47 protein-coding genes, 2 tRNA genes, 3 pseudogenes and 1 riboswitch (1 of these 53 running past the window's edge) are annotated in these 57,671 nt (G+C 68.6%); of the genes and pseudogenes, 30 read left to right on the top strand and 22 right to left on the bottom strand.

Annotated features, from left to right (window positions below):
* From ACWD0F_RS23830 to ACWD0F_RS23820, 3 genes are all read left to right on the top strand, one after another.
* Window positions 1–1,449: the 3' portion of a xanthine dehydrogenase family protein molybdopterin-binding subunit gene (locus ACWD0F_RS23830; protein ID WP_449878849.1), read on the top strand. 873 nt of this gene lie to the left of the window's left edge; only the last 1,449 of its 2,322 coding nucleotides appear in the window; its start codon lies beyond the left edge, outside the window; its stop codon occupies window positions 1,447–1,449.
* Between the two features lie 325 nt (window positions 1,450–1,774).
* Entirely contained in the window at window positions 1,775–2,242 is a 468-nt protein-coding gene (locus ACWD0F_RS23825; protein WP_449878847.1) for an ATP-binding protein, read from the top strand.
* Window positions 2,243–2,336: 94 nt separating this feature from the next.
* Window positions 2,337–3,680: a choice-of-anchor Q domain-containing protein gene (locus ACWD0F_RS23820; protein ID WP_449878845.1), complete on the top strand. Its 1,344-nt coding sequence runs from the start codon at window positions 2,337–2,339 to the stop codon at window positions 3,678–3,680.
* A 109-nt stretch (window positions 3,681–3,789) separates the two neighbouring features.
* Here ACWD0F_RS23820 and ACWD0F_RS23815 read toward each other — a convergent pair whose 3' ends face one another.
* A complete protein-coding gene (locus tag ACWD0F_RS23815) occupies window positions 3,790–5,154 on the bottom strand; it encodes an MFS transporter (RefSeq protein WP_449878843.1) in 1,365 nt (454 codons plus the stop codon).
* 85 nt (window positions 5,155–5,239) lie between these two features.
* On the opposite strand from ACWD0F_RS23815, the gene ACWD0F_RS23810 reads away from it, so the two are divergent.
* Window positions 5,240–6,220: an Lrp/AsnC family transcriptional regulator gene (locus tag ACWD0F_RS23810; RefSeq protein WP_449878841.1), complete on the top strand. Its 981-nt coding sequence runs from the start codon at window positions 5,240–5,242 to the stop codon at window positions 6,218–6,220.
* Between the two features lie 49 nt (window positions 6,221–6,269).
* Window positions 6,270–7,433: a polysaccharide lyase family 8 super-sandwich domain-containing protein gene (locus tag ACWD0F_RS23805; RefSeq protein WP_449878839.1), complete on the top strand. Its 1,164-nt coding sequence runs from the start codon at window positions 6,270–6,272 to the stop codon at window positions 7,431–7,433.
* A 6-nt stretch (window positions 7,434–7,439) separates the two neighbouring features.
* Here ACWD0F_RS23805 and ACWD0F_RS23800 read toward each other — a convergent pair whose 3' ends face one another.
* Together ACWD0F_RS23800 and ACWD0F_RS23795 are read right to left on the bottom strand one after the other, a co-directional pair.
* The gene (locus ACWD0F_RS23800) at window positions 7,440–9,584 is read right to left on the bottom strand and encodes a peptidase domain-containing ABC transporter (RefSeq protein WP_449878837.1); all 2,145 of its coding nucleotides are present in this window, start codon (window positions 9,582–9,584) and stop codon (window positions 7,440–7,442) included.
* A complete protein-coding gene (locus ACWD0F_RS23795) occupies window positions 9,581–9,805 on the bottom strand; it encodes a hypothetical protein (RefSeq protein ID WP_449878835.1) in 225 nt (74 codons plus the stop codon). The genes ACWD0F_RS23800 and ACWD0F_RS23795 overlap by 4 nt, the downstream gene beginning before the upstream one ends.
* Window positions 9,806–9,960: 155 nt before the next feature.
* Here ACWD0F_RS23795 and ACWD0F_RS23790 point away from each other — a divergent pair, with 155 nt between their 5' ends.
* Window positions 9,961–10,995, top strand: a complete 1,035-nt coding sequence (locus ACWD0F_RS23790; RefSeq protein ID WP_449878833.1) for an endo-1,4-beta-xylanase — start codon at window positions 9,961–9,963, stop codon at window positions 10,993–10,995.
* A gap of 22 nt (window positions 10,996–11,017) precedes the next feature.
* Here the strand turns inward: ACWD0F_RS23790 and ACWD0F_RS23785 are convergent, their stop codons facing one another.
* Window positions 11,018–11,842 (bottom strand): patatin-like phospholipase family protein, encoded by an 825-nt coding sequence (locus tag ACWD0F_RS23785; protein WP_449878831.1) that lies wholly within the window; start codon window positions 11,840–11,842, stop codon window positions 11,018–11,020.
* A 606-nt stretch (window positions 11,843–12,448) separates the two neighbouring features.
* Entirely contained in the window at window positions 12,449–12,775 is a 327-nt protein-coding gene (locus tag ACWD0F_RS23780; protein WP_449878829.1) for a cupin domain-containing protein, read from the bottom strand.
* Between the two features lie 70 nt (window positions 12,776–12,845).
* Here ACWD0F_RS23780 and ACWD0F_RS23775 point away from each other — a divergent pair, with 70 nt between their 5' ends.
* Window positions 12,846–13,826 carry a helix-turn-helix domain-containing protein gene (locus ACWD0F_RS23775; protein WP_449878827.1) on the top strand — a complete coding sequence of 327 codons (981 nt, stop codon included), beginning with the start codon at window positions 12,846–12,848 and terminating at the stop codon, window positions 13,824–13,826.
* Here the strand turns inward: ACWD0F_RS23775 and ACWD0F_RS23770 are convergent.
* From ACWD0F_RS23770 to ACWD0F_RS23755, 4 genes are all read right to left on the bottom strand, one after another.
* Window positions 13,816–14,544: a tyrosine-protein phosphatase gene (locus tag ACWD0F_RS23770; protein ID WP_449878825.1), complete on the bottom strand. Its 729-nt coding sequence runs from the start codon at window positions 14,542–14,544 to the stop codon at window positions 13,816–13,818. The genes ACWD0F_RS23775 and ACWD0F_RS23770 overlap by 11 nt on opposite strands.
* Before the next feature lie 267 nt (window positions 14,545–14,811).
* The gene (locus ACWD0F_RS23765) at window positions 14,812–15,489 is read right to left on the bottom strand and encodes a CHAP domain-containing protein (protein ID WP_449878823.1); all 678 of its coding nucleotides are present in this window, start codon (window positions 15,487–15,489) and stop codon (window positions 14,812–14,814) included.
* 10 nt (window positions 15,490–15,499) lie between these two features.
* A riboswitch (cyclic di-AMP (ydaO/yuaA leader) is annotated at window positions 15,500–15,642 on the bottom strand.
* A 443-nt stretch (window positions 15,643–16,085) separates the two neighbouring features.
* The gene (locus tag ACWD0F_RS23760; RefSeq protein ID WP_449878821.1) at window positions 16,086–17,597 is read right to left on the bottom strand and encodes a PQQ-dependent sugar dehydrogenase; all 1,512 of its coding nucleotides are present in this window, start codon (window positions 17,595–17,597) and stop codon (window positions 16,086–16,088) included.
* A 338-nt stretch (window positions 17,598–17,935) separates the two neighbouring features.
* Window positions 17,936–18,205, bottom strand: a complete 270-nt coding sequence (locus tag ACWD0F_RS23755; RefSeq protein ID WP_449878819.1) for a hypothetical protein — start codon at window positions 18,203–18,205, stop codon at window positions 17,936–17,938.
* A gap of 239 nt (window positions 18,206–18,444) precedes the next feature.
* Between ACWD0F_RS23755 and ACWD0F_RS23750 the strand changes: the two genes are divergently transcribed.
* From ACWD0F_RS23750 to ACWD0F_RS23735, 4 genes are all read left to right on the top strand, one after another.
* Entirely contained in the window at window positions 18,445–19,632 is a 1,188-nt protein-coding gene (locus ACWD0F_RS23750; RefSeq protein WP_449878817.1) for a hypothetical protein, read from the top strand.
* 448 nt (window positions 19,633–20,080) lie between these two features.
* Window positions 20,081–21,013: a nitroreductase/quinone reductase family protein gene (locus tag ACWD0F_RS23745; RefSeq protein WP_449878815.1), complete on the top strand. Its 933-nt coding sequence runs from the start codon at window positions 20,081–20,083 to the stop codon at window positions 21,011–21,013.
* Between the two features lie 214 nt (window positions 21,014–21,227).
* A complete protein-coding gene (locus ACWD0F_RS23740) occupies window positions 21,228–21,620 on the top strand; it encodes a peptidase inhibitor family I36 protein (RefSeq protein WP_449878814.1) in 393 nt (130 codons plus the stop codon).
* A gap of 239 nt (window positions 21,621–21,859) precedes the next feature.
* Complete coding sequence (locus ACWD0F_RS23735; RefSeq protein ID WP_449878812.1) at window positions 21,860–22,612, top strand: hypothetical protein; 753 nt, start codon at window positions 21,860–21,862, stop codon at window positions 22,610–22,612.
* Window positions 22,613–23,329: 717 nt separating this feature from the next.
* Here ACWD0F_RS23735 and ACWD0F_RS23730 read toward each other — a convergent pair.
* Complete coding sequence (locus ACWD0F_RS23730) at window positions 23,330–23,932, bottom strand: DUF4291 domain-containing protein (protein ID WP_449878811.1); 603 nt, start codon at window positions 23,930–23,932, stop codon at window positions 23,330–23,332.
* Window positions 23,933–24,144: 212 nt separating this feature from the next.
* On the opposite strand from ACWD0F_RS23730, the gene ACWD0F_RS23725 reads away from it, so the two are divergent.
* Window positions 24,145–25,344, top strand: coding sequence for a cytochrome P450 (locus ACWD0F_RS23725; protein WP_449878809.1), 1,200 nt, complete (start codon window positions 24,145–24,147; stop codon window positions 25,342–25,344).
* 445 nt (window positions 25,345–25,789) lie between these two features.
* Here the strand turns inward: ACWD0F_RS23725 and ACWD0F_RS23720 are convergent.
* Window positions 25,790–26,575 (bottom strand): annotated as a pseudogene (locus ACWD0F_RS23720) (IS701 family transposase); the annotation flags it as partial.
* Between the two features lie 209 nt (window positions 26,576–26,784).
* Between ACWD0F_RS23720 and ACWD0F_RS23715 the strand changes: the two are divergent.
* The gene (locus ACWD0F_RS23715) at window positions 26,785–27,237 is read left to right on the top strand and encodes a pyridoxamine 5'-phosphate oxidase family protein (RefSeq protein ID WP_449878807.1); all 453 of its coding nucleotides are present in this window, start codon (window positions 26,785–26,787) and stop codon (window positions 27,235–27,237) included.
* Here the strand turns inward: ACWD0F_RS23715 and ACWD0F_RS23710 are convergent.
* The 4 genes from ACWD0F_RS23710 to ACWD0F_RS23695 all read right to left on the bottom strand — a co-directional run bounded on the left by ACWD0F_RS23710 (window position 27,187) and on the right by ACWD0F_RS23695 (window position 30,789).
* A complete protein-coding gene (locus ACWD0F_RS23710) occupies window positions 27,187–28,887 on the bottom strand; it encodes a sensor histidine kinase (protein WP_449878805.1) in 1,701 nt (566 codons plus the stop codon). The two genes, ACWD0F_RS23715 and ACWD0F_RS23710, sit on opposite strands and share 51 nt — an antisense overlap.
* A 65-nt stretch (window positions 28,888–28,952) precedes the next feature.
* The gene (locus tag ACWD0F_RS23705; RefSeq protein WP_449878803.1) at window positions 28,953–29,465 is read right to left on the bottom strand and encodes a hypothetical protein; all 513 of its coding nucleotides are present in this window, start codon (window positions 29,463–29,465) and stop codon (window positions 28,953–28,955) included.
* 145 nt (window positions 29,466–29,610) lie between these two features.
* Window positions 29,611–29,775, bottom strand: coding sequence for a hypothetical protein (locus tag ACWD0F_RS23700; protein WP_449878801.1), 165 nt, complete (start codon window positions 29,773–29,775; stop codon window positions 29,611–29,613).
* A 141-nt stretch (window positions 29,776–29,916) separates the two neighbouring features.
* A complete protein-coding gene (locus ACWD0F_RS23695) occupies window positions 29,917–30,789 on the bottom strand; it encodes a universal stress protein (RefSeq protein ID WP_449878799.1) in 873 nt (290 codons plus the stop codon).
* Between the two features lie 503 nt (window positions 30,790–31,292).
* Here ACWD0F_RS23695 and ACWD0F_RS23690 point away from each other — a divergent pair.
* From ACWD0F_RS23690 to ACWD0F_RS23675, 4 genes and pseudogenes are all read left to right on the top strand, one after another.
* A complete protein-coding gene (locus ACWD0F_RS23690) occupies window positions 31,293–32,873 on the top strand; it encodes a pentapeptide repeat-containing protein (protein WP_449878797.1) in 1,581 nt (526 codons plus the stop codon).
* A 75-nt stretch (window positions 32,874–32,948) separates the two neighbouring features.
* Window positions 32,949–35,507 (top strand): golvesin C-terminal-like domain-containing protein, encoded by a 2,559-nt coding sequence (locus ACWD0F_RS23685; protein WP_449879183.1) that lies wholly within the window; start codon window positions 32,949–32,951, stop codon window positions 35,505–35,507.
* A 310-nt stretch (window positions 35,508–35,817) separates the two neighbouring features.
* Window positions 35,818–36,465: pseudogene (locus ACWD0F_RS23680) on the top strand (polymorphic toxin-type HINT domain-containing protein); the annotation flags it as partial.
* Window positions 36,466–36,540: 75 nt separating this feature from the next.
* Window positions 36,541–36,804, top strand: coding sequence for an Imm32 family immunity protein (locus ACWD0F_RS23675; protein WP_449878795.1), 264 nt, complete (start codon window positions 36,541–36,543; stop codon window positions 36,802–36,804).
* Window positions 36,805–36,937: 133 nt separating this feature from the next.
* Here the strand turns inward: ACWD0F_RS23675 and ACWD0F_RS23670 are convergent, their stop codons facing one another.
* Window positions 36,938–37,570 carry an ISAs1 family transposase gene (locus tag ACWD0F_RS23670; protein ID WP_449878793.1) on the bottom strand — a complete coding sequence of 211 codons (633 nt, stop codon included), beginning with the start codon at window positions 37,568–37,570 and terminating at the stop codon, window positions 36,938–36,940.
* Window positions 37,467–37,895, bottom strand: a complete 429-nt coding sequence (locus ACWD0F_RS23665) for a transposase family protein (protein WP_449878792.1) — start codon at window positions 37,893–37,895, stop codon at window positions 37,467–37,469. Before ACWD0F_RS23665 ends, ACWD0F_RS23670 begins: the two co-directional genes overlap by 104 nt.
* A gap of 365 nt (window positions 37,896–38,260) precedes the next feature.
* On the opposite strand from ACWD0F_RS23665, the gene ACWD0F_RS23660 reads away from it, so the two are divergent.
* The gene (locus ACWD0F_RS23660) at window positions 38,261–38,566 is read left to right on the top strand and encodes a hypothetical protein (RefSeq protein WP_449878790.1); all 306 of its coding nucleotides are present in this window, start codon (window positions 38,261–38,263) and stop codon (window positions 38,564–38,566) included.
* A gap of 79 nt (window positions 38,567–38,645) precedes the next feature.
* Here the strand turns inward: ACWD0F_RS23660 and gltX are convergent, their stop codons facing one another.
* Window positions 38,646–40,037 carry a glutamate--tRNA ligase gene (gene gltX / locus ACWD0F_RS23655; protein WP_449879181.1) on the bottom strand — a complete coding sequence of 464 codons (1,392 nt, stop codon included), beginning with the start codon at window positions 40,035–40,037 and terminating at the stop codon, window positions 38,646–38,648.
* A 369-nt stretch (window positions 40,038–40,406) separates the two neighbouring features.
* On the opposite strand from gltX, the pseudogene ACWD0F_RS23650 reads away from it, so the two are divergent.
* Window positions 40,407–41,228 (top strand): annotated as a pseudogene (locus ACWD0F_RS23650) (recombinase family protein); the annotation flags it as partial.
* A 733-nt stretch (window positions 41,229–41,961) separates the two neighbouring features.
* On the opposite strand, the gene ACWD0F_RS23645 reads toward ACWD0F_RS23650, so the two are convergent.
* A tRNA-Leu gene (locus ACWD0F_RS23645) sits at window positions 41,962–42,047 on the bottom strand.
* 375 nt (window positions 42,048–42,422) lie between these two features.
* Here ACWD0F_RS23645 and ACWD0F_RS23640 point away from each other — a divergent pair.
* Window positions 42,423–42,965 carry a hypothetical protein gene (locus tag ACWD0F_RS23640; RefSeq protein WP_449878788.1) on the top strand — a complete coding sequence of 181 codons (543 nt, stop codon included), beginning with the start codon at window positions 42,423–42,425 and terminating at the stop codon, window positions 42,963–42,965.
* A 218-nt stretch (window positions 42,966–43,183) separates the two neighbouring features.
* Window positions 43,184–45,358: a chaplin family protein gene (locus ACWD0F_RS23635; RefSeq protein ID WP_449878786.1), complete on the top strand. Its 2,175-nt coding sequence runs from the start codon at window positions 43,184–43,186 to the stop codon at window positions 45,356–45,358.
* Window positions 45,359–45,478: 120 nt separating this feature from the next.
* Here ACWD0F_RS23635 and ACWD0F_RS23630 read toward each other — a convergent pair whose 3' ends face one another.
* Entirely contained in the window at window positions 45,479–45,664 is a 186-nt protein-coding gene (locus tag ACWD0F_RS23630) for a DUF5703 family protein (RefSeq protein WP_449878784.1), read from the bottom strand.
* A 189-nt stretch (window positions 45,665–45,853) separates the two neighbouring features.
* On the opposite strand from ACWD0F_RS23630, the gene topA reads away from it, so the two are divergent.
* The 9 genes from topA to ACWD0F_RS23585 all read left to right on the top strand — a co-directional run bounded on the left by topA (window position 45,854) and on the right by ACWD0F_RS23585 (window position 56,948).
* Window positions 45,854–48,541 (top strand): type I DNA topoisomerase, encoded by a 2,688-nt coding sequence (gene topA, locus ACWD0F_RS23625; protein ID WP_449878783.1) that lies wholly within the window; start codon window positions 45,854–45,856, stop codon window positions 48,539–48,541.
* A gap of 14 nt (window positions 48,542–48,555) precedes the next feature.
* Window positions 48,556–49,797: a metallophosphoesterase gene (locus tag ACWD0F_RS23620; protein WP_449878781.1), complete on the top strand. Its 1,242-nt coding sequence runs from the start codon at window positions 48,556–48,558 to the stop codon at window positions 49,795–49,797.
* 72 nt (window positions 49,798–49,869) lie between these two features.
* Entirely contained in the window at window positions 49,870–50,424 is a 555-nt protein-coding gene (locus tag ACWD0F_RS23615; protein ID WP_449878779.1) for a helix-turn-helix transcriptional regulator, read from the top strand.
* A 141-nt stretch (window positions 50,425–50,565) separates the two neighbouring features.
* Window positions 50,566–52,608, top strand: a complete 2,043-nt coding sequence (tmk, locus tag ACWD0F_RS23610; RefSeq protein WP_449878777.1) for a dTMP kinase — start codon at window positions 50,566–50,568, stop codon at window positions 52,606–52,608.
* Window positions 52,609–52,672: 64 nt separating this feature from the next.
* Complete coding sequence (locus ACWD0F_RS23605; protein WP_449878776.1) at window positions 52,673–53,845, top strand: DNA polymerase III subunit delta'; 1,173 nt, start codon at window positions 52,673–52,675, stop codon at window positions 53,843–53,845.
* Window positions 53,846–54,118: 273 nt separating this feature from the next.
* Window positions 54,119–54,688: a SigE family RNA polymerase sigma factor gene (locus tag ACWD0F_RS23600; RefSeq protein ID WP_449878774.1), complete on the top strand. Its 570-nt coding sequence runs from the start codon at window positions 54,119–54,121 to the stop codon at window positions 54,686–54,688.
* Window positions 54,685–55,734 (top strand): permease-like cell division protein FtsX, encoded by a 1,050-nt coding sequence (locus tag ACWD0F_RS23595; RefSeq protein WP_449878772.1) that lies wholly within the window; start codon window positions 54,685–54,687, stop codon window positions 55,732–55,734. Before ACWD0F_RS23600 ends, ACWD0F_RS23595 begins: the two co-directional genes overlap by 4 nt.
* A 119-nt stretch (window positions 55,735–55,853) precedes the next feature.
* Window positions 55,854–56,690: a PSP1 domain-containing protein gene (locus ACWD0F_RS23590; RefSeq protein WP_449879179.1), complete on the top strand. Its 837-nt coding sequence runs from the start codon at window positions 55,854–55,856 to the stop codon at window positions 56,688–56,690.
* Between the two features lie 181 nt (window positions 56,691–56,871).
* Window positions 56,872–56,948 (top strand) — tRNA-Thr (locus ACWD0F_RS23585).
* A 97-nt stretch (window positions 56,949–57,045) separates the two neighbouring features.
* Here ACWD0F_RS23585 and ACWD0F_RS23580 read toward each other — a convergent pair.
* Both ACWD0F_RS23580 and ACWD0F_RS23575 read right to left on the bottom strand, forming a co-directional pair.
* A complete protein-coding gene (locus ACWD0F_RS23580; RefSeq protein ID WP_449878770.1) occupies window positions 57,046–57,345 on the bottom strand; it encodes a DUF7677 family protein in 300 nt (99 codons plus the stop codon).
* Window positions 57,346–57,373: 28 nt separating this feature from the next.
* On the bottom strand, window positions 57,374–57,671 hold a 298-nt coding region (locus ACWD0F_RS23575; RefSeq protein WP_449878768.1), incomplete at its 5' end, for a tyrosine-type recombinase/integrase.

The following is a 57,671-nucleotide window of genomic DNA, read 5'->3' as shown; positions in this document are numbered from 1 at the left end:
CTGGCGCTGGACGGCGACGGGCGGTTCGTCGCGATGGACGCGGAGGTGGTCTGCGACCTCGGCGCCCACCCGTCGAACAGCGGCACCGCCACGGCCGCGGTGACCGCCGTGATGCTGCCCGGCCCCTACCGCTTCGACCGGGTGGCGGTCCGCGCGCTCGGCGTCGTCACCAACACCACGCCGATCGGCTCCTACCGGGGGTTCGGCCAGCCGGAGGGCACTCTGACCAGAGAGCGGCTGATCGACGAGGCGGCCCGCAGGCTCGGGATCGACCGGATCGAGCTGCGGCTGCGCAACCTGATCCGGCCGGACGAGCTGCCGTACACCTCGCGCCTCTACCAGCCCTACGACTCGGGCGACTACCCGCTCGCCCTGCTGACCCTGCGCGACCTCGTCACGCCGGTCCACAAGGACGACGGGCGCCGGCGCGGCATCGGCTACTCCTGCCACGTCGAGTCGACCGGCATGGGCCCATCGGCGGAGCTCAAGAGCGCCGGCATCCAGGCGGGCGGTTACGAGAGCGCCGTGTTGCGCATGGAGCAGGACGCGTCCGTGATCGTGTGGTCCGGGGTGGTGCCCATGGGGCAGGGCATCGAGACGACGCTGGCCCAGCTCGCGGCCGACCGCGTGGGGGTGCCGATCGAGCGGGTGCGGGTGGTGCTGGGAGACACGGCGGCGGCCCCCTACTCGTCGGTCGGCTCGATCGCCAGCCGGTCGCTGGCCCTCGGCGGCGGAGCGCTCATCCAGGCCGCGGCCCGGCTGCGCGACAAGCTCGTGGCCATCGCCGCGCACCGGCTGGAGGCGGCCCCGGCCGATCTGGAGCTCGTCGACGGCGCCGTCCAGGTGAAGGGCGATCCGCGGGCGTCGGTGAGCCTGCGGGAGCTGGCCACGTCGGCCTGGCGCGGCTGGGACCTGCCGGACGGCGTCACTCCCGGCCTGGAGGAGCGCGTCAGCTACGACCCGGTGGCCTACACCTACGCCTACGGCGCGCACGCGGCGGCCGTGGCCGTCGATCCGGAGACCGGGGCGGTGGAGGTGGAGGGCTACTGGGTGGTCAACGATGCCGGCGTGCTGGTCAACCCGGCCGTGGTGGAGGGGCAGATTCGCGGCGGAGTCGTCCAGGGCATCGGGATGGCGCTGACCGAGGAGATCGTCTACTCCGAGGACGGCCAGCCGATCACCGACTACCTGCTGCCGACCACCCGCGAGGTTCCGGACATCGAGGTCGTGATGCTGGAGACGCCCTCGCCGCTCACCCCTGGCGGCATGAAGGGCGTGGGGGAGGCCGGCACGATCGGCCCGCCCGCCGCCATCGCCAACGCGGTCGCCGCCGCGCTGCCGGAGATCGCGGAGCGGATCACGGACGTCCCCCTGACCCCGGCCGCCATGTGGGCGCTGCTCCAGGCGCCGGGCCTGCCGTGGAGCCCGGCAGGCGGGCAGGCGTCCTGACCGGGGAGCCGGGCGCCGGAACCGGCCGCTGAAACGCCGCCACGGGCCGGGCGTGCGCGGCCCGCGGTGATCGAGCCCGCCCGGCCCCATGCCATTTTCGTCGTCTCCGGGTGCCCTGCTGCCCCGGTGACCTGGGCCTATCGCCGGTCGGTGCGGCCCTGCGGGCGGTGGTCCGAAAAACATCAGGATTTCTCGCCGAAGATTCGACCCAAAGGGCGTCCTCGTGCGTACAAGTTTCGACAGACCTTGTACGTCAACCCATAGGCAGGTCCTCTTGTTGAGTGAAACGCGTATTCGCTGCCCGTCCACCCAGGAAAGGGACGCCATGTCCACGCTGCGATCGACTCGCCGGAGCCGGATGCAGTATGTATGGGCGCTGCACGAGGACCCACAGACGGTCCGTCATGCACGGGCAGTCATTCGCGATGAATTGTCAACGCTCGCCCTTTCTTCCGACCTCGTCGATGACGCCGTGCTCATGGTCAGCGAATTAGTGACAAATGCCTTCTTGTACGGCGATGGCCCGTACGAACTGGCGCTGCACGTGGACGCCAAGGAGATCATGTGCGTGGTGGTGGACAGCAGCCCGGTCCTTCCCGCCCCGTCGCCTCCTGACGTACGGGCCGAGCACGGGCGGGGGTTGCGCATCATCGCCAGGCTTTCCGACGGTTTCTACGGTTGCCATCCCCAGCGTTACGTCACCCATCCCGACGTCGTCGGCAAGGCCACCTGGTTCGCCCTCCCGCGTCAGGATGCCCGCGGCAACGTGGTGCCGATTAGAGCTGGAACATAACCGTGATTTCCGACATGTTCGTGGATAAGGTGTCAGCCGCAAGCCGGGGATGATCTCCGCCGCGTGGTGGAGCCCCGGCCGTTCTGGAGGCTGAATGTCCGGCTGGAACTTACGGACCGGCGCCGCCGTCACGGCACTCGCGCTGGCGGCCACGACCCTCGCGACCGGCACCGCGTCAGCGGCCGCGGCCGTCTACTACGTGGACGCCGTCAACGGAAAAGACTCGGCGGCCGGCACGTCGGCGGCCACCGCGTGGAAAACCCTCACCAAGGCGTCCACGGCGCCCCTCGTCCCCGGCTCCACGTTGTTGCTGAGCCGTGGCAGCACGTGGAAGGGGCAACAACTCGACCTGACCAGATCGGGCAGCGCGACCGCCCCGATCGTCGTCGACGCCTACGGCACCGCCACCGCCAAGCCGGTCATCGCCGGCCACGCCGAGGCCTGCCTGAGCCTGACCGGCTCGCACATCGAGGTCTACAACCTGCAGATCGGCCTGGCCCAGGACGGCTCGCGCTGCACCTGGGCCGGCATCAAGGTGACGGGCGACGACAACGTCATCGAGCGCAACCTCATCACCGGGGCCGCCGCCGGCGTCTACATCGAGCAGGGCGTCCAGTACACCGCGGTGACGGCCAACGACTTCATCGACAACAACCACATGAGCAAGCTCACCCCGACGAACGTGAACGACAACGACGACTCCGGCGCGTTCGCCATCCTCGTCCACGGCGACGACTCCAACATCGCCTGGAACGAGATCCGCGGCTCCTACGCCTTCAGCTACGACTACGGCATGGACGGCGCGGCCGTGGAGATCTTCCTCGGCTCGAACAACCGCATCCACCACAACATCGCGGTGGACAACGAGACCTTCACCGAGCTGGGCACCAGCAGGGAGCTCAACGACGACGGCAGCCCCAGCGACCCCGACGGCACCGCGGGCAACATCTTCGAGTACAACGTGATCACCGGCCCGCAGACCCAGGGCGGGCTGGTGACCCGCGGCCCGCAGGAGCCGGGCGAGGAGCCCGACGTGAACGGCCCGGTGCTCGGCACCGTCTTCCGCAACAACTCCGTGCGCCTGACCCACGCCGCCTCCCAGGGCGTCGTCTGTGACGCGGGCTGCACCAACGCCCACCTGTCGATGTCGCAGAACATCGTCCAGGCCGTTCTCAAGACGGGCTACGGCCCGAACGTCACCGACATCCACCACAACGTCTTCTTCGGCGCCGCGCAGCATCAGATGGGCGGCACGAACAACGTCACGGCCGACCCGCTGTTCGACCTGGCGAACACGGCCCACCCGCTGAGTCTGCGGGCCGGCAGCCCGGCCATCGACCGCGGCGTCACCAGGTTCAGCGACGACGACGTGACCGGCCGCGCCATCGACGGCAGTGACGGCGCGGTGGACGCCGGAGCGTACGAGTACGACAAGTAAGTCCCGTCGCCGCCGTCCTCTGGTCTCCCGAGCAATTGATCAAGCCCGGCATACGGCGGCGGATCGTACACGTTCTACGAGGTGATCGTGGCGGGCACCGACGTCACGATCACTCACGGGCGCTCCGCCGGACCAAGGCGAGGACCAGCAGGCCCGCGACCAGGCCGGTGGCGGCGCTCGCCAGGTACACCTCGTTCAACGAGGCCGCGTCGCCCCCGTAGAGCAGGCCGAGCGCGGCGATGCCGACGGCGTAGCCGAGCTGCCTGACCGTGTTCACGGTGCCCGCCGCCATGCCGGTCCGCCGGGGCGGGGCGTAGGCCATGGCGGCGGAGCTGAGCGCGGGGATGGCCAGGCCCACGCCCGCGCCCACGACGACGAGCCCGGGCGCCAGCGCGGTCCAGGCCGAGTGCTGGTCGAGCTGCCCCTGCAGGAACGAGCCCGCCCCGACCAGCAGCAGCCCGCCGCCGACGGAGACCCGGGGCGAGATCCGGGGGAGCAGGCGGACGGCCGCGACGGAGACCACCAGCGAGGTGACGGCCATCGGCGACAGTGCCAGCCCCGCCAGCACGGGGCCGAGCCGGAGGTTCTGCTGCAGCCAGAGCGAGGTGAACGCCAGGCACGCGAACGCGGCCGGCATGAGCAGCGCCGCTCCCACCATGATGCCGCTGAACGAGCGGTCGGCGAACAACCGCAGATCCAGCATGGGATGCGCGCCGCGCCGCTCGATCACGACGAACGCCACGAGCGACACGGCGGCGGCGGCCAGCGGCAACAGTGACCGTGCCGACGTCCAGCCGTGCTGCCCGGCCTCGATCAGCCCGTACGTGAGCGCCCCCGCCGCCACCGTGAACGTGACCATGCCCGCCCAGTCGATCCGGCTCTCACCGGCCCCGCGCGACTCCTTGACCGCCCGCAGGGTGAGCCAGACGGCGACCACGCTGATCGGCAGGTTCACCAGGAAGATGGCCCGCCAGTGCAGGTGCTCGGTGAGCAGGCCGCCGAGCACGGGCGCGACCGCCGCCGCGGCCCCGTTGACGCCGCCCCACACGCCGAACGCGATGCCGCGCCGCCGGCCTTCGTAGGTGGCGCTGATGAGGGCGAGGGTGGTGGCCATCATGGCCGCGCCGCCCGCCCCCTGCAGCACCCGGGCGGCCACGAGCACGCCGCCGCTGGGCGCCAGCCCGCAGGCGAGCGAGGCCAGCGCGAACACGCCGAGCGCCATCAGGTAGACCCGGCGCCGTCCAGTGTGGTCGGCGAGCGAGCCGGCGGCGAGCAGCAGGGCGGCCAGGGCCAGCGCGTAGCCGTCCAGCAGCCACTGCGCGCCGGTGAACGACAGGTGCAGGTCGGCGGTGATGTCCGGCAGGGCGACCATGACGATGGTCACGTCGACGAGGAGCATGAAGGCGCCCAGGCAGGCGGCCACCAGGGGCCCCCAGCCGGTCGCCGTTCGCTCGGCAGGGAGAGTCGTGGTCATGACGGCAACTGTCGGGCCTGCGTGCAGACATTCGCCAGTGCAAGCCGCAGTTTCGGTGGTTTTCCGTGCGAGCTAGCCTGTGCTGGTGGAAAACATCGAGGTGGACGAGGTAGACCGGGGGCTGCTGCACGCGCTGCAGGTGGACGGGCGGGCCTCGTTCAGCCGCATCGGCGAGGTGCTCGGCGTGTCCGACCAGCGCGTGGCCCGCCGCTACCGGCGGCTGCGCGGCACGGGCATGCTGCGCGTGGTCGGCGTCGTGGACGGCCGGTGGCTCGGCTACGAGTCGTGGTCGATCAGGTTGCGCTGCACCCCCGACGCGGCGGTCTCGATCGCGGAGGCGCTCGGCCGGCGCCCCGACACGTTCTGGGTGCACCTGCTGTCCGGCGGCACCGAGATCTCCTGCGGCACCCTCCAGCGCACCGCCGAGGAGCGCGAGTCGCTGCTGCTGAGCAAGCTGGCGCGGACCAACCGGGTGTTGTCGGTGTCGGCGCACCGCACCCTGCACATCTTCGTGGGCGGGCGGGTCGGCTGGGCCGGGCTGGCCGCGCTCTCGCCCGAGCAGGTGGCGCACCTGCGGGCGGGCCGGGTCTTCGACCGGCGGGGCGACGGCGCGCCGATCACGCTCGGCCCGGGCGACGAGGCGCTGCTGGCGGCGCTCTCGCGGGACGGCCGGGCCGGCTACCCCGACCTGGCGGCGGCGACGGGCTGGTCGGAGTCGACGGTCAAGCGGCGCATGGAGCAGCTCTGCTCGGCCGGCGTGCTCTTCTTCGACATGGACGTGCTGCCCCCGCTGCTGGGCTACCGGGTGGAGGCACAACTGTGGATGTCGGTGCCGCCGGCCGAGCTCGACGCGACCGGCCGGGCGCTGGCCGGGCATCCGGAGGTCGCGTTCACGGCGGCGACGACGGGCTCGGCCAACCTGGCGGCCAGCGTCGTGTGCCGCGACGACGCCGCGTTCTACCGCTACCTCACCGACAGCCTCGGCGCGCTGCCCGCGGTCGGGCACCTGGAGACCGCGCCGATCGTCAGGACCATCAAGCGGGCGGGGGCCATGCTGCCCATCTGAGGCGGGGCCCCTGCGACGAACCGCCGCCGAGCGGGCGCGCTGGCAGGCCATGGTCAAGGGGTGGGCGGAGCGGAACACCCACCGGCCGATGTGGGCGCACCCCGAGCCCGCCTTCCACGCCCGGCTGGCCGCGATCATGGACGACCCCGCCGTCCCGGCCGCGCCGGAGCCGGCCGGGCACCGGCTGCTCCCCATGAGCGCCAGGGCCGTGCACCGCGGGCCCGGCTGGTGCGCGGCGCTCAGCATGGCCTCGCACCGGATCGGGCACTACGAACACGGCAACGGCGAGAACCTGCGCGGCTGGCACACCGGCTCAGGAATGCTCTACTGGTGGGCCGCCGGCCACGGCGACCACTACTCCGACTCCTTCTGGCCGACCGTCGACCCCTACCGCCTGCCCGGCACCACCGTGTCCGCGCTGCGGCTGCCCGACGGCGCGGGCGCGGCGTGGGGCGGCACGTGCCCGCCGGGCCGGTGGGTGGGCGGGGCGACGGACGGCACGTACGCGATGGTCGGCCAGCACCTGAACGGGCTCGAAAGCACGATGGAGGCGTTCAAGTCGTGGTTGTTCCTCGACGACGCGGTGCTCTGCCTGGGCGCCGGCATCACCGCCCGTGACGGCACGGCGGTCGAGACCATCGTGGACAACCGCAGAACCGCCGCCCCGCTCACCGCCGGGCCGGGCTGGGCCCATCTCGACGGCCACGGCGGCTACGTCGTCCCCGCCGGTCTGCGTACCCTGCGGGAGAGCCGCGCGGGCGGGGGCGTGACCCGCGACTACGTCACGCTCTGGCTCGACCACGGCGTCGACCCGCGCGCGGCCGGCTACGTCTACCTGCTGCTGCCCGGCGCGAGCCAGGCGCTGACCAGGGCGCGGGCCGCCGATCCCGGCTGGGCGCACGTGCTCGCCAACACCGCCGCGCAGCAGGTCGTCCGCGTGCCCTCGCTCGGGATCACCGCGGCCGCCTTCTGGGTCGGCGGGACGGCCGGCGGCCTGACCGCCTCCGGCCCGTGCGCGGTCCTGATCCGCGAGCGTGGCGACGGCACGGCCACGCTGACCGTGGCCGATCCCCGCGGCGACCTCGACGAGCTGACCGTGACGTGGGCGCGCGGCGGGACAATGGCGGCGGGCGGGACGGGGGCGGCCGGGACGTTCAGGTTCGGCCCGATCGCCGAGGGCGCCTCGAAGACGATCACCGTGCGGCTGGGCTGATCGTGCTCAGGACGCCGCCGGCACGGTCTGGGCGGCGATGAGCTGGGCGTACTGGCCGCCCATGGCCATCAGCTCGCCATGGGCGCCGCCCTGCACGATCCGGCCCGAGTCGATCACCAGGATGAGGTCGGCGTCCCTGACCGTGCTCAGCCGGTGGGCGATGACGATCCTGGTCTGCGCGAGCCCGCTCAGGTTGGCCTCGATGACCGCCTCGGTGGCGCTGTCGAGGTTGCTGGTGGCCTCGTCGAGCAGGAGCACCTTGGGCCGCGACAGGACGGCGCGGGCCAGGGCGAGGCGCTGGCGCTGCCCGCCCGACAGGCCGCCGCCGTCGGTCAGCATCGTCTCGTACCCCATCGGCATGGCCATGATCTCGTCGTGCAGGGCGGCCAGCCTGGCCGCGGCGGTCACCCGGTCGAGGGCCGCGCCGGGATCGTTCAGCGCGATGTTCTCCCTGATCGAGCCGCTGAACAGCGAAGGGTCCTGGGTGACCACACCGAACTGGCGGCGCAGGGTCCGCAGGTTCAGCTCGCCGGCCGGGACGCCGTCGTACCGGATCTCGCCCTCGACCGGGGTGTGCAGCGCGAGCAGCAGCCGGGCCAGCGTGCTCTTGCCGGAGCCCGACGCGCCCACCAGGGCGACCTTCTGCCCAGGGCGGATGGCGACCGAGACGTTCCGGACCGTCCACGGGCCGCGCGGGTTGTGGCGGAAGCTCACGTCGCGCAGCTCCACGGCGCCGCGCAGGCGCAGCACCTCGATGCCGTCGCTCGGCTCCGGCTCCGAGGCCAGGATGTCCGACAACCGGTCGAAGTGCGCGCCGGCCTGCTGCAGGCTCTGCAGGCCGGTCATCAGCGAGCTCAGCGGGGTGAGCGCGCCGATCGCGACGGCGTTCAGCGCGATCAGCGCGCCCAGCGTGAGCTGGCCGTCCAGCACCCGCCACGCGCCCAGCCACAGCAGCCCGAGCGGTGCTGCCACCCGGATCGCGGACAGCGCCGCCTCCAGCAGCGCTCTGGTGAGCCCGCTGCGCACGTCGGCGTTGAGCTGCCGGGTGAAGTGGCCCGACCACTGCTCCAGCGCCCGCCGTTCGGCGCCGGACGCCTTCAGCGTCTCGATGCCGGTGATCGTCTGGATGAGGCTGCTCTGCGAGGCCGAGAGCGCGGAGAGCTCCTGGCGGGTGAGGGTGGCGACGCGGTTCGTGGTGGCCAGCAGCAGGAGGCTCTGGAGTACGGCGACGCCGGTCAGCGCCAGCCCGAAGACGGGATCCCACAGGTGGACGAGCACCAGGTAACCGATGGCGAGCGGCCCGTCCAGCAGCGCCGCGACGACCTGGCCGGTGAGGATGTCGCCCAGCGTCGAGACGCCGGCCGCGCGGGTCACCAGGTCGCCCTTGCCGCGCCGGGTGAAGTACCGGTACGGCAGCGCCACCAGATGGCCGACCACGCCCTCGGTCAGCTCCTGGTCGGCTCGGGCGCGTACCGCGACCAGCAGCGCCGCCCGCAGGTAGCCGATCACGAACTGCGCCGCGCCGGCCAGCAGCACCGACCCGCCGAGCAGCGACAACACCTGCGTGTCCTGGGCCGGCACGATCGTGTCGATCAGCAACTCGGTGAAGAGCGGCAGGGCCAGCCCCAGCAGTTGCAGCAGCAACGACGCGGCGATGATCTGCGCGAACAGACCCCTGCGCCGCCGGAACAGCGTGCGGACGAACTCCCGCCGCCACGCGCCCGCCATCGAGGACGAGCCGCGCTGGAAGCCCGCGCCGGGCTCGAACACCAGCAGCACACCGGTGAACCCGGCGCCGAACTCCCCGGCCGTGAGCCTGCGCCGCCCCTGGGCCGGGTCCACGATGTCCACCCGGTCGGGGGACCAGCGCTCGACCACCACGAAGTGGTTGAACTCCCAGTGCGCGACGGCGGGCAGCGGCACGCGGGCCAGGTCCCCGGGCGCGAGGGAGAAGGCGCGGGCCTTCAGCCCGTGCTCGCGGGCGCCGTCCACGATCGCCTTCGCGCTCAGCCCGTCCCTGCCGATCTGGAGACGCTCCGACACCTCGTGCGGGGTGGTGCGCTGCCCGTGGTGGCACAGGACCATGGCCAGACAGGCCGCGCCGCACTCCGTGTCGGTGTTCTGCAGCAGAACGGGCAGGCGGCGCATCATCGGGCCGCCGCCAGCGCCAGCGCGGTCACGGCGACCCCGGCCCCGAGCACGGCCGTCACCGCGATCCACAACAGGAGGAACGAGGGACCGCTGATCACCAGCGGCATCCGCACGCTCACCCTCCCGGCCGCCCGGCTCCGCACCGCGTCCTCCCGGTAGACCGGCCTCGGCGACCGGGGCGGGCGGAGTGGCCGGGGTTCTGCCGCGCTCAGCTCAGCCATGCCGAGAAGGCTAGGAACGATCGCTTGGAAGCGACTTGGGGCTCACTGTGCCGCTACGGGGTGCGGGGCTGTTGACGAAGTGAGCGCCAGAGCTTACGTTCCCGGCGACCAGCGAAATATATCGCTCAGCTTCCGAAAGTTTCGGAGGAACCTCGGTGAAGCCGTTGATCATCGCCCTGGCACTCGTCCTCGCCGCCCCGCTGCCAGCGCAGGCCCATCCCCGTACCCCCCGCGACCTGCGTGAACTCGCGCAGCAGCAGGGCATCAAGATCGGCACAGCCGTCGACGTCACCGCCCTGCGTGACGAGGCCGACTACCGCAAGACGCTCAACCGCGAGTTCAGCCACGTCACCGCCGAGAACGCGATGAAGTGGGAGTCCGTCGAGCCCGAACGCGGCGTCTTCACCTGGGCCGGCGCCGACGCCGTGGTCGAGAACGCCCGCCGCAACCGCCAGGCGGTGCGCGGCCACACCCTCGTCTGGCACAACCAGCTCCCCGCCTGGCTGACGGCCGGGCTCGCCGACGGCACGATCAGCGACGCCGAGCTCAGGACGATCCTGCGCGACCACATCACCACGGAGGTACGCCGCTACAAGGGCAAGGTCAGAGCCTGGGACGTGGTCAACGAGGTCGTGGAGGACGACGGCACGATGCGGCAGACCGTCTGGCTCACCCGCCTCGGCCCCGGCTACATCGCCGACGCCTTCCGCTGGGCGCACCGCGCGGACCCGCACGCGAAGTTGTTCATCAACGACTACAACCTCGAATGGAGCACCCCCAAGATCGAGACCACCCTGGCGCTGGTCAAGGAGCTCAAGGCGCAGGGGGTGCCGATCCATGGCGCCGGCTTCCAGGGCCACCTCGGGATCCAGTACGACTACCCCGGCGACTGGGCGAACGTCATGAGCCGCTTCGCCGGCCTCGGCCTGGAGATCGCGGTCACGGAGCTGGACGTGCGCATGGTGTTGCCCGTGACCCCCGAGAAGCTGGCCACCCAGGCGGAATACTACGGCCGGGCACTCAAGGACTGCCTCAGCGTGCCGGCCTGCAAGGAGCTCACCGTCTGGGGCTACACCGACCGGCACTCGTGGGTGCCCGGCTGGTTCGACGGCGAGGGCTCCGCGTGCCTGTTCGACGAGAGCCTGACGCCCAAGCCGGCCTACCGCGCCCTCCTGGCCGTACGGAGATAGCGCCCGGAACCCTGCGCTCGTGTCACGTCCACATCGCGGCCACCCGGGCCGCGATCGTGACGCCCTGGGCGTAGCCGGCCTCGGCGCTGGGTGTGCGCACTTCGGGGGCGAGCGGATCGGCGCCGAACGCGGCCAGCGAGGCCGCGTCGGGCTCGATCACCTCGACCACGCCGTCCAGCTTCGCCCAGGCCGGCTCGCCCAGGTCGGCCATCGGCGCCAGCACCAGCACCCGGTCGAATCCGGCCGCGAGATCGGCGTTCGTGCTCGACCGGATCCCGCCGTCCATGTAACGGGCCTCGCCGATGCGCACGCACGGCCACACGCCGGGCACCGCGCAACTGGCCGCCACCGCGTCCACCAGCCCCACACCGGACCCCGGCCCGAACAGCCGGGGCTCCCCGGTGACCGCGTCCACCGCCACGACGACCACGTCGCGCTCGGGCCACTCGTGGACGGGCAGCCGCCCCTCGATCACCGCGCGCCGGGTGGCCTCGCTGACCGTGTCGGCGGCCAGCGCCAGTGCCCCGACCGCGCGCCGTTGCTCCTCCGGATCGGGCGTGCTCTCGTAGATCGCCTGGAACCCGGCCAGGAGCTCATCCACCCGCACCCCGGCGGGCAGCTCGGGCGTCTGCAGCGCGGGGTCGTTCTGCCGCTTGAGCAGGTCGGAAAGCGGCACGCCGCTGGTGATCTGGGCGGCCACCGTGGAGCCCGCCGACGTGCCGACGATCCGGCCGGCCGTCGTGACGTCCACACCGTGGTCGGCGAGCGCGGCCAGCACGCCCGTCGCCCACGCGATCCCGGCGACCCCGCCGCCACCCAGCACCAGTGCGCGCTTGATTTCGCTCATGTCCGTCAGAACACGCCCGCCCGCGCTTTCCTTCCTACGCCGAACGAGCTCGTCCCGCCCAGCCCGCAGCACCCGCCTTGCCAGGCCCCGCTCCGCGCGCCGTGCTCATCCGCCGCTTCGCAGCACCCCGCGCAGGACGTCCGCGAACTCCTTGGTCTGGCCGATGAAGCCGCCGTGGTCGCCCGGGAACTCCACCGGCGCCGTTTCGAGCAGGCCGGCCAGCGCGATGGACGTCCGGTAGGTGACCAGGTTCCCCGAGTCGGCGCGTCCGCCAGCGCCTCGGCCAGGGGCGCGAAGTCCGCCGCGGCCCTGGGCGCGCCCGTCATGAGCAGCAGCGGGCCCGTGCCGCGCACCTCGTAGCGCAGGCGCGCTCCTGGCACGTCGAGGGTGTGAGTGGTGGTCATGACCGGGAGCCCTTCCGCCAGTCGCCGGTCCGCGCGGTCGCGGTGGCACAGGTAGGACTCCGGCCGGGCCCAGAACTCATCGCTCGTGCGAACGAGCGCGCAGGTCCTCCTGCCGGTCCTGCCGACGGGCGGCTTCGGCGCCCGCTACCCGGAGGGCATGCTGCCCACCTGGCAGTGACACCGCCAGGGTCGCCGTGCTCTGTCACGGCCGGGGCGCAATGCTGATGCCGAGCATGCGCGCGCCGGTCTCCGTGCGCGGGCGGTGCGTGCTGCCCGGCTCGAACACCACGTAACTGCCCGGTCCGAGCCGGTGCCCCCGGTCGATGAACTCCCCGGACACCACGTAGTAGCGCTCCTCGCCGTCGTGCACGTCCACCTCGGGCCACTCGGCGCCGGGCGCGAAGTCGTACATCCAGCCCCTGGCCCACTCGGTGGCCGGCAGTCGCCGCCGGATGATGCCGGGCACCACCTCGACCGGCTCCACTTCGTCCACGTTCAGAACCTGCATGCCGTCATGTTCTTGCGTCATGCCCCCATCCTGGCCGGAGGGGAACGTCGCCCCCAGTGTCAGGATTGACGCGTTGAGGTATTTTCCTGCCATGGCTCTTCACCGCGTCGCGGCCCTGGTCCTCCCGCCGCAGTCCACCTTCGAGCTGGCGTGCGCGGCCGAGGTCTTCGGCATCCACCGCCCAGGGCTGCCGGTCCGCTACGACTTCACGGTCTGCGCCGAGCGCCCGGGACCCGTGGCGACGCTGGCGGGCTACGACATGGCGGTGCGGGCGGGCCTGGCGGCGGTCCGGCACGCCGACACGGTGGTGGTCCCCGGCTGGCAGGGCCGCGACGGGACGGCTCCGCCCGCCGTGCTCGACGCGCTGCGGCAGGCCCACCGGCGCGGGGCTCGCGTCGTCGCCATCTGTACGGGCGCGTTCCTGCTGGCCGAGGCCGGCCTCCTCGACGGCCGCCGGGCGACCACCCACTGGCGGATGGCCGCCGAGCTGGCCGCCCGCTTCCCCGCGGTCGAGGTCGAACCCGACACCCTGTACGTCGACCTGGGCGACGTCGCCACCAGCGCCGGCACCGCCGCCGGCATCGATCTCTGCCTGCACCTGGTCCGCGCCGACCACGGCGCCGCCCACGCCGCCCAGCTCGCCAGGCACATGGTCATGCCCCCGCACCGCGAGGGCGGCCAGCTCCAGTACGCCGCGCCGCCCGCGCCCGGCCATCCGCCCGGTTCCCTCGCCCCGATCCTCGACTGGGCCGGGGAGCGCCTGCACGAGCCCCTGACCGTGGACGACCTCGCCGCGCGGGCGCAGGTGTCCGCGCGCACGCTCGCCCGCCGATTCTCCGTACAGCTCGGCATGGGCCCTGGGCAGTGGCTGCTCGTCCAGCGCGTCACGGCCGCCCGAGCCCTGCTGGAGGAGACCGACCTGCCGGTCGAGACCATCGCGGTCCGGGTCGGCCTGTCCTCCGCCACCAACCTGCGCAGGCGTTTCCACACCCTGCTGCGCACCACCCCGGCCGCCTACCGCCGCTCGTTCAGCTCACCCATGAGCCGGCCCGGCGGCCCGTTCACCCGGTGAGCAGTCTCCGGCGCAGCTCCAGGGTCAGCTCCTCGTCCAGCCCGAGCCGTTCCGTGACGTACCCCTGCACGGATCCGTGCGCGGCCGTCAGGTCCGCCAGGAAGAGCCGCATGATCTCGGCGGGCGCGCGCCCGTATCCGGGCCACCCCGGCTCGCGACCCGGATGCGCGGCCCGCCAGTCGGCGAGCAGCCGGTCGGTGGCCAGCTCGGTCAGGGCGAAGTCACGGACGACGTCGTCCTCGGCGACCCCCAGCAGGGACAGCACGAGGGCGGCCACCAGCCCGGTGCGATCCTTGCCCGAGGCGCAGTGGAACACCAGCGGCTCCTCCGCCGCGGCGATCACCTCCAGGGCCTGCCGCAGCTCTCCGACCCCGTCGAGCGCGACCTCGGCGTACCGGTCGGCCAGGAATCGCCACGGGGCCACGGCCGGATCGATCTCCGCCTGGTCGTAGGGGCGGTGCTCGATGCTGAGGTTGTGATAGACGAGCCCGTCGTGCTGGGGCACCCGCCCTCTGGCCTCGATCTCCCAGGGATAACGCAGGTCGATCACCGTACGCACGCCCAGAGCCCGGAACCGGTCCCAGTCTCCGTCCGCCAGCTTGGCCAGCGAGTCGGACCGGAACAGCCGGCCCCACCGCACCGTGCGGCCGTCAACCCCCGGATAGCCGCCCAGATCCCGGAAGTTGTGCAGCCGGTCGAACGCGATATGTCTTGTCACGCGATCACCCTAAGGGCACCGCGCACAACAAGAAGACCCTGGTCACTGTTTCCAGTGACCAGGGTCTTCGAGCGAGCTATGAGGTTGTGTCCGGTGTGCGTGTCGCCTCTCGGCGAAAGGCTCAACGCGGCTCCAGCCGAACGGTAGTCCGCGAAGGCAATAGGTGAGGCCCGGGGACACTGAGCACACCGGCCACGTAGTACACAACCAGCACCGGGCGGGTATTGTTCCCCGCCCATACTGTTTGCCGGGGCCAGCTGGCCGCGATCAGGCGGCGTAGTGCGGGTAACCGTAGCCGACGACCTGCGAGGTGGGACGGACCCGCTCCTCGACCTTGCCGTGGCCGGTGTTGCCCTCGATCGTCGAGATCGTGCCGTCATGGTTGTCCTTGACGACGAAGCCGACGTGGTTGATCGAGCTCAGGTCCTTGCTGCCGCTCCAGGAGAAGAAGACCACGGCGCCGGGCTTGGCCTCGGTGCCCCAGCGGTCGTTGGCGGCGAACCACTTGGCGTGGGCGACGGTGTAGGCGTCCCAGCCGACCTGCGAGCGGGCGCCGCTCTGCTCGCCGACCCAGGACACGAACATCGAGCACCAGGCGGCGTTCAGGTAGTCCTGCTTGTTGCCGCCGTCACGCTGGACGGTCTCGGCGGCGCGGGCGGAGTCCGAGTACCACTTCTGGAACTTGGTGCCGCCACCGCTGGCGTTCTCGGACGTGCCGACCTGGGACTTGGCCAGGGCCAGGACCTGCGGGGCGGTGACGTTGACCTTCGCCTCGGTGGCGCCCGCGCCCTGCTTCTGGGCGGTCTGCGCGGCAGCGGTGCCGTGCGTGGCGGTCGTGTCGGCGTTCACTGCCACGTGCGCGCCGAGCGCGGAGGCGGCGAGGACGGTGCCGAGGGCGATCTTGGTGAGGTTCTTGCGGGCAGGGGTGAGAAGGTTCGTAGCCATCTGGCGGTACTCCTTGCTTCCATGCCGCTTGCCGGGTTAGCTGTCGGGTTCGGGCGTGGAAGCTGCCCTACGGCACTTTTGACGTGCCGATTCACCCCGAGTGAGACATGGGTCCCCGGTTCCGCGCGCAGGCGGATTCAGCGGTACAGGCGATTTGCCTGCGATCCAGGTGATCGGTGTTGCGTCCGAAATTCGGACGATCACGACGGAGACCAGATGAAGACCGGCTCATGACCACGGTCTTGGCCCCGTTCGTGTGTACAACACAGCCCCTACTTGAGCAATTCCCGGGTAACAGGATCCTCTTGTGGGGCCCGGCCAGACCTGCGATCCGTCAAGGACTGCCCTGGCCGTTGCGCCGGACTCGACATACGTTCCGGCGTCACTCTGTACAACACACCCCTTCACCGGGTCATTCCCACGTAATGGAATCCCCTCTTGATGCCCTGCCAGGCCCCGGAAGCGTCAAGGAGCTACCTGCGAACGGTCCCTTCGGCCCCGGCCGGCGGGCACCGCAAAAGGCGGGTGCGGGACCGGTTTTCGGTCCCGCACCCGCTTTCGTGTGCGGTCGTTCAGAACGACCCGTGCCGCCTTGGTCAGGGGCTGACGGCGCAGGTGTCCCTGTTGAGTGAGAACCGGGTCGGCAGGGACGAGTCGCCCGTGTGGCTGGCGAGGTAGCCCATGGTGACGCTGCGGCCAGGGGCGATGGAGCCGTTGTGGGCGGCGTTGACCGCGGTGACGATGTCACCGCCCTGGACGAGGTCGGTGTTCCAGTCCGAGATGATGCTCTGGCCCCGGGCGACGGAGAACTTCAGGGTCCAGCCGTTGATCGGCGTGCTCCCGGTGTTGGTGATGGTGAGGTCAACGGTCATGCCGCCGCCCCAGATCTGTCGCTTGTGCCCGATGTGGCAGGTCGGCTTGGCGCGGGCGAACGAGACGCGGTGGAGGCCGCCGGGAAGGTCGTTGACGACGTACAACTCGCCCTTCGGGGTGGCGCCGAACGCGGTGACCTGGGTGGGCATCTCGCCGATCTCGGCCGTGCGGTAGCCGCCCGCGCCGTCCGCACGCACCGCCCACGCGGTGGAGGAGCAGTAGTCGGTGGCGATGTAGGTGCCGCCGACCAGGTCGGCGAACTCCGTGCCGTGATACACCTGTCCGCCGATGACCGCGCAGCCACCGGTGTACGGGGAGTAGGTGAAGATCGGCTTGGTGTACGCGGCGTCGGAGCGGCACTGGGTCTCGTCGAACACCTCCAGCCCCTCGTAGCAGGACCAGCCGAGGTTCGCGCCGGCCTGCCGTCCGGGCTTGATGTGGTTGATCTCCTCCCACCGGCCCTGGCCGACGTCGGCGATCCACATCGAACCGTCCGCGTGGTCGATGGAGAAGCGCCAGGGGTTGCGCCCGCCGTACATCCAGATCTCCTCGCGGGCGCCCGCGACACCGACGAACGGGTTGTCCTTGGGCACGCAGTAGGCCAGAGTCCCGCATTTCCGGCTCACGTCGACGCGCAGGATCTTGCCCAGCAGGGTGTTCAGGCGCTGCCCGCTGTCGAAGGGGTCTCCGGAGCCGCCGCCGTCGCCGATGCTCATGTACAGGTTGCCGTCGGTGCCGAAGGTGAGCTGACCGCCGTTGTGGTTGGTGAACTGGGCGTGTTCCTGGGACAGCAGCGGTTCGAGTCGCGCGTCGGACAGCCCGTAGCGGGCCAGGGTCACCGCGCCGTCCGGCAGCGCGGTGTAGGCCAGGTACAGGTTCTGGCTCTGGGCGAAGTCGGGTGCGAGGGCGATGCCGAGCAGTCCCCGCTCGTTGTCGGATTCGTCCACCACCGAGGTGATGTCGATGATCGGGGCCGCCGCGAGACCGGTGTCCGGGTGGTAGACCCGCACGGTGCCGCGCTTTTCGATGATGAGCAGCCGGTTCGTCCCGTCGTCGGGTGCGGCGATGGCGGTGGGGCGGCGCAACCCGAAGGCGACCTGGGTCGCGCTCGCGTTGATCTCTTCCAGCGGCACCGTCGAGGCGTTCGGCCCCTGCGCGGCCGCGACGGACGAGGAGGTCGCGGCGGCGGCCGGTGGGGTGAGTACGGTCAGGGGGGCGAACAGGGGCAGGGACAAGGCGAGCAACGCAGGGGCTGCCCAGCGTTTTGCTGGCATGTCGGCTCCAGAGACGTGGCTTCGTCGGAGTCCGGAGGACACGGATCCCCGGGACCGGAGCGCGTCCAGGCTCACGACACGCCCGCCCGGACGGTATCCGCTCGCCTGCCGTCACAACCAGGCCCGCGATCAAGACTTCCGTCCTGAGCGGCGACACCAAGCGGTTGCAGCTCGCTGACCAGGGGCGTTACGACGCCCTCCGGCCGGGCCCGCCACCGGCCGGATGAAACGTACATCGCCACGGACCCGGCCGGCCGCCGTGTGCCGCCGGCTGGATCTCGTACAGGACCGTCAGGCGGTTACCTGGTCAGCACCATCAGCGTGAAGAAGCCCGTGTACTCGCAGTAGTACGACAGATAGGTGCCGCTGCTCTTCGGCGCCTTGCCCTTGGCCACACACTTCGCCTGGGTGGAGTAGTCGCCGTACTTGACCCAGGTGGAGGCGATCGAGGTGACCGACGTGAGGGGGGCGGTCGTGGCGCCGGCGGGCGCCGCCAGCACGGAACCTGTCGCCGCCAGGGCGACCGCCGCGAACGAGATCGCGGCGGCGCGGGTGAGCTTGGTGGACATGAAGCATCCCTTCGGGGGGTGGGCAGCTACCACAACGGAGACGTAGATCATCTCCACCATGATCGTGATCATAATCACTCGCCCGGTGGTTGGCGCATGCCACTCCCGGCGCCACCATGTCCTCCGCTCACCCGCCGGGCATCGCGTCCGCCCGATCACGGTCCGTGAGCGGTGAACCGCTGCGCGAAGCGGCGAAATTCACTCGCTCGCTCCACCGGACATCCCCTAGCGTCACGCGGATGAGCAACGTTCCTCTGCCCTTGCTATGGCTGTCGGGACCTACGGGTGTCGGGAAGTCCTCGGTTGGCTGGGAGATTCATGCGCAGTTGAGCCGTGCAGGGGTCAAGACGGCTTTTGTCGACGCTGACCAGATCAGCCTGCTGTACCCCATGTCAGAGGGCATGACGCATCGCATCCGCGCGCGGAGCCTGGCTGCGATGTGGCCGCACTTCCGGCAGGAAGGAATGCAGTGTCTGGTCCTCGCGGGCTTCGTCCACACTCCCGAAGAAGTTCGTGAGTACACAACCCTTCTTCCCGAGGCCGCGTTCACGTTGTGCCGGCTGCGCGTGGACAGCGCTGAGCTCAAAGAACGGTTCCTCGGCCGGGGGTGGCGTCCGGATCTGGTGGAGGATGCGGTCGCCGAGGCGCAGGCCCTGGAACGCGGCGACTACGCCGACGTGTGCGTGGACACAGACGGCCTGGCGTCGTCCGAGACGGCCCGGCTGGTCCGCGAGCGGGCCGGGGGATGGCCGGGCGTCCATCCCGCCGCGACGCTCCCCAGTTTCGTTGACCCGCGCAGCCAACCTCCGACGCCACAGGAGGACACCGCGTCCGTGCCCGTACCCGTCCTGTGGCTCTGCGGTGCTACGGCGGTCGGGAAGTCGACGGTCGGCTATGAGATCTTCACGCAGGTCTGCCGGACCGGGGTGCGAGCCGCCTATGTCGATGTGAAACAGATCGGGGCGCTACGTCCCGTCGCGGACGACGACGTGGACGGCCATCGTCTCAAGGCGCGCAACCTCGCGGCCATCTGGGCCGGATACCGGGCGGCGGGTGCCTATTGCCTGGTCGTCTCCGGAGAGGCGGACTCCGACGACACGGTCCGCGGCTACGCGGAGTTGCTGCCCGGAACGGCATTGACCGTGTGCCGCCTGCATGCGGGGCCGGCGACGCTGGCCGAGCGTGTCGCACAGCGTGGCAGGGGAGGCGGGCCGGCCATCCCGGGTGATGAGCTGAGAGGGCTGGGCTCGGACGCCCTGGCCCTGATCGCCGGACGAGCGGCGCAGGAGGCCGAGGCGCTCGACCGCGCCGGGACAGGTCACCTGCGCATCGACACCGACGGCTGGTCGGTGCAGGAGGTGGCCGCGGACGTCCTGGCGCGCAGCGGCAACTGGCCGAACCACGCCGCCGGAAAACCGTCCTCCTGAGCAGCGCGACGATGACGGCACCTGGCCTTTCCCTGACTCAGCGACGCTTGAGTGCCAGATCCAGCCGTCGCTGCACCCGGGAGCGCGGCGAGATGGCCGGTGCCCCACTCGGGCGTTCCGTCGATGCCCCGGAGTTCGGACTGAAGCCGTTCCTGCCCGGGCGTCATGTCCGCCCACAGGTCGAGCGACCGCTGGGCAGGGCCGACTGACGTTGCTCGATCAACGGGGACGGTGTTACGGTCTCACCGAGCCCCGTATGGGCCTACGCATGGAGGTAGCGGCTACTCAGCCATTACAGAGATCGGCACGTTCCGTCTCTCGCAGCTTGTCAATCCCTGTCCTGGGATTGCTGCGCCCACCTTCACAGCGTAGGCATGCGGGGTATTTCTGTGTCGATTTCCGGTGGCGCGGCCCTCCTTCGCGATCAATCGACACGGAAAGGCAGTGCATGAGCAAGGAACAGGCCGAGACCTGGGCGGGCTTCGACGTCAATGAGTTCCAGCGTCAGGTCATCGCCGAGTTTCGGGCGAACAACGGGAAGATGAGCGGCAGGTTCGAGGGCTGGACATTGGCCGTGCTGACGACCGTCGGAGCCAAGAGCGGCCTGCACCGGGAGAGCATCCTGGGGTATCTCGAATTCGACGGAAAAGGCATCGTCGTCGCGTCCTCGAATGGCGCCGACAAGCACCCCGCCTGGTACCACAACATCCGCAAGAACCCGATCGTGACGGTCGAGACGGGTAGCGACACCTATCAGGCGATCGCCGCCATCCCTCCGGCCCAGGAGCGTGACAAGCTCTTCGACCGCGTGATCGCCGAGGCGCCGGGGTACGCCGACCACCAGGCCAAGACGACCCGGGAGATCCCGGTCGTCGTCCTGCACCGGATCGGCCCCAAGCCCGGCGAGGAGCGGGTCAAGGGCATGGGCGACTGGGTCGTCGAGGTGCACGACTGGCTGCGCAAGGAGCTCGAGACGCTCCGCGCCCAGGCGGACCAGATGATCGAGGGCCGCGTGGACACGATCGAGCGGACGCCGCCGGATCTCGCCCAGCAGATGCGCACCCACTGCCTGAGCTTCTGCGGGGCGCTGAAGAAGCATCACGGCGGCGAGGACATGGCCGTGTTCCCGATGCTGGCCAAGCAGTTCCCCGCACTCGCTCCGGCGCTGGCGCAGCTCGGCGAGGAGCACAAAGTGGTGGCGCGGCTGCAGGACGACATCCAGCGACTCGTCGACGGCTTCGCACCCGGTGAAACCGATCCGGTGCAGCTGCGCGCCGACCTGGAGCGGCTGGCGAACCAGCTCGAGTCCCACTTCAGGTACGAGGAGGAGACGATCGTGACGGCGCTCAACGCCATGGCCCCGGCTCCCAGCTTTCCCTGATCATCCACCAGCACCCCCGGGCCGGGCCTTCCTCGGCGCGGGGGTGTCCGCTGCGCGCCGGGCCCGACAGGAGCACGCCGCTACTACTTTGCGTTATATTTATGATGCGTAGAGTGACGAGAGCGGGCACTTTCGCCGATGCGCTCTCCGTTGCAGAGACAACCATTGCGGCGCCTCCGGCCACCAGCGGGCGCCCTACCCGCAGGGAGTGCGGATGAAGCACAGGTTCGGTACGGCTGTCGGCGTCGCGGTGCTCGGGATCTCCGGGCTGCTCGTGGCGGGATCCCCGGCGGACGCGGAAGCGCGGGCGCCCCGCTCGCTCTCCGTGTACGAGCACGACGACTACAAGGGCCGCTCGGCGCACCTCGCGGCCGACGACTCCAACTTCATCAACAACTACTGGTCCGGCAGCGGGGCGAGCATCAACGACAACATCAGCTCGTTCAGGAACCAGGGCGACCAGCGCGCGGTGATGTACTCCGATGCGAACTACACCGGTGCCGCCTACTCCGCGCTCGCCCATTCCTCCGACAGCGACCTGACCCACAACAGCAACAACCCCGCCAATTTCGACAACGTGGCCAGCTCAGTCCGTTTCGTGATCTAGACGACAGCGGGGCGGCATCCCGCGAGACGCGTACGAGGAGGGAAGCCGTGCCGATTCCCCGGCCCGCCGGCCCTTCCCCTTCGGCGCATCCCTCCCGCGCTGCTCGCTGCCGTCCCGCCCTCAGCACCCATCCGCCCCACGGCGTACGTCTCGTGCTCATTGCCGGTCTTGTGCTCCTCGCCGGATGCGCGCACCTGCCGGAGGGGGCCGTACCGGCTGAAAAGGCCCTTGAAGCGAGCATGGAGGCTCGCGGCCTTCGCGTCCCTCTCGACGACTTCACCCTTTCCCGCCTCGACATCCACACGATCGAGTACGCCGAAGACCTGCTCACCCGCGCGTGCATGCGCGGCCCCGGCTTCGGCTGGGAGATGTTGCCGCAGCCGGCCCGCACCGACACCGACCCGTTGCACCGCAGGCGATACGGGGTGATCGAGCCCGAGGTGGCCAAGCGCTACGGCTACCACCTGCCGCCCCTGGCCCCTGACCAGCGGGCGCGCGAGCAGGTGTGGCGTCGGCGGGAGGCGCTGCCCCCGGCCGAGCGGCGCGCGGCGTACGGGCACGACGGTCAGGGCGGCTGCCGGCACACCGCTCGCACGCGGCTGGCGGAGGGCATCCCCAAGATCGACCAGCAGCGGCTGAACGGCTTCATCGGCGACACCTTCGAGGCGTCCCAGCGGGTTCCCGCCGTTGTCGCGGTGTTCGGCGCATGGAGCAGGTGCATGAAAGCCAACGGGTTCGCCTACCGCACGCCCCTCGACGCCGCCAACGATCCGGCCTGGGCGAGATCCGCCCAGGCCATGCCCCGAGAGCTCGCCGTAGCCGAGGCCGATGTCGGCTGCAAGCGGTCGACCGGTCTGGTCGCCGCCTGGTCCACCGCTGACAGGGCCGTTCAGCTCGACGTCATCGCCGCCCACCGCGGAGACTTCGACCGATTCCGGCATGCCCGCGACGCCGAGCTGCGCGCAGCCCGGCAGGTCATCGGGAACGGATGACGACTGGTCGACCCGTGGACTCCTTATACCTGCTTGCCGGTGATCAGCCGCAGCGCGAGGGGCCGGAGTACCAGCCTGTGTTGACGCCGTTGATCATTGTGGCGCCTCCCCACTCGATGCATACGCCCGGAGCCTTCACCCTTACCGGACCGGCGTAGTAGGCATAGTTGCCGCCATCATTTATGTAAGGGCCGATTCCGCCGTCAGAACGCTGTTTCCCGATACTGGCGAGCGTATAGCTGCTGGTCCCCGCGTATGGGGCCTTCTTCGAGCAATGCTCTCTGCTTGAACTTACGCACTACTGTCTAGCTCCGTTCCCTATGTGATCTTCGAGGAAGATCGAATGTAAGGTACCCGATTCGTCTGACAGCGGCGAGCAGACGGGTGCGTGCACGGTGTGGCCGCAGCTCTTGTCGAAGGCGCCAAGGTCCCGTTCGGTCGCGGGAGCCGTACAGCAAGGGCCGACGCCGCTGCTCGACGGAGCCCTGGGCGGCGGTCAGGCGGAGTCAGCGTCCGAGCGCTGAGGTACTGCGAAGAGCAAGCAGGGGCTCGTCATCGCCGACCGCAGCCCCAGCGGCCACCGGCGACGCTCACCGCACCTCCAGGTCGCCACCTGGATCTGCGCTTCGTCGCCGGCAAGGAGTCAGCGGCGAGGAATTCCTCCACTGGTCGTTCGCCGTTGCAGAACTCACGCGTAGACCCAGCTGCTTTGCGTGCTCAGCTGAGCTCAGGCGCGATGCTCGCACCGATGGCCTGGGCAAGCTCCATGGGCAGGGGATAGGGGTATTCCACGGGAAGCATCTCAGTGACGTCCTTCCCGTCCCGTAGTGCCTGCCGGATGTCATAGACCTGATCGGTCAGGTCAGTGATCCCCAGGACCCATTGATCGACGTAGCGAGGGACGGCGGCGCCTGACAATCCCACCTGGATGGATCGGTACGGAAGGGCATTGTGGTGCGGGTCACGTTCAGGGTCCCACTGGATTCGGACCGGGCTTTCGCGCAAGCGCTTCTTCCACACCGCTGGGCCGGTGCCGGCGTCGGGATGGCTGAGACAGGAGTGCCTCAGCGCCCATTCGAACCCCTCTCGCGTGATGTCGACGGCTAAGACCCTGGTCTGGCCGGGCTTCCTGGCCCACCCGCAGCGGTACATCATCCACAGGAAGGACGGTTTGATCCAGGTCATCCGTTCGCGCTTGAAGGGCGGGACGAAACGTCGCGCGGCTACGGCCGGGGCGGCGATGGCGGGCTCGAAGGCCTGATAGACGGTGATGGCTTCGTCGGTGAAGGTGGCACGGATCTGCCGGTACGGGATATTCATGCTCCTGGAGCATGGCGAACCGCATGCCTGTCGGACAAGCGGATTATCGGCCCCGGTGAGGGTGTGACGTCCGCGTCCATTCCATCGTGGCCGCCGGCGTCATCACCGGCATGACATCGACCTGGCCGGCACCATCGGCCGTCAAGTCCTGGCGCAGCTCCTGCCCACTCCGGCGAGTCCGCACCGAAGACCGCATCGTCAACGCGCGATCTTTGAATACAACGCACGCGACGGACTACCTACAAAGCGCGCCGCTGGCCGACCCGTTCGAGCCGCCTGCCGTACTGAAAGAGATCCACGGACCGCTGCACCCGATGACCTACGCTGACGGGCGGCTCGGCTGGCTTGTCACCGGCTACGCCGAGGCACGCGCGGTGCTCGACGACGCGCGCTTCAGCAACACTTCACAGGGCGCCGCGCCGCCGATCAAGGAGCTGGCGCCGCCCGAGGGGCTGGCGGATCTGGTGATCCCGCCAGGCTTCTTCATCGCGATGGACGACCCCGAGCACTCCCGCTACCGCAGGCTGCTGACGAGGCACTTCAGCATGCGGAAGATGCGAGGGCTGGAGCCCAGGATCCAGGAGATCATCGACGGTCAGCTCGACGCGATGGCCCGCGCAGGAGCTCCCTCGGACCTGGTCCGCGCGTTCGCACTGCCGATCCCGTCGCTGGTGATCTGCGAGCTGCTCGGCGTGCCGTACGGCGAGCGTGCGCGCTTCCAGGACACCACCGCGCAGGCAGTGAACTTCGACAACTCCATCGAACAGCGGAGTGCAGCCGGCGCCGAGCTGATGAGCTACCTCTCCGAGCTGGTCGGGCGCAAGCGGGCCGAACCTGGCCAGGACCTGCTCAGCGAGCTGGTCGCCGGTGGCGAACTCAACCACGATGAGCTCACCGGGGTGGGCACGCTGCTGTTGACCGCCGGGCACGAGACGACCGCGAACATGCTGAGTCTGGGCACGTTCCTGCTACTGTGCCGCCTCGAGCAGGCGGAGCTGGTACGCACGGATCCCGGCGTCGCGGAGACCGCGGTCGAGGAGCTGATGCGCTACCTCAGCATCACGCACATCGGCCCGATCCGGGTCGCCAGGGCCGACGTGCCGCTCGCCGGGCAGACGATCAAGTCCGGTGAAACCGTGACGATCTCCCTCCCGGCCGTCAACCGGGACGCGACCCGTTTCCCTGACCCCGACCGCTTCGACGTCACCCGTGAGGCCGGGCAGCAGCTGGGCTTCAGCCACGGCATTCACCAGTGCCTGGGCCAGCAGCTGGCCCGGCTGGAGATGCGGCTGGCCTACCCGGCGCTGCTGCGCCGCTTTCCCGGGCTGCGGCTGGCCGTACCCGCCGAGGAGGTGCCGTTGCGCCCGCGGGCCACCATCTACGGAGTGGCCGCCCTCCCGGTCACCTGGTAGCGGCCGCCTGCGGCACTGCGGCTCGCTGTTCTCGTGGCGCGGGCAGATGCCTTTCGCGGCATCTCTCCTTGAGAGCCTTGGCGCAGGTCGGGGATGTGGTTGTCCAACGTCCCCGCCGAGACGACGAACTGAAGAGGAGTTGAGATGGTGGCCACGATCGGAGACCTGCGCAGGGCACTTCGCTAGCGCGGAGCCGACGTACAGCCCGTTGCCGGTGCGGAGCGCGCGGCAGAGCCGTCGCCAACGTGGCATGCCGCCGCTCCACCCTCGGCGGTGATCCACTCGTTCAGTGCGGTGACGATCTCCTCGCGCCAGCCCATGCCCCACTCCGCTGACCCTCCGTGACGCCCCTACGATAAACAGCTTCACGTGTCGTTTCCGGATGTTCGCCGTCATGGTTGGACGCGGCGAATCCATCTAGTACTCCAGCCGTAGATCGTGATCTTCAGGTCTGATTCGCGGCTTGTCGGCGGTAATGGCTGGCCTGGGCTCGGGCCTGATGGCGGCGTCGCCAGTCGGACCTGCCGAGCCGGTGGGCTGCACCGTGCACGGGCCGAACGACGAGCGTGGTGAATAGTCGCTGGATCTCGTTGCAGGTGAGCGGGATCAGCCTGTCCGGGGCGGAATGGCGGGCGTGTTCGTCAGCGCGGACGACGGCGAGAAAGGCGTGGGCGAGCATGACCAGGGTGACCCGGCGAGACCACGAGGTGAAACGGCGGACCTGGTGCTCGTCCAGTCCGGCCAGGCCCTTTCCGGGCTGGACGGTCTCCTCCACCCGCCATCTCGACCCGGCGACCCGCACCAGCGTGGCCAAAGGCACCGCAGCCGGCGACCAGCAACGGTAGTAAGCCAGTTCACCGGTGGTGCGGTTGCGGCGGATCAGCAGTTGGTGGCTGCCGAGCCGGGGTTCGGCCAGGTCGATGACGGCCCAGTCGTAGAAGCGGTGCCCCTTGCCGCCGGCCCCTGCCGACAGCTTCAGCCAGGCCCACTTCGGCACCTTCACGGCCAGGGCATCCGAGCGGAACTTACCCGCGCCCGTAGTGACTTCGGCCGAGCAAGCAACGGCGAGCACGTAGCCGACCTGGCGCTCTTCCAGCGCGGCCCGCAGCTTGGGGTTGCCGCCGTAGACCTCATCGCCCGCGACCCAGCCCACACGGTGCCCAGCGTCAAGGAACCGGCCGATCATGCGGGCGGCCGGCTCCGGCTTGGTCGTGAAGACGGTATCCTCGCCCGGCGAGAGCATGACGAACCGGGAGATCGGCGAGCGGCTCTAACTGGCGGAGAAGACGGTCAAGAACTACGTCCAACCTGCTGCCCAAGTTCGACATGCAACGCCGTACCCAGGTCGCGGCGCCGTCGGCGCGGATGAGGGCCGAACGGCCCCAGTGAGGTGCCTTTCGGCCCTGCCAGGAGGCCGGGCGGCCGAGCAGGATCAGAAGTATGAGATTCGATTCAGCCGGACTGCGGGTGCTCTCCCGCGAGCAGTGCCTCGCCCTGCTGTCCTCGACGTCGATCGGGCGGATCGTCTTCACCGATCGGGCGCTGCCCGCGGTGCAGCCGGTCGTCTTCTACCTGAACGGTGAGAGCATCGTCATCCGGACGACGGCTGGGTCCAAGCTCGCCTCGGCCACCCGGGATGCCGTCGTGGCGTTCGAGATCGACGACTTCGACGTCCGGATGAGCACGGGCTGGTCGGTCACGGTGGTCGGACGGGCGCGGGCCGTACACGATCCGGAGGAGATGGCCTGCCTGGCCGAGCTGCCCCTGGCGCCGTGGGCGACGAACGGTCGTGATCACTTCGTCGTGCTGCGTGCTGAGGAGCTCTCGGGACGCCGCACGGCTCTAGCCGAGCGGGACGCTCCACCGCAGCCGGGCCCCGCCTCCGGGCGGTGAGTCCGCGACGAAGGAGCCGCCCAGTTGCTCGGCCCGCTCCTGGATGTTGTGCAGGCCGCTGCGCCGGCCGTCGGTGGGCAGCCCGACGCCGTTGTCGGCCACGGTGAGCGTGACCCGGCCGTCGGTCACCTCCACCGACACCTCGGCCTTGGCGGCTTTCGCGTGCCGCAGGAGGTTCGACAGCGCCTCACGCAGGACCGCCAGCAGGTGCTCGGTGACGGGTGGTGTGATCAGGGTGTCCAGTTGCCCTTCCATCACCAGGCCGGGCATGAAGCCCAGATGCCCACGCGCGCCCTGCACCAGCTCCACGATCCGGGCCCGCAGCCCGGGATCGCCGCCGCTCTGGGAGGTCTGCAGGCCGAAGATGGTCGAGCGGATCTGCCTGATGATCTGGTCCAGTTCATCGATCGCATGTTGCACCCGGCTGGCCGCCTCGGGCTGCTGCACCAGGCGGATGGCGCTCATCAGCGTCATCGCGACCGCGAACAGCCGCTGGACGACCACGTCGTGCAGGTCCTTGGCGATCCGGTCGCGGTCCTCCAGCAGGCTCAGCCGTTCGGCGTCTTCGCGCGCCTCGGCGAGTTCCATGGCGATGGCGGCGTGCCCGGCGAAGGCGTGCAGCATGTGCAGCTCCGCGTGGCTGAACGGCGCTCGGCCCGAGCGTTTGGCCAGTGACAACACGCCCCGCATCGATCCTGCCGCGCCCAGCGGGACGGCTGCTTCCGGACCCACGGTCAGGTGGTCGGCCAGCATCCGGTGGAAGTCGCCGGCGGCCGGATCGGTGACCATGAGGGGCTGACCACCGGAGTAGACGCTTCCCGCCAGGGAACCTGTCATCGTCGCCGCGGCTCCGACGAGCCGCTCCGCACCTTGGCCGTCCGCGAGCATCACCTGCAGGCCGTCGCCGTCATCGGCGGGCAGCAGGATCGCGGTGATGTCGGCGTCGGCCATCTGCCCGGCTCTGCGGGCCACCTGAGTGAGGACCTGCTGGACGCCCTGCCCGGACAGCAGGCTGGTGGTGATCTCCGAGGAGGCCTGCAGCCAGGTCTCCCTGCGCCTGCTCTCCTCGTACAAGCGGGCGTTGTCGATCGCCACGCCGGCCGCGGTGGCCAGCGCGATGACAACGGCCTCGTCCTCGGCGTCGAACTCGGCGCCGCCGCGCTTCTCGGTCAGGTAGAGGTTGCCGAACACCTGGTCACGGACCCGCAGCGGCACCCCGAGGAACGATCCCATGGGCGGGTGGCCGGGCGGGAAGCCGTAGGACTCGGGATGGTCGGAGATACGGGCCAGCCGCAGTGGCTGAGGCCGCTTGATGAGCAGGCCCAGCAGACCGAGGCCGTGCGGCCAGTGCTCGATGGCGGCGATCTCCTCCTCGCTCAGCCCCACCGGGATGAACTGGATGAGCTCGCTCTCTCGCCCCACCATGCCCAGCGCGCCGTAGCCGGCGTCGACCAGGGTGGTGGCGGTCTCCACGATCCGGTGCAGCACCGTCTCCAGATCCAGGTCGCTGCCCACCAGGACGACGGCTTCCAGCAGCGCGTGCACCCGGTCGCGGGTGGCCAGGACGGTCTCTAGCCGGACGCGGAGCTCGTCCAGCAGTTCGTCGAGCCGCATGTTCGGGATCAGCGGGCGCGGCTCATCGGGGGACATAGCAGGCAGTGTCGCACCGATACGCGGCGACGCCCACCCGCGAGGGCAGGCGTTGCCGCCGGCGGCTACTTCAGCACCGGATAGGAGCGCACCAGCGCGGTATGACCCCACATCCTGCCGATGCCGAGGGTGTCACCCGCGCCTGCCAGGGCCAGGCCGGCCAGGACGATGGCGTAGATGAGGTGTTCGTCCATGAACGGGTTGTTGGCCAGCGGCAGTTCGGCGGCCCACATGAAGACCAGCAGCACGGCGCCGGCGACGGCAGCGATCCGCATGCCCGCGCCCAGGATCAGAGCGACTCCGATGCCGAGCAGGCCGAGCATGAACAGCCAGTCGACCCAGGGTTGTCCGGCCAGGCTGGAGAAGAAGGCGCCGAGCGCGTTCTCGCCGGTACCCTTGAGGAAACCGGTGGTCGGGCTCCCGCCGGAGATCCAGGCCTTGTCGGCCGGCGTGGCCAGTCCCCAGCCGAAGGTCTTGTCGAGGAAGGCCCACAGGAAGATCCAGCCGATGCTGATCCGCGCGGCGGCCCAGACGTAGTCGACGGGCCGGTGCGCCGTACCTGTGCGCGGGGTGTTCATGACGGAAGCGGGCCGTCGCCCTTTGGTGATGGCCATCATCGGTTCCTCTCAGTGCTGTCCGTATGGTTTCTCGCATCTCCAGCAGATCGCTTTCCGCGCCCCGCCATCAGGGCCATAGGGCCGGTGTCGATGGGACCTTCGACCCTCATTCCAGGACGTCGGCGAGTGAGCGCCTGACCCCGTTCTTCTCGTCGAACGTGAACCCCAGCCGGATGATCACCTGGGGGCACACGCCGGAGAACAACTTCTGCCGCAGGAATTCGCGAAGGAGCGGCATCTCCAGCGCCTGGGTGCGGAAGGCCACGCTCACGCCGGAGACGGAGGCATGCAGCAGAACCCGCTGCAGGGCCTGCCCAACTTACGGACGGGGTCCGTCCGGAGGCTGATCTCTTCTCGACGCAAGCCCAGAGCATCACCCGGCCATCACGCCGCGCCGTTCAGCCCCCACGACCTACCCGGCCGCTGAGGTCGAGCGGGACCGTACGACCGCGACCGCGCAACGGGCGTGGTGCAGGACGCCACGGCTCACCGAGCCGAGGACGGCGGACCCGAGAGCGCCGCGTCCGTGGGAGCCCACGACGACCAGGTCGGCCCGGTCCGATACCTCGATGAGCACATCGACCGGGTGAGCGAGGTAGACGTCCTCGACGACCGTTACCTGCGGGTACTTCTCCCGCCATGGCCGTAACTTGTCCGCCGCGATCCGGCGCTGGCTCGTGGCGACCTCGTCCAGGTCGTAGTCGAACTCGGGCACGAATGCGTGCATCGGTCGTTGCCAGGCGAAGACGGCGCGAAGCGTACTGGCGCGGAGACCGGCCTGCTCGAAGGCATAGGCGATCGCGGCCTCGCAGGCCGTGGAGTCATCGATGCCGACGACGATCTCGCCGTAGGTCGTTTCCGGGCTGGAACGGACGACCACGACCGGGCCGGGCGCCTGACCGGCCACGTGGATGCTCACCGAGCCCATGACGGCTCGTGCGAAGCCACCCAGCCCCCGGCTGCCCACGACGACCTCGGCGGCGTCCTCGGCCTGCGCGCGCAGCATCACCGCAGGGGCGTCCTCGTTCACCTCGGTGGTGACGTCGAGGTCGGGCCGGCGCTTACGCGCGGTCGTCTCCGCCTCGGCCAGGACTTTCTCCGCACTGCGGTGCAACGTGTCGCCCAGGTCGGGGATGGGGTACTTCACGATCCGGTACGGCTCACGGTCAACGGCGAAGACGATACGCAGCGGCGCCTTCGCGCGGGCTGCGTCGTCGGCCGCCCACTCCACGGCCGCGGTCCCGCCGGCCGAACCGTCGGCGCCCACAACGATGACATGGCTCATGGTTCCTCCTTGTTTCTCTCATCCGACGCCTCATCCGCACCTCCTCCCAGGGCCATAGGTCCCGAGCCGGCGGGCCTATCGGCCATATCGGACCATCTGAACGAGGCGAACACGCAAGGCATGCCCGGCATCGCTGCCTGGCGCGGGAAGCCGTTGCGGAACCTGCCCGCGTAGGACCGAGTTCTACTGCGAAGCACCAGCAGCTCCGCCCTTGGAGACCTTGCTCCGTTGCGTCAGCGCGGGCAAAGACAACGGGCCGAGTTACGGCCTGGAGGGTCGGGCACCGCCGCCATCACCCGCTGTGGCCGGTGGCAACGTCCTTCCTTGCTCCTGGTGCCGGCGACGGGGCTTGAGACTGCATCGGAACGGCCAGTGGCGTTAGGCCCTCTACTCGGGCAGCCGCTATGAGCCCCAAAGTAGAGCGTTGCCGCAGGTTACAGTCCCCCTGATTACGATTTGGGGCATTTGCCTCAGCAGCGGCAGCACGGTGGGTGGAATGAAGCATGATCCTTCGTCAGCGCTCCCCCCAACCGCCTGCCCGGCCGCCCGACCTGCGTCCGCCGCGCTCGATGTGGTGGTGGGTTCTCCCCGCCGCGGCGCTGATCGGCGTGGCGGCCTGGGGCACCACCGCGTGGCTGCTGCAAGACCTCGACAAGCTTCCCAGCGTCGCCGAGCAGGTCTCGACCCGGATCGAGGCGGCCCGGACCGCGCTGGCGGCCGCGGCCGGCGTCGGTGCGGCAGTGACGCTGATGCTGGCGGTACGGCGGCAACGGCACCAGGAACTGGCCACCGCCCACACCACGCACGACGCCACCGAGCGCCGGGTGACCGAGCTGTACACCAAGGCCGTCGAGCAACTCGGCGACGATCAGGCCCCGGTTCGCCTCGGCGGGCTGTACGCGCTGGAACGGCTAGCGCAAGACACCCCGGGGCTGCGGCAGACGATCGTGGACGTGATCTGCTCCTACCTGCGCATGCCCTACACCCCGCCCCTGGACCAGACGCCTGCAGCCGGACCGGCGGTCCCGCGCGCCGCCATCGCCGGCGTCGCCGCACCTGGCGCTGGACGCGATCCGCACGAGGAACTCCAGGTCCGCCTCACCGCCCAGCGCATCCTGGCCGCACACCTGCGCTACAACCCGCCCCCGCCACGCCGCTGGTCGACAACCCTCCTCTTCGTCCGGCGCTTCCTGCGCCTAGACCTGCGCTACAATCCGCCCCTGCCGCGCCGCTGGTGGCCACCCCGCCGCGCCGCTCCCCAACCGCGCCACTGGACCGACACCCGTCTCGACCTCACCGGTGCCGCCCTCGTGGACTTCGACCTCAGCCACTGCCACATCGGTGACGCCCGGTTCGACGGGGCGACTTTCACCGGCAACGCCCGGTTCGACGAGGCGACCTTCGCCGGCAACGCCTGGTTCACCGGGGCGACCTTCAACGGCGGTGCCGAGTTCGAGGCGACGACCTTCACCGGCGACGTCGTGTTCAACAAGACGACCTTCACCGGCCTCACCCGGTTCGTTAGGGTGACCTTTACTGGCGAGGAGTGGTTGTTCGACGATACGGTTTTTACCGGCGATGCCTGGTTCAGCGAGGCGAACTTCACCGGCTTCGCCCGGTTCGGTAGGGCGACCTTCAGTAGCTTCGCCAGGTTCGACGAGGTGACCTTCACCGACTTCGCCTGGTTCGGCGAGGCGACCTTCACCGGCTTCGCCAGGTTCGACAAGGCGACCTTCACCGGCAACGCTAGGTTCGACGAGGCGATCTTCAACAGCAGCGCCAAGTTGTTCGACGGGGCGACTTTCGCCGGCAACGCCCGGTTCGACGAGGCGTCCTTGTTCGGCGGCGCCACGTTCAACGGGGCGACGTTCTGCGGCGGCGCCCAGTTCGAGGGGGCGGCGGGAATGGAGATCGCAGATTTGCGCGGTGTGCAAGTGGCGCCGGTGGCCGCGATGTCGGAGCGGCGGTGGCCCCCGGGCTGGCGGGAGGAGCCGGGCAAGCACGGGTGGCGGACCGTGTGCCAAGTCTCGGAACTGGCAGCCAAGGAGGGGCAAGACGGTGCGTCAGCGGAGCCGGGCGGTTGACATGAGCCCAGATATCGATCACTGCGACCTGCGGAAACGCCTTGGTGATCGTTATCACGCCGGACCTATCCCGCCATATTCGACTACGCCACCGCACCCGCGGGCACCGGCCAGTCCTCCCTCACCTGGAACCTCACCACACCATCCGACGGCACCTACAAGGTGCAGGTGCAATACCCGTCCGGCGCGACCGCCACCAACGCCACGTACAAGGTCAAGCACCAGGGCGGCGAGGCGACCGTCACGCTCGACCAGACCAAGAACCCCGGCACCTGGATCGAGCTGGGCGGCTACACCTTCACCGCCGGCACCACGCACAGTGTCACCCTCACCGACGCCGCCAACGGCACGGTAGCCGCCGACGCGGTCAAGCTGGTCCGCGACACCAGTGGCCAAGCCGACGGCGAAAAGAAGGACTTCGCCTACACCTACGACCTCAACGCCAACCTCACCCGGATCGAAGACAAGTCCCCGACCGCGAAGATCGACCTGTGGGACATCGCCTACACCAACCTCAACCAGATCGACCAGAACCTGGAAAAGGTCGGCGACACCAACCCGACGGTCAAGAACACCACCACCTACCGCTACAACGAGAACAGCGCGGTCATCGAGCGCACCCACGACAAGACCTTGGCCACCTACGGCTACGACGTGCGCGATCTGGTCAACCAGGTGGTCAACAAGAAGAGCGCCACCGACACCGCGCCGAAGACCACCACTTACGCCTACACCCCCCGCGCCGAACGCCTGAGCGAGACCAAGGCCAACAACAACACCGTCACCTACGACTACTTCCTGTCCGGGGTGCTGCGTCACTCGGTGGAGAAGAAACCCAACGCCACCGTGGTGGCCGAGCACACCATCGGCTACCAGGGCAACCTGCACCGTGACCGCGACCACGCGAAAATTCAGAACGCCGACACCCCCGGCGCCTACCTCGAACACGTCTACGCCTACACCTACGACCCCCGCGACCGCATCACCAAAACCGTCAAGACACCCGTCGCCGGCGGCACCGCGGAAACTGAGACCTACTCCCACGACGCCAACAGCAACGTCTGGGAAGAAGAAGTCCTCGGCAAGAAGACCAACTTCACCTACGACCGCAACCGCCTGATGACGTCGATCTCCGGCGGACAGACCTCGACCTACACCTACGACCCCTACGGCCGACTGCGCACCGTCCAGGGCGGCGGCAAAGTCTGGGAGAAATACACCTACGACGGCTTCGACCACGTCACCAAACACGAGAAACTCGGCAGCGACGGCGTCACCGGCACGGTGACCAAGTACACCTACGACCCGCTCGATCGCACCACCACCAAAACCGAGAAGGAAGGCACCGCCTCCGCCAAGACCACCACATACTCCTACCTCGGCATGTCCGGCGAGGTCTTGGACGAAGAGGTGGCTGGCCAGCTCACCAAGTCCTTCCAATACTCACCCTGGGGCGAGCGCCTGTCGCAGGTGAAGGTAGCCGACGCCGGCCGCGAGGAATTCTCCTACTACGGCTACAACCCGCACACCGACGTCGAACAGATCACCAGCGAGACCGGCGACACCCGCGCCACCTACGGCTACACCGCCTACGGCAAGAACGACGACAATCTCTTCACCGGCGTCGACAAGCCGGATCCAGTTGATCCCACCGCCAAGGAGGAGTACAACCCCTACCGCTTCAACGCCAAGCGCTGGGACAACTCCACCGGCATGTACGACATGGGATTCCGCGACTACAACCCCGGACTCAACCGCTTCCTGCTCCGCGACAGCTACAACGGCGCCCTCAACGACCTGAGCCTAGGTACCGATCCTTGGACCAGCAACCGCTACGCCTTCACCGGCGGCAACCCCATCAGCGGCATCGAACACGATGGCCACGAACCTCGCCCGTGGCACAACCCGAAATACGATGGATCGCAGTGCAAGGGAAACTTCGGCAAGGAGTGCGACCCGGCCGGGACGAAGCCGCGCAACACAAACGTAAATCTTCCGAAGACGAACCCGTGTAGGAACGGGTGTTTCACTGCGGAATTCATCGAGGGCCCGTCCCTATATGATGCGGCCAAGAACGGCTACATGACGTGGTTCTCTGTTGCCTTTGAGGATGAGATTAATTGCTCAGAAGGCGACTCTGGTAGTTGTGCCTGGGCAGCCGCCGGATTCCTCCCATTCACTAAGCTGGGCAGGATGGGCCAGAAGGTCCTCAAAAAGCTTTTCGGGGGGGCCGATTCGTCTCACAAGGTCGCGAAGTCCGGAAACCTGACCGTGACCGCCCGCAATCCTTCGGCATCAGAATCTGCTGCAGCCCAGCATCTAAGCGACGAGGGGTATGATGTCATACTCAGAGATCCAGCAGGCACTCGCCAGGAAGGAAACACCAGCGACCTTCTCGTGAACGGCGTCCGATGGGACGTCTACACACCGACCGGAAAGACGGTCAAGAATATTCTTACTAACACCGCCAAGAAGCACTCACAGGTGCATGGTGGGGGAGTAATCGTCGATCTTCGAGGAACAGGGCTGACCGCCGCCGATTTCCCTGATGCCATTGCGCGCGTTCGAGGTATGCTTAGGAGCTGGGGCAAAGACCCCAACGGCATCGGCGAAATTAAGTTCTTCGGAGACTAGTGATGGCTAAGATGCGATGCAAGTGCGACGCAATCCTCCGGGATGATGATCCGGATGGCAGCATGCTGCTACTCACACGCCGCGAATTCGATGTTGAACTGGATAGTTCTTTTCTATTCGGGCAAGCGCGCGAATTGATGCGATGCAGCACATGCAGCCGACTATGGGTCTTCTGGGTAGAAGGCGGCGCCCCCGTCGAATACGTGCAGATACCCAAGTAGCCTCAGTTCACTCGTCCGTCCACCTTTAATTTAGGTGGACGGACGATGTATGGGATAGCGGATGGGACCAGCCAAGCGATCCCGAAACCGGCGAGACCAGAGCCGAACCTGTTACGGCGATCATGACCAGCAAGGGCGACAAGCACCTCGTCCAGATCGGCATAGACACTGATGCCGATCGGGATCGTGTGAGCAGTACCGTAATCGCAACCGATCACCACCCATTCTGGGTCCCCGCCCTAAGGAAGTGGGTCAACGCCGGCGACCTCCAGCCAGGCATGTGGCTCCGCACCTCAGCAGGGACACACGTCCAGGTCACGGCGATCAAGCAGTGGACCGCCATACAGCGAGTCCACAACATGACAATCGCCGACCTCCACACGTACTATGTGCTGGCAGGCGAGACGCCGGTCCTGGTTCACAACTCAGGCTGCGGGCCCTGGACCTCTTACCGGAAATTTGATGGCGACGGCCATCCGGTGGATGGAACCCAAGTGCCAACGAATGAAGCTCTCGACGCGGCGGAGAGGTGGGTTGGGCCTGGCTATTCCGAGCCTGTGAAGGGCAGCGGGCGGTACGTCTCAAAGGACGGCACGCGCGTTGCCAGGATGGGTGAATCGGATATCACAGGACAGCACGGCGGTGGTCCTCACATGAACTTTGAGCGACTGGTGCCGAATCCGAGAAAGCCCGGCAAGTTCATGGTTGTCGAAAATCGACACATCTACCTCGAATAGAACCTTCAGGTTGGGGGCCGCCGAACGAGACCTCGGCGGCTCCCCACTGCATCGCCACGGGAAGTGATAGTAGCAATGGATCGTGTGATCGATGTTCCAGAATACCGGGATGGCGAAGGACTGCACTTCGCCTGGGACGATGATTTTGAAATTGAATTGACGGTCAGATCGACGGAGGTGGTCATCAAGGCGAATCGCGCCGGATTGACTTCACTGGCACGTCATCTATTGACCCTTGCTCAGCAAGGTGTTCATGAAGGTTCCCATATTCACCTAACGGCGGATCAGGAGATCGAATCTGAAATCGACCTCATTCTTGAGCGGGTGGAGAAAGATTGATCTTTTTTATGTCTGGCAGGCCGTTGATGGCAACGGGTGACGGCAACGTCGGCGGACTTTTCGCCGAGCATGGTGCGGCGCCCACGCGCGATGGCACCGAGCGTCTGCGCCATGCCCGACGTCAGCCCAAAAACTAAGGCATCGACACTGAAATGCACGTGCCGGGGTGGTGGGGCCGGGTCTTTCTGATGATGGCAATCGCCTGGGCGGCGTGGGGGAAGGCCAGTCCGGCGGCGACGCTGAGGACCTTGAGCTGGCGGCGTTCGCTGCGGCCGTGACCGTGGTGGTCCTCGCGGTGGACGATGGGCACCTTGCGCCATAACAGGCCTTTGAGCTGCCGATACAGGGTTGGCTGGTTCTTCTGCACCACAAGGATGTAGTGGGCGTTCTTCTCTTGGACCAGGAAGATGGCGTGCTCACGCTGCGTATGCAGGGCATCAACCGTGACCACGGCGTCGGTCAGGTCCAGCCGGCGCAGCAGCGGGCAGAAGGCCGTGATCTCGTTACTCTTGCCGTCCACCTCGGCCTGAGCCGGCAACGCCATGGTGCGGGCGGTGATCGCGGTCAGCACATGCCGGGCCCGGCCGGTCTCGCTGCCGTGCCGGGTGCCCCGCAGCGCCTTGCCGTCCACAGCGACATGGCGCCGTCGGCGTCGGCCCGCCCTAGCCTGGACCAGCCGATCCTCCTCCTGGCCAGATGCGGATTGCTCCCGGTGGGCGCAGGTCAGCCAGCCGGCTACCGCACACGGCGGCGAACGCGGTCGCATCCAGGGCCTCCAGCAGCACGCGAAGAGTCGACTCGTCCGGGACCTCATGCGCGCACCGCAGCGGATTCCAGCGGATGCCCAGCCCCACCAGCACCATCACCGGCGCGTCGGCGATCCACTCGCTGATCGCGGCGAACGAGGTCGAGCCGCTGAGCGCTGCCGCGATGGCCGCACTCAGCAGCGATGTCAGCGAATGCCGTACCCCGCGTGGATCTCGCGGATCGGGGATCCAGGCCAGGTAGTGGACCAGCTGTGGCAGCCGCGCAGTCAGCATCTCGCGCTGGGCCTGCGATAGGGCGGCTACATGGTCAAGGACAGCCGACATCGGCGATGATGAGGGGGCAGGCACGGTCTTCTCTCACGATCAAAGGCGTAGACAACCTCATGATCGCGGAGGCCGTGCCTGCATGCGTACCTGCCAGCAGTCTTTCCGGAGAACCGGACAATCAAGCAGAAACTTCAACTACGCCGGAGCCCTGATGTCAGGGGAACGACGACACCTCCCGATCTACACCTCGTCGACCCAGAATCACCCGCTTCGCCTGCTGAGAAAACTTCAGTAAAACCCCAGATCAACCCCTGTGACACAATATCCGGCACCCACACGACTCGGTGTGCCCACGAACGTCTTCATGATCAAGGGTACGACGAGTCCGAGTGTTGTGCCGGTGAATCCGAACTAGGTGCATCATGATCAGTCCAGAGGATCTCGAGCAAGAGAATGGGATAGTCCTGGATGCGGTCCAGGCGCTATTGGGTCTTATTTCTCCAGACGTGATTGCTGTGGCAGTCGGTGTGGAGAAAGGGCGCGTAGAAATGAGCTTCTGGGTTCGCCGCCGCACGAGCGAACTCGAGGAGGACATTGATGAAGCGGTTGCTGAGCTGGAAGCCCTTCGTTCTGGAGAGGGTCCGCTCATCGAACCGAAAGTCCATGTTGGCGCACCCAACCCAATGATGCTGCGTTCCTACGGTCGGATGATCTACTGGGCGAAGTAAATGGGCTCGGTTCGACCGAAGAATTCTGGTCGAACCGAGCCCGGGACGCTCCCTGAAGGATCATGCTAGGCTCGTTAGTTCACGTGTTCTGCTGGCTTCGCCGAGTGTGTCGGCTGAGCGATTGTTGATCGGCATCGAGACGTGTCAGAGTCCGATCGCGACCGAGGAGTTCCAAGGACTCGAAGAGCGGCAGCCCGACGGTACGTCCCGTGACTGCGACCCGGACCGGGGCCTGCGCCTTACCCAGCTTCAGCCCGTGGCTCTCGCCCACGGTCGTCAGCACGCTCTTCAGCTCGTCGGCCTGCCAGGTGGCGCCGGCATAGGCAGCACGCACATCGCGCAGCAAGTCCGCCGCGCCGGGCTTCATCGCCTTGGCCCACGACGCCTCGTCGGACACCGGCTCGTCCAGGAACAAGAAGTCAACGTAGCTCGTGATCTCCGACAGCAGCGTCAGCCGCGTCTGCGCCAGGACGGCCGCCTTCGCGAACACGCCCGCGTTGAACGCTTCGGCTTGCCACGGCGCGTAGGGCTCGGTCAGCCACGGCGCGCAGGCCGTAACGAACGCCGCCGGTGACAGGGCCCGAATGTACTCGCCGTTGAACGCCGTCAGTTTCTTCACGTCGAAGAACGCCGGCGAGGTGTTCACGTCCTCGATGCGGAAGAGCCGCTCCATCTCCTCGTACGGCATGATCTCCCGATCGTCGCCCGGCCCCCAGCCCAGCAACATCAGGTAGTTGACCATCGCCTCCGGCAGGAACCCCTCGACCAGGTAGTCCTCCAGCGCCACCTTGTCGCGCCGCTTTGACAGCTTCTGCCGCTTGTCGTTGACGATGACCGGCAGATGCGCCCACACCGGCGGCGTCGCACCCAGGGCTTCCCACAGCAGCTGCTGCTTGGGAGCGTTCGACAGGTGCTCCTCGCCCCGGATCACCTGCGTGATGCCCTCGTCCAGGTCATCGACCACATTGGCCAGCAGGAACACCGGCGACCCGTCGCCACGGGCGATCACGAAGTCCTCGATCGAGGCGTTGGGGAAGATCGGCTTACCGCGGACGAGGTCCTCCACCACGGTCTCGCCCTCATCCGGCGTACGGAAGCGCAGCGCCCGCCCCTCGGCGAACTCCAGCCCCCGCTCCCGGCAGAACCCGTCATAGCCCAGGTGCTCGGACCCGGTCCGCTCCTTGAGTTGCTCGCGGCTGCAGTCGCAGTAGTACGCCCGCCCAGCCGCAGACAGCCGCAGGGCCGCTTCCCGATGCCGCTCGGCATTGCCGGACTGGAAGTACGGGCCCTCGAAGGCCGGATCGTCGGCGCTGATCCCGATGGCCGCCAGGGCGTCGATGATGCCCTGCGTCCACTCCGGCCTGTTGCGCGCCATGTCGGTGTCCTCGATGCGCAGCACGAAGGTGCCCCCGGATTGTCGCGCCACTGCCCAGTTGTACAGAGCCGACCGCGCCCCGCCCACATGGAACATCCCAGTAGGAGAAGGCGCAAAACGCACGCGAACCGAAGGCGTAGACACGCTGCACAACTCTACCGACCAAGCCACGAGCGCCTCGGTAGTTTCTGCCGCGCCGGCAGTAACGGACGGCTGATCATGGCCGCCTCCGCGAGCCAGAGAAGCGCTGTGGATCTCGGCCAGTCGGATAGCCAGTCGTAGGCCGCTGGGTGGCCACTTGAGAGTGGCCGACCGGGATCGTGACGGTGCCACAGGTCGGGGGCGGAAACAGGTGGCCAGTCGGAGTCCCGACTGTGCCGACTACCCAGCATTTAGAAAGGGGGCCGTGTCTCGACAGAGGACAGGCAAGACCCCGAGTCATCGCGAGCATGGCAGCTACGGCGCGCTCAGATGCTCATTGAGCCGCGTGGGGGAGAGATCGTCGAACAGTACTTCGACATCGACAAATCCCGCTCCATCCCGCCCCAGCGCCGCCCAGAGGCCAGTGCCTTGCTGGCCGAGTTGAGGAGTCCTCGACGGGTCTTCGAAGCCGTCGTCGTCGGCGAGCCGCAACGAGCCTTCTACGGCAACCAGTTCGGCAACACCTTCGACGTCTTCAACCACTACGGCGTGCCCCTGTGGGTACCTGAGGTCGGCGGTCCCATCGACCCGACCAACGAAGCCCACGACCTCATCATGATGATGTTCGGCGGCGTCAGTAAGGGCGAGCGCAACCGCATCAAAGTCAGAGTCCGGACTGCCATGAGCGCGCTGGCGGAGATCGAGGGACGCTACCTCGGCGGACGACCGCCCTACGGCTATGTCCTGATCGATCTCGGGCCACATCCGAACCCGGCCAAGGCGGCGGACGGCAAGCGGCTGCGTGGTCTGGATCTCGATCCCTTCGCTGCTCCTGTGGTGCAGCGGATCTTCAGGGAGTTCCTTGAAGGCAAGGGACTGTTCGCGATCGCCGAGGGCCTGACGCGCGACGGGATTCCGAGCCCATCCGCGCACGACCCGAAGCGGAACCGGCATCGGTCAGGAATCGCGTGGTCCAAGAGCGCCGTCCGGGCCATCGTCACCAACCCGCGCTACACCGGCCGTCAGGTGTGGAACCGTCAGCGCAAGGACGAAGTGCTGCTGGACGTTGAGGACGTGACCCTGGGGCACATCACCAAGCAGCGCTGGAACGAGTCCGGTAAGTGGATCTTCTCCGAGAAGGTCGTCCATCCCCAGCTTGTGGACGACGCGACCTTCCAGAACGTTCAGGACCTGCTCGCCGGTCGCGGCCGGGGTCCCTGTGAGCACGCGCCGCATCGCGGCCGCCACCCGTATGCCTTCAAGGGGGCGATCCACTGCGGAGTGTGCGAACGCAAGATGCAGAGCCAGTGGGTCAACAACGCGCCCTACTACCGGTGCGCGTTCCCTCGTGAGTACGCGCTGGGCAACAAGATCGATCATCCGCGCAACGTGTATCTCCGCGAGGACGCCGTTCTCCCGCGCGTCGACCGCTGGCTGTGCAAGGCGTTCGCCCCGCACCGCGTCGCCCAGACGATCGACGACATGTACGCCGACCAGCCGGATCGCAGTCACGACGCGAAGTCAGAGGTCGCCCGGCAGAAGATCGCAGACATGGAGACCAAGCTCGCGCGTTACCGCGCCACCATCGAAGCCGGCGGCGACCCGGCCGAGATCGGCCAGTGGATCAACGAAGCCAAGGCCGAACGCCTCAAGGCCGAGGCTGAGCTACGCACAAGCAAGAGGAGCGTACGAATGTCCAGAAGTGAGATCACCGCCCTGGTGACCGAGATCGGTGACCTGGCCCGAGCTGTCACCGAGGCGCCAGCGGAGCTCAAGAACGAGACCTACCGGCGTATGGGTCTACGGCTGACCTATCATCCTGATCAAACAAAAGTGAGGGCCGAGATCCATCTCAGCCCTCACATAGTGAAAAGGTACGTGTCCGAGGGGGGACTTGAACCCCCATGCCCATCACTGGGCACTAGCACCTCAAGCTAGCGCGTCTGCCTATTCCGCCACCCGGACTTGGTGCCTGCACGTGAGACCGTCATCCCGCGTCGGCTCAGTAAGGTTAGCAAACTCTGAGGGGTGCTACATACCAAGTACTCGCACCCCCTCCAGAGAGCCTCCCCAGGGCTCCAGATGACCTCCGTATGGCGTGCGGCAGAGGGTGATGCGCCAGTTGGGATGGTTTGCGAGGGCGGTCTTGGCGAATTTCCGAGTCTCCGTTGAAAGGCTCTTGCGGCAACCTTGAGTACTGCTACGGTTACTCAACGTTGAGGGGTGAGTCCACGGACCGGCCTCACGATGTGAGGCCGGTTCTGGAGTTCGGGAGGGTAAGTGACACGCACGACGATGTGGCGGTCGAGGGCGATGGCCCTCGCTGCGCGTCGTTCGCGTGTGTCCGTCTCCGTGCAGGACACGACCACCGATCGGGTCGACCGGATGGCGCGGTTCGCGGCCGGCGCCCGTCAGGTCGTTGTGCGGGCAGTCTCGATCGGCGCCCTGGTGGCGGCCGGGTGGCTGCTCGCCGTTCTGTTCGGCATGCTCACCGCCGCTCCGGCGGCCGCGGACGTCACCGACACGTCGAGCGCGTCCCAGACCCTCACCGGCACGGTGGCGACGGGGGCACCCCATGCTCTCGTCGTCCAAGGGCCGGGCTCGGCGTCGGACAACGCCGAGGCGATGGCCGGGCGCACGGTCGACGGCCTCAACAGCCAGCAGGATCCTGGCCTGCCACCACCATCCTCCGCCGGAAAGATCCTGGACACCAATGGTCTGGTGCCCAACGGTGGTGGCAGCGGTCCCTTCGGGCCCGCTTCGGGGGATGTCGCGAGGTCTGGATACGACCCGCGGCTGCGGGCATGGCGCGCCCCGCTGGCGCTCGTGCTGCCCCCTGTCGTCCGCACAGCGGCGGACGACCCTTCTTTCTCACCTGACTGATTCCCGCTCAGGCGACCGGTAGGTCCGCTACGACCACCGGGTCCCTGCAGAACACAGCGGCGGAGCGCGGCCTGATCCCCTCCGCCCGCGGGTGAAACACGTCAGTTCAAGCTGGTTCGCGATTCCGAGGTCTCCGCTGTGCGCGAAGCCTCGCACGGCCTCGGGCTGCCCGCGAACCGTTCAGGTAATCCCCCCAAGAACCACTAGGAGCATTCATCATGCGTACGTGGGCGAAGGCATCGACCCCTGCTGCTCTGCTGGCCGTGGCCGTCATGTCGTTCGGCGGCAGCGGCACCGCGCTGGCCGACACCTCGGGCAACGCGTCAGTCGGCGGCGGCAACCAGGTTGACCTGCCGATCTCGCTGCCCATCGACATCAGCGGCAACTCCGTCGCCGGTATCGGCTCCTCCTCGGCGACCTCGCAGGGCGGCGCCTCCGTCGTGAACCACGGCAGGAGCGGCAACAGCACCAACCGCACCTCGGGCGACGCGAGCGTGCTCGGCGGCAACCAGATCACCGCGCCGATCAGCGCGCCGATCAACGCCTGCGGCAACGCCGTGTCCCTGATCGGCAGGTCCGACGCGGGCTGCAAGGGCGGCGCCGTCGTGCGCAACCAGGGCAAGGGCGGCGCGGGCGGCAACCGTACCTCCGGGAACGCGAGCGTGCTCGGCGGCAACCAGATCACCGCGCCGATCTCGGCCCCGCTGAACGTCTGCGGCAACGCGGTCGCGATCTTCGGCGACGCCACGGCGGGCTGCAAGGGCGGCTCCAGCGTCTACAACACCGGCGTGGGCGCCGGCGGCAACCGTACCTCCGGCGACGCGAGCGTGCTCGGCGCCAACCAGGTCATCGCACCGATCGCGGCGCCGATCAACATCTGCGGCAACTCCGTCGCCGTGATCGGGCGGGCGTTCTCGGGCTGCAAGGGCGGCTCGTCCGTCACCAACAACGGTCCCAGGCCCAGTTACCAGAGCCGGCACATGGCGGCCGGCTCGACGGGCAACGACACCGACGGGCGCTTCGGCGTGGGCAGCGGCAACCAGGTCGTCGCCCCGGTCACCCTGCCCGTCGACGTCTGCGGCAACGCCGTGGGCAACGCGACCGCGGGCTGCACGGGCGGCGCGACGGCCGAGAACTCCGGCGGCGGCTCCGGCGCGGGCGGCAACACGACCTCCGGGCAGGCGGGCGTGCTGAGCGGCAACCAGGCCGTCGCCCCCGTCACCGCTCCCGTCAACGTCTGCGGCAACGCCGTGGCACTGCTGGGTCACGCGTTCGCCGGCTGCAAGGGCGGCGCGTACGCGAAGAACGGCGGCCGGGGCGCGGGCGGCAACCACACCTCGGGCGCCGCGGGCGTGCTGAGCGGCAACCAGGCGGTCGCCCCCATCACGGCTCCGATCAACATCTGCGGCAACGCGGCCGCCGTGCTCGGGGCGTCCCGGGCCCAGTGCAAGGGTGGCGCCTCCGTCTCGCCGCACAACGGCGTGGGCGGTGGCGGCAACTTGACCTCCGGCAAGGCCGGGGTCCTGGCGGGCAACCAGGTCATCGCGCCGATCACGGCACCGGTCAACGTCTGCGGCAACGCGGTGGCCGTCCTGGGTGACGCCGCCGCCGGATGCCTCGGCGGGTCGCACGTCGGCACGCCGTGGCAGGCCGGCCCCGACGGGTTCGACCGGTTCGCCCGTGCCACCGACAAGGTCTCGGCCGCCTCCAAGAGCGGGCTGCTGCCCACGCTGCCCGCCGTCCCGGCGCTGAGCAGCCTGCCGGATGTCGCGGGTCTCCAGAGCATCGCGGGTCCCCAGAGCGGTCCCCAGAGCGGGCCCCAGGGCGGTTCACAGGGTGGTTCACAGGGCGGTTCCCAGGGCGTCGCGGGTCCGCAGGAGGTCGCCGGTCTCCAGAACGTCGCGGGTCTGCAGGATGTCGCCGGTCTCCAGGAGACCGCGGGCCTGCAGGAGGTCGCGGGTGGCGTCACCCGGCAGGTGCAGGGCACGGGCGACCTGGCCTCGGTGCCCGCCGTCCAGGACGCCTCCCAGACCTTCGGCCTGCCGACCCTGCCCGAGCTGCCCGGCATCCCCGCCCAGGCGCAGGCTCCGGCTCCGGCGAAGGCCCACGCCGCCGCCCCGGTCCCCGGCAACGGCCGCGGCCGTCCCTCGACCTCGGTCTCCCCGCTCGACTCGGCCACCTCGCTGGTCGGCTCCACCCCGGTCGGCGGCGCGGTGACCTCGGCCACGCAGGGCCTGCCGATCGGCAACATCGGCCTGATGAGCGCCGAGCAGCCCGCGGGCGTCACCGGCATGAACGCCGGCTCGCTGCTCGCCCTCCTGCTCGGCTCGGCGCTCGCGGCCTCGGCGACGATGTTCGGCGCTGCCCGCCGGTTCCGGTTCGGCCGTAAGTAAGGAAAACAGGAAGTACGTAAACAACTAGGCATGCTCCTGCTCACCGCAGTGAGTAGGCGGCGATAGACGCTTTGCCCGTTCCGGGGGCGCGGCCCGGGGCGGGCAAAGCCATGTCCATGTTCAGAGCGTTCGGCGGACGCGCAGGATCTTGCGGCGTAGTCGCACATGTCGGCTTCCGTCGGGGTGCAGACGGACGCGCGCGAGCTCCCACTGGCCGTACTCTGCGTGTTCGGTCAGCAGTTGACGTGCTGCTTCGCGAGTGAGGTCGCGCGGAATGAAGATATCCATGTAGGAGTAGTCGAGCACAACGATTAGTCTCCAGGGTGAGTCAGGGCGCCATGCCGCTCGGTGGGCCTTATTCTGCGTGCTTGCGGGTGGACCCGGAAGCGAGTGGGTAGCCCGGGGGAAGGAAATTTCCGCGAGTCGGGTTACCTTTCAGATCTATGCCGACTCCCGGTTGGGGGATTGCAAGCGAACAGTGAGGTAGGAAGCAGCGTGCCAGCCAACAACGGCAGCACCGGCGGAACACGCCTGGTGATCGTCGAGTCGCCCGCCAAGGCGAAGACGATCAGGGAATACCTCGGTGCCGGCTACATGGTCGAGTCCAGCATTGGTCACATCCGTGACCTGCCGGAGCGGGCCGACGATATCCCCGAGGCCTACAAGAAGGAGCCTTGGGCGCGCCTGGGCGTGAACGTCGAGCATGAGTTCGAGCCGCTGTACGTGGTCAACCCTGACAAGAAGGCACAGGTCAGCAAGCTGAGGCAGTTGCTGAAGGACGCCGACGAGCTCTACCTGGCCACTGACGAGGACCGCGAGGGCGAGGCCATCGCCTGGCACCTGCGCGAGGTGCTCAAGCCCAGGGTGCCCGTCCACCGCATGGTGTTCCACGAGATCACGCCGCAGGCCATCCGCGACGCCGTCGCGAACCCGCGCGATCTCAACCTCCGCCTGGTGGACGCCCAGGAGACCCGGCGCATCCTCGACCGGCTCTACGGCTACGAGGTCAGCCCCGTGTTGTGGAAGAAGGTCAAGCCGAGGCTGTCGGCGGGCCGGGTGCAGTCGGTGGCGACGCGGCTGGTGGTGGAGCGCGAGCGGGAGCGCATGGCGTTCACCTCCGCCCATTACTGGGATCTGCAGGCCCTGTTCGACTCGAACAAGCCCGAGGAGCGTCCGCGTGACTTCACCGCGACGCTGAGCTCGGTCGACGGCAAGCGGGTGGCCCAGGGCCGCGACTTCGCCAGCACCGGGCAGCTCAAGACGGCCGACGTGCTCCACCTGTCCGAGGCCGCCGCCGGCGAGCTGGCGGGCCGGCTGCGGGAGACGTCGTTCGCGGTCAGGTCCGTCGAGCGCAAGCCGTACACGCGTAAGCCGTACGCGCCGTTCCGGACGACCACGCTGCAGCAGGAGGCCAGCCGGAAGCTCGGCTTCTCCGCGAAGTACACGATGCAGGTGGCGCAGCGGCTCTACGAGGGCGGCTTCATCACCTACATGCGTACCGACAGCATCACGCTGTCGGAGACCGCGATCGCGGCCGCGCGCTCGCAGGCGATCAAGCTGTACGGCGCCGCGTACGTCCCGGACAAGCCGCGCGTCTACACCAGCAAGGTCAAGAGCGCGCAGGAGGCCCACGAGGCGATCCGGCCGTCTGGCGAGGAGTTCCGCACGCCGGGCGAGACCCGGCTCAACGGTGACATGTTCCGGATGTACGAGCTGATCTGGCAGCGGACCGTCTCCTCGCAGATGAAGGACGCCGTCGGCGAGTCGATCAGCGTCAAGGTCGCGGGCCGCTCGGCCACGGGCGAGAACGTCGAGTTCAACGCCTCCGGCCGGACGATCACGTTCTACGGGTTCCTCAAGGCGTACGTGGAGGGGGCCGACGATCCCTCGACCGACCGCGACGACTCCGAGAAGCGGCTGCCGAACCTGGCAGAGGGCGACGCGCTGACCGTCTCGCGGCTCGATGTGGCCGCCCACTCGACCAAGCCGCCCGCGCGATACACCGAGGCGTCGCTGGTCAAGGAGCTGGAGGATCGCGAGATCGGGCGTCCTTCGACGTACGCCTCGATCATCGGGACGATCCTCGACCGGGGCTACGTGTTCAAGAAGGGCACGGCGCTGGTGCCGTCGTTCCTGGCGTTCGCCGTGGTCAACCTTCTGGAGCAACATTTCGGCAACCTGGTCGACTACGACTTCACGGCCGACATGGAGAAGGTGCTCGACGACATCGCCAACGACCGGGCCGAGCGGCTGCCGGAGCTGCAGCGCTTCTACTACGGGGCGGGCGAGGGCGACGAGGGCCTGAAGGAGATGGTCACCGATCTCGGTGACATCGACGCCAAGGAGATCAGCTCGTTCCCGATCAGGGGGACGGACATCGTCATCAGGGTCGGTCGCTACGGCCCCTACCTCGACCGCGACGGCATCCGGGTGAACGTGCCCGAGGACATGACGCCCGACGAGCTGACGGCGGAGAAGGCCGAGGAGCTGTTCTCGCGGCCGACCGGCGACCGGGAGCTGGGGCGCGACCCGGTGACCGGGCACACGATCGTGGCCAAGGACGGCCGTTATGGCCCGTACGTCACGGAGATCCTGCCCGAGCCGGCGGAGGACGAGGCGCCGAAGAAGCGGACGAAGAAGGCCGAAGCGGCCAAGCCTCGCACGAGCTCGCTGTTCAAGACGATGGCGCTGGACACCATCACGCTCGACGACGCGCTCAAGCTGCTGACGATCCCCAGGGCCGTGGGCGAGCTGGACGGCGAGGAGGTCGTGGCGCACAACGGGAAGTTCGGCCCGTACATCAAGAAGGGCACGGACTCGCGGTCGCTGGGGTCTGAGGACGAGCTGCTGACGGTCACGATCGAGAAGGCCAAGGAGCTGTTCGCGCAGCCCAAGCAGCGTGGCCGGCGGGCCGCCGCGGCGGCGCCGCTGCGGGAGCTGGGCGACGACCCCGCCTCCAAGAAGCCCGTCGTGGTGAAGGAGGGGCGCTTCGGCCCGTACGTGACCGACGGCGAGACGAACGCCTCGTTGCGCAAGGGCGACACGGTCGAGGACATCACGATCGAGCGGGCGGCCGAGCTGCTGGCCGAGCGTCGTGAACGGGCGCCCGCGCCGAAGAAGACGACCACCAGGAAGGCGCCGGCGAAAAAGGCTCCCGCGAAGAAGCCGGCGGCCAAATCCTAAGTAGCATCGTTCATGTGTTCGTTGTGATGTTCGTGGTTCTGGTCCTGCTGGTGCACTTTTACCTGTGGCACCGGCTGGTTCGCCAGACCACCCGCCCTGGGGGCCTGCGTAAGGGGCTGACCTGGGGGTTGGCAGGGCTGCTCGCCATCCTCGTGGTGACGTTCGTCGGCACGAGGATGGGGCTGGAGAGCTGGCTGGCCTGGCCGGGCTTCATCTGGCTGGCGGTGATGTTCTACCTGGTCGTGCTGCTCGTCCTGCTGGAGATCCCGCGGGCGGTGGCCGCGGTCGTCCTGCGCCGGGCGGAGCGTCGCGAGCGGGTGCCCGTGCCGGAGCCGCAGGTCGCGGTGCTGACGGGCGCGTCCGCTGAGGAGCGGCCCGCGCTCGCCGAGGAGCGGCCGGCGCCCGTGGTGGCGCCCGTCTCGGTGAGCAGGCGGTTGTTTCTCGGGCGCACCACCGCGGCGGTCGCCGGCGTGGCCGCGCTGGGCACGGTCGGGTACGGCATGACGAGCGCCCTGGGCGATCCCGTGATCGAGCGGGTCGGGGTCTCGCTGCCGAAGCTGGATCCGCGGCTCGGCGGCCTGCGGTTCGCGGTGGTGAGCGACATCCATCTGGGGCCGCTGACCGGGATCGGGCACACCGAGCGGATCGTCAGGATGATCAACGCTCTCGAAGCCGACGTGGTGGCGATCGTGGGCGACCTGGTGGACGGGACGGTCGCCCAGCTGGGCGCGCTGGCGCAGCCGCTCAAGAATCTTGAGTCCCGCTATGGGGCATATTTCGTGACCGGTAATCACGAATACTTCACGGCCGAAGGGCCGGACGAGTGGGTCGAGGAGCTGGGAGAGCTCGGCGTACGCTCACTGCGTAACGAGCGCGTGGAGATCCGGCACCAGGGCGCCGTGCTCGATCTGGCGGGGGTCAACGACGTGGGCGGCGCCGCGGCGGGTGACGGCCCCGACTTCGCCAAGGCGCTCGGCGGGCGCGACACAGGCCGCTCCGCGGTGCTGCTCGCGCACCAGCCGATCCAGGCCCGCGACGCCGCCCGCCACGGGGTCGACCTGCAGCTCTCCGGGCACACGCACGGCGGGCAGATCGCGCCGTTCAACCTGGTGGTGGGGTTGCAGCAGCCGGTGGTGTCGGGCCTGGCCACGGTGGACGGGACGCAGGTCTACGTCACCAGGGGCGCCGGGTTCTGGGGGCCGCCCGTACGCGTGGGGGCTCCGCCCGAGATCACGATGCTGGAGTTGCGTCCCTGACTTTACGCGATGCTCTAGTCACGCCCTGCCATGATGGCGTAGTATTCGATCGGATACTTGAGGAGGTGGGGCATGGAGTCTTCGCCGATGGAGGCGGCGCTGGCGTCCGGCGTCGCGCTCTGGGCCAAGCGCGGCGGGCTGCTGTTCAAGCAGGCCAGGCACGCCGCGAGCATGAATCAGAAGGTGCTGGCCAGCGTGAGCGGCACCTCGCGCACCACGCTGTCGGCCTATGAGCACGGCCGGAAGTCGCCGACGCTGGAGACCGCGGGGCGCATTCTGGACGCGGCCGGGTTCCGGCTGGTGCTGGAGGCGAAGGTGGAGTTCACCGCCCGCGAGCGCGGCGGCCGGACGTTCCACGTGCCCAGCCACCTGTCCCGGCTTCCCGTCGGCGCGGCGCTGGGCGTCGTGCGGCGCGGCGATCAGGTTTACGACCTGGCCGACCGCGAGTCGCGGCGGGCCGCCTACACCTCGCTGCTGTGCGAGGGCGGCCCGGACGAGTTGCGCGACCACATCGACGGCGTGCTGCTCGTCGAGCTCTGGACCGAGCTGACCCTGCCGCCGGACATCCGTGCCGAGTGGGGACCATTGGTAGAAGAAGCCCGGCATGAGGCCGGAGTCAGCCATTGATGGAGTTTTCGGGGCGCTATTCGAGGTGTGTATCCTGCGCGCTGCCCCGCGAACGTAATACCCTCAGCCCACGAGCAGCCGGGCATATCCGGCTGATCTCGTGTCTGCCCGCCCCGGTCAACACCTGGATACGCTGAAATCATGACTGCCCCTGGCGGACGCCGCCCGACTCATGTGCTGGCCAATGCGCCGTTCCGACGGCTCTGGATGGCCATGTCGGTGTGCAGCCTGGGTGACTGGCTCAACATCCTGGCACTGACCGCTCTCGCGGCAAACCTCACCCAGGGCGACTACCGGGTGCAGTCGCTGGCCGTCGGCGGTGTGTTCATCGCCAAGATGTTGCCGGCCGTGCTGCTCGGGCCGCTCGCGGGCGTCTTCGCCGACCGGTTCGACCGGCGGCTGACGATGTTCTCGGCCGACCTGGCCAGGTTCGCCGTGGTGTTGTCGATCCCGCTGGTCGGCAGCTACCAGTGGGTCATCGTCGCGACCGTCCTGGTCGAGTGCGTCAACCTGTTCTGGGTTCCGGCCAAGGACGCCACGGTGCCCAACCTGGTGCCCAAGGAGCAGCTCGAATCGGCCAACCAGCTCAACCTGCTGGTCACCTACGGCACCGCGCCGATCGCGGCGATGTTGTTCGCGGCACTGTCCGTGGTGGCCGACGTGGGCAGGAGCGTGGTGCCCTTCCTCGCCGACAAGGACCCCACGGGCCTGGCGCTCATCGTCAACGCCTGCGCCTATCTGGTGTCGGCCTTCCTCATCTTCACGCTGCGCGACATCCCCCGGCGCAACGGCGCCATCTCCACGCCTTCGGTGCTCAAGCAGGTCGTCGAGGGCTGGCGGTTCGTGGGCGGCAACCGGCTGGTGCGCGGCCTGATCATCGGCATGCTGGGGGCGTTCGCCGCGGGCGGCGCCGTGGTCGGCGTGGCCAAGATCTACGTGGCGGCTCTCGGCGGCGGCGACGCGGCCTACGGCGTCGTGTTCGGCGCGGTCTTCGTGGGCATGGCGCTGGGCATGTTCTTCGGGCTCAGGCTGTTGCGCGAGTTGTCGCGGCGGCGGCTGTTCGGCCTGGCCATCACGGTCGCGGGGCTGGTGCTCGTCGCGATCGCGCTGGTGCACAACCTGGTGATCGTGGTCATGCTGACCGTGGTGCTGGGGGCGTGCGCCGGCATCGCCTGGATCATCGGCTACACGCTGATCGGGCTCGAGGTCGAGGACGCCCTGCGGGGCAGGACGTTCGCGTTCCTGCAGTCCACCGCGCGGGTGACGCTGTTGCTCGTGGTCGCCCTGGCCAACCCGCTGGCCGCGCTCTTCGGCGAGCACGCGCTGGCGCTGGGCGAGTTCGCCTACCGCTTCGACGGCACCAACCTGGTCCTGGTGATCGGCGGCGCGCTCGCGACCACCGTCGGCATCCTGGCGCTGCGGCACATGGACGACCGCAAGGGCGTCCCGCTCTCCGCCGACCTGCTCGCCGCGGTGCGCGGCGAGCACTTCCCCGCCGAGTCGCCCGAGCACCTTCCTGGGCTGTTCGTGGCGTTCGAGGGCGGTGAGGGGTCGGGCAAGACCACCCAGTCGCGGCTGGCCGCGATCTGGCTGCGCGACCAGGGATACGACGTCGTGCAGACGCGGGAGCCGGGCTCCACCAAGGTCGGCATGCGGTTGCGCGCCATCCTCCTCGACGCCGCCGAGCGAGGGTTGTCGTCGCGGGCCGAGGCGCTGCTCTACGCCGCCGACCGGGCCGAGCACGTCGAGAAGGTGATCCGGCCGGCGCTCCACCGGGGCTCCCTCGTGGTCACCGACCGCTATGTCGACTCCTCCCTGGCCTACCAGGGCGCGGGGCGCTCGCTGGACCCCGAGGACGTGTCCAAGGTCAACGCGTGGGCGACGGGCGGGCTGGTGCCGCACCTGACCGTGCTCATCGACACGCCGCCCGAGGTGGGGCTGACCCGGCTGGGCGGCGCGGCCGACCGGATCGAGGCGGAGCCGCTGGAGTTCCACGAGCGGGTGCGCAAGGAGTTCCGCGCGCTGGCGGCCGCCGCGCCGGAGCGCTACCTCGTGGTCGACGGTACGCTGGAGCCCGGTGTGATCACCCGCCAGATCCAGGACCGGATCCGCGAGCTGCTGCCCGACCCGGTGCCCCAGGAGACCGAGGACGTCACGGGCACGATGCCCGCCATCCGGGACTGACCCGTTTCGGGGGCTGGGCGCGATCCGTGGCTGGTGGTGGGGATCCGCGGCTAGCCTTACGGGTGTGACAGTTTTCGATGACCTCGTCGGGCAGGACCAGGCGACAACCGTGCTGTCGCGGGCCGCGGCGGCGGCCGGGGAGGTCGTCGCCGGCGGGCGCGGGGCGGGCATGACGCACGCCTGGCTGTTCACCGGCCCACCAGGAGCCGGCCGGGAGTATGCCGCGCGCGCCTTCGCCGCCGCGCTGATGTGCCCCGATCGCGGCTGCGGCCACTGCGACCAGTGCCATCAGGTGCTGATCGGCTCACACCCCGACCTGGAGTCCGTACGTCCCGAGGGCCTGTCCTACGGCGTCAAGCAGACCCGCGAGCTCATCCTCCGGGCGGCCGGGGCGCCGACGCAGGGGCGCTGGCGGGTCATCCTGTTCGAGGACGCCGACAGGGCCACGGAGTCCGCCGCCAACGCGCTGCTGAAGGCCATCGAAGAGCCGCCGCCCCGTACGGTCTGGCTGCTCTGCGCGCCCGCGCCCGACGACATGATGATCACCATCAGGTCGCGGTGCCGGCTGGTCACCCTGGCCACCCCGGGCACGGAGGCCGTCGCCCACGTGCTGGCCACCCGTGACAGCGTGCCGTGGGACATGGCCACGTTCGCCGCGCGCGCCGCGCAGGGCCACATCGGCAGAGCCAGGGCGCTGGCCATGGACGAGGGTGTACGGCGGCGCCGGGAGGCGGTGCTGAGCATCCCGCGCTCGCTGACCGGCGTCGGGGAGTGCGTCATGGCCGCCGAGCGCCTGGTGAAGACCGCCGAGGAGGAGGCGGCCGCCGCCACGGTGACGCTGAACGACAGCGAGACCTCCGATCTGCGCAGGCTCTACGGTGAGGGGTCCACCGGTAAGGGGCTCAACCGGGGGCTGGTGCGGGGCGGGGCCGGGGCGCTGAAGGAGTTGGAGGACCGGCAGAAGTCGCGGGCCACGCGGATCAAGCGGGACTCGCTGGACTCGGCGTTGCTGGAGATGGTGTCGTTCTATCGGGATGTGCTGGCCATGCAGTTCGGGGCGGCGGTGGAGCTGGCCAACGACGACATCCGGTTCGATCTCGATCAGCTCGCCAAGTCGTCCACGCCCGAGGAGACGGTGCGGCGGATTGATGCGATCATGATGTGCCGGGAGCGGCTGGCGGCGAACGTCAACCCGCAGATGGCCGTCGAGGCGATGATGCTGGCGCTGCGTCCCTGAGGCTGCTCGGCGAGCGCCGTGCCGAAACCTGTTGCGGTGTCCCCCCGCGTTAGGCAGGTAGGCAGTGGCCGCCCGCCGGCCGCCGGATGGGGTCATGGCCCATCGGCCGCGAGCCACCCCGCACCCGGCCTGGCACCGGCGTGGTGGGCCACGAGCCACCCTCGCCCACAGCCACGCTGCCTGTTGTTCGCCACATGCCATGAGCGGCCCTCTTCCATCCCGTCTCTTCCGAAGATGGGCTGAGCTCGTGCGGAAGCGCGCCAAGATATCCGAGTGGCCCAAGCAGCAGACGAGGCCGCCAAGCGTCTCTGTTACGTGGAAGTCGAAGTACTCACCCAGCAAGAGGCCCTGGCGCGGCAGCGGGTCGACGTGGCCTCGATCTTCGCCGAGCATCACATGGGCCTGGTTCGCCTGGCCCTGATCATGGTCGGTGATCAGGCGACCGCCGAAGACGTCGTGCAGGAGGCGTTCGCGCGCACCCATGCCGGCCGAGGCCGGCTGCGGGATGCCGACAAGGCGCTGGCCTACGTGCGTTCGGCGGTGCTCAATGGCTGCCGGTCGGTGCTGCGCAGGCGGGCGACGGTGTTCCGGCGGGCGGTGCCGTACGAGCCGCCTGTCTGGTCGGCGGAGAGCGCCGCACTGATGGGGGAGGAGCGGCGCGAGGTGCTGCTCGCTCTTCGCGGACTGCCGCGCAGGCAGCGGGAGGCGCTGACCCTGCGCTACTACTTCGATCTCGCCGACCAGGAGATCGCCGACACCATGGGGATCAGCGCCGGCACGGCCAGGTCGACAATCGCGCGGGGGCTCGCCGCTCTCGGCCGAGCACTTGAGGAGGAGTCATGAACAGCCCGGTGGAAGACAGGCTGCGCGAGGCTCTGGCCGAGGCCGGGGCGACGATCGACACCGGCACACTCCGGCCGTTGCGGGCGCCGGAGCATCGGAGGTTCCGGGTGGATCTCCGGCTGGTGGCCATAGCGGTGGTCGTGATTCTCGCGGGGGCGGCGACCGCCGTGGGGCTGGGCGGCCCCGGTGATGAGGACCGGGTGGTGGCGGCCAACCCCGAGTTGGCCCAGAGCGGTGACGCCGACGTGACCGTCTTTCTCTGCTCCAGCATGCCGGAGCCACCGTGCTCCGGGCGTAAGGCCACTGCTGAAGAGATCGGGCAGATCGAGGGCAAGGCGCGGCAGTTGCCGGAAGTCGAAAAGATGTTCTTCGTCGATCAGTTCACCGCCTACAACAACTTCCGGCGGGATTTCGCGCATAACAAGTCGTTGCTGGACGAAGTCAAGATCACGGAAATGCCGGAGTCGTTCCGGTTGAAGCTCAAGGAAGGAGCCGACCGAGATCGGGTGCGGGACGCGTTCCGAGGAATGCCCGGACTGTCGAGCGTTACCTACGCATCGGCTGACGCCGCTGACCTGTCGAGCAGGCCCGAAGCGAACGTCAGTGTCTTCCTCTGCAATCGCGGATCAGCCATGGTCTCGTGCGGTGCACACCGCACTCCCGATGGGAAAGGCGGCTTCAAGCTCACCAAGATGGGTAAGGCCGTGACCCAAGCGGAGAAGTTCGCCCTCCAGAAACGGATCGAAGGGCTGCCCGGACTGGAGTCGGCCTTCTTCGAGAGCCAGGCGGAGGCATACAAGAACTTCAAGCGCGAGTACGCGAGTAACAAGGCGCTTGTCGATGCCACCAGGGTGGAAGACATGCCCGAATCATTCAGGCTGACGCTGAGGTCGGAACGTGACGGAAGCCAAGCGGCCAAGAAGCTCAACCGGCAACCGGGGGTCTCCTCCGTGATCTACGCGGGATGCGTCGCCGACCAGGCCGTGCTGGCCGACGACTACGCGATGGTCCTGCCCAAGGGCAAGGTGTGCGCCGCGGCCAGATGATCCGGCAAACAACATCCACGCCGCCACCCCTGACTTTCGCCGTACGGACCAACGTAATGTGGCAGCGGAAGGCCGTTTTACCCCCTAGGCCATCAGGAGGCGAGCTCGAGCCCATGGGAATGATCATGGCCGTGAGCTTCACCCGCTACGGGCGGCTCTACTACCTCGACCCAGGTGGGCACAGCCCCAAAGTGGGTGACAAGGTGCTCGTTCCCACGGACTCGGGCCCTGAGGTGGCGGAGTGCGTGTGGGCGCCGCAATATACGAGTGAAGACATCGATGGACTGCCGGTGTGCGCGGGGCCGGCGGGCGAAGAGCACGTCTCGCGCGATGAGACCAACAAACGCCGCCGGGCTGAGGCCCGCAGCGTCGCCAAACGCCTGATCAAACGACACACGCTCCCGATGAAGGTGGTCGGCATCGACTACCTCGATCAGGACAACATCTATACGGTCTATTTCTCGGCGCCGCACCGGGTCGACTTCCGTGCTCTCGTACGCGACCTGGCCCGCAACCTCCGGGCCAGGGTCGAGCTGCGGCAGATCGGCCCACGGGACGAGGCCCGCCTCCAGGGCGGCATCGGCCCGTGCGGTCGCGACCTGTGCTGCGCCACGTTCCTGAAGGACTTCGAACCGGTCTCCGTCAGGATGGCCAAGGACCAGGACCTTCCGGTCAACCCGCTGCGGATCGCGGGCGCGTGCGGGCGGCTCATGTGCTGCCTGAAATACGAGCACCCGCTCTACCAGGAGTTCCGCGCCTCCGCGCCGCGAGTGGGGGCGAGCGTTGAAACCCCGCAGGGGGCCGGGACCGTGGTGGGCCACAATGTGCCGTCCGATTCGCTGGTGGTGCGGCTCAACGATGGCGGCCGGCGCTGCTCCTGCTCCAAGGCCAGCGTCTGCGGACCACGTAAGGCTTACGACTCGACGTACGGCGACGCGGGAGGTGACCCGGTCTAGCTCCAACCGGCTGCGTGAACAGGTCGGCGGGCGGGTGCTCCATGCTCTGGCGTGTTCGCCCGCCCGTCACCGCAGGTGACGACGAACAGGCGTGCGGAGCGGGTCTTCCGGTTGGGGATGGGTTGATGGGTTGGAGCGAGAACCCTTGGACTCCTGTAGACTCTTTCACGCTGCACAGCAAGCCGCCTTAGCTCAGTCGGCCAGAGCACTTCACTCGTAATGAAGGGGTCTCGGGTTCGAATCCCGAAGGCGGCTCCAGGTCAGAAGCCCCTCGTGTGATCACGGGGGGCTTCTGGGTGTCTAACTGGGTGTCTAAGGGTTTGTGTTCGGCCTGCCCCTATGTAGGCGCACCGCTTTAGGCGAGACGCGTCTCCCATTCTTCGAATGGGGGATCGACCACGTAGGTGGGGTCGCAGTGTCGGCGGATCCACTGCGCTGCCCTGTACTGGGCGTGCCCATCTTCCACCTGCCCGTTTTCATCGATCTCCAGAACATTGGTGTAGATGGTGAAGACCATCTCCAGTGTGGAGCCGAAGTCCACCAAAGCGTGCCTGTAGTCGACGTCGTCGAGCAACTCCATGTCTAGGGTTCCGTTGGCAAGGTAGAAGGCGAAAAAGCGCAGGCTGGATCGGACTTCTTCGGGAAGCTTGGCCACACTCCATTATCGAGTGGGCGAGTCAGACTCATGTCTTGAAAATCCGATCCATGGCCGTCGCGCCCTCTTGCAGGACTGGCCGGATCTGCTTCCGGTAGACCAGCTCTGTCACTGCCGTACTGCTGTGGCCGACCAATCGGGAGATCTCCTCCAGAGGGATGCCCTGATCGGAGAGCAGAGACACGAAGCTGTGCCGTAGCTCTCGGGGTGTCCACTGCTTAGGGTCAAGGTCCAAGGCCAGGTAGTTAAGCTTTCTGAGCTGGTGGCAAGAGCGCTGTGGAGATCTGCTCGGCGGTGTAGACGCCTGGTCTGATCTTGCGGATGAG

The sequence above is a fragment of the Nonomuraea sp. NPDC002799 genome, from assembly GCF_053592075.1.
This window is presented reverse-complemented; position numbering and strand designations above follow the sequence as displayed.

Bases quoted from the DNA above. Each gene is read 5' to 3' on its own strand.
- ACWD0F_RS23730 (WP_449878811.1), bottom strand. From the start codon at position 23,932: ATGAATATCCCGTACCGGCAGATCCGTGCCACCTTCACCGACGAAGCC.
- ACWD0F_RS23715 (WP_449878807.1), top strand. From the start codon at position 26,785: ATGAGATTCGATTCAGCCGGACTGCGGGTGCTCTCCCGCGAGCAGTGC.
- ACWD0F_RS23745 (WP_449878815.1), top strand. From the start codon at position 20,081: ATGAGCAAGGAACAGGCCGAGACCTGGGCGGGCTTCGACGTCAATGAG.
- ACWD0F_RS23765 (WP_449878823.1), bottom strand. From the start codon at position 15,489: ATGGCTACGAACCTTCTCACCCCTGCCCGCAAGAACCTCACCAAGATC.
- ACWD0F_RS23795 (WP_449878835.1), bottom strand. From the start codon at position 9,805: ATGGCTGAGCTGAGCGCGGCAGAACCCCGGCCACTCCGCCCGCCCCGG.
- ACWD0F_RS23710 (WP_449878805.1), bottom strand. From the start codon at position 28,887: ATGTCCCCCGATGAGCCGCGCCCGCTGATCCCGAACATGCGGCTCGAC.
- ACWD0F_RS23675 (WP_449878795.1), top strand. From the start codon at position 36,541: ATGGATCGTGTGATCGATGTTCCAGAATACCGGGATGGCGAAGGACTG.
- ACWD0F_RS23805 (WP_449878839.1), top strand. From the start codon at position 6,270: ATGGTCAAGGGGTGGGCGGAGCGGAACACCCACCGGCCGATGTGGGCG.
- ACWD0F_RS23785 (WP_449878831.1), bottom strand. From the start codon at position 11,842: ATGAGCGAAATCAAGCGCGCACTGGTGCTGGGTGGCGGCGGGGTCGCC.
- ACWD0F_RS23815 (WP_449878843.1), bottom strand. From the start codon at position 5,154: ATGACCACGACTCTCCCTGCCGAGCGAACGGCGACCGGCTGGGGGCCC.
- ACWD0F_RS23590 (WP_449879179.1), top strand. From the start codon at position 55,854: ATGATCATGGCCGTGAGCTTCACCCGCTACGGGCGGCTCTACTACCTC.
- ACWD0F_RS23595 (WP_449878772.1), top strand. From the start codon at position 54,685: ATGAACAGCCCGGTGGAAGACAGGCTGCGCGAGGCTCTGGCCGAGGCC.
- ACWD0F_RS23750 (WP_449878817.1), top strand. From the start codon at position 18,445: ATGAGCAACGTTCCTCTGCCCTTGCTATGGCTGTCGGGACCTACGGGT.
- ACWD0F_RS23665 (WP_449878792.1), bottom strand. From the start codon at position 37,895: ATGTCGGCTGTCCTTGACCATGTAGCCGCCCTATCGCAGGCCCAGCGC.
- gltX (WP_449879181.1), bottom strand. From the start codon at position 40,037: ATGTTCCATGTGGGCGGGGCGCGGTCGGCTCTGTACAACTGGGCAGTG.
- ACWD0F_RS23780 (WP_449878829.1), bottom strand. From the start codon at position 12,775: ATGACGCAAGAACATGACGGCATGCAGGTTCTGAACGTGGACGAAGTG.
- ACWD0F_RS23800 (WP_449878837.1), bottom strand. From the start codon at position 9,584: ATGATGCGCCGCCTGCCCGTTCTGCTGCAGAACACCGACACGGAGTGC.
- ACWD0F_RS23775 (WP_449878827.1), top strand. From the start codon at position 12,846: ATGGCTCTTCACCGCGTCGCGGCCCTGGTCCTCCCGCCGCAGTCCACC.
- ACWD0F_RS23820 (WP_449878845.1), top strand. From the start codon at position 2,337: ATGTCCGGCTGGAACTTACGGACCGGCGCCGCCGTCACGGCACTCGCG.
- ACWD0F_RS23735 (WP_449878812.1), top strand. From the start codon at position 21,860: ATGGAGGCTCGCGGCCTTCGCGTCCCTCTCGACGACTTCACCCTTTCC.
- ACWD0F_RS23740 (WP_449878814.1), top strand. From the start codon at position 21,228: ATGAAGCACAGGTTCGGTACGGCTGTCGGCGTCGCGGTGCTCGGGATC.
- ACWD0F_RS23755 (WP_449878819.1), bottom strand. From the start codon at position 18,205: ATGTCCACCAAGCTCACCCGCGCCGCCGCGATCTCGTTCGCGGCGGTC.
- tmk (WP_449878777.1), top strand. From the start codon at position 50,566: ATGACTGCCCCTGGCGGACGCCGCCCGACTCATGTGCTGGCCAATGCG.
- ACWD0F_RS23825 (WP_449878847.1), top strand. From the start codon at position 1,775: ATGTCCACGCTGCGATCGACTCGCCGGAGCCGGATGCAGTATGTATGG.
- ACWD0F_RS23615 (WP_449878779.1), top strand. From the start codon at position 49,870: ATGGAGTCTTCGCCGATGGAGGCGGCGCTGGCGTCCGGCGTCGCGCTC.
- ACWD0F_RS23660 (WP_449878790.1), top strand. From the start codon at position 38,261: ATGATCAGTCCAGAGGATCTCGAGCAAGAGAATGGGATAGTCCTGGAT.
- ACWD0F_RS23635 (WP_449878786.1), top strand. From the start codon at position 43,184: ATGCGTACGTGGGCGAAGGCATCGACCCCTGCTGCTCTGCTGGCCGTG.
- ACWD0F_RS23705 (WP_449878803.1), bottom strand. From the start codon at position 29,465: ATGAACACCCCGCGCACAGGTACGGCGCACCGGCCCGTCGACTACGTC.
- ACWD0F_RS23695 (WP_449878799.1), bottom strand. From the start codon at position 30,789: ATGAGCCATGTCATCGTTGTGGGCGCCGACGGTTCGGCCGGCGGGACC.
- ACWD0F_RS23670 (WP_449878793.1), bottom strand. From the start codon at position 37,570: ATGCGACCGCGTTCGCCGCCGTGTGCGGTAGCCGGCTGGCTGACCTGC.
- ACWD0F_RS23690 (WP_449878797.1), top strand. From the start codon at position 31,293: ATGATCCTTCGTCAGCGCTCCCCCCAACCGCCTGCCCGGCCGCCCGAC.